Here is a 42,864-nt window from a genome sequence, read left to right as displayed (position 1 = left end):
TCATTCAAGTTTTTTATATTACTTGCTTATAATTCGAAAATTTTATATAAATTTGTAGTAATAAACAAGAAAGATATGGCATATAAAAAAGGTCAAGATAGACGACAGAGGGTTCTTTTCCCTGATTGCATTGACGAGTATGTAGAGGCTGACGCCCCTGTTCGCTTGTTCGATGCTTTTGTCGATAATCTCAAAATGGATGAACTGGGATTCGTCCGCAGTACTCCTGCAGAGACAGGTACTCCTGGATATGATCCTCGCGATCTCCTCAAACTCTATATTTATGGTTACTTCTATCAGGTACGTTCCTCTCGTAAACTTGCTCGTGAGTGCAAGTGTAACGTAGAGGTAATGTGGCTGCTCAACAAGCTGACTCCAGACTTTCGTACAATCTCCGATTTCCGCAAGGACAACAAGAAGGCTATTACTAAAGTTTTTAAAGAGTTCAACAAGTTTTGCATGGGACTGAAGCTCTTTTCCAAGTCGTACATCTCTATTGATGGAAGCAAGTTTAAGGCTGTAAATGCTAAGGACAACAACCTTACTCTAAGCAAACTCGATGACCGAATCAAGCGTCTTGATGAACATATTTCAATCTATATGGAAGAACTTGATGCATACGATCATGAGGAAGGACGCAGGCTCTCCAAAGATGAATTGCAACGTAAGCTTGATATTTGCAAGGAGCGCAAGGAACGTTATGAAGGATACCGTGATACACTTGAGAAAAGCGGTGAAAGCCAGATTTCCTTAACCGATCCTGATTCCCGACTAATGAAAGCCAACGAAGGCTTTTGTGTCGGTTATAATGTGCAAACAGCTGTTGATGCGGAGAGCCATCTGATAGCAGGCTTCCAGGTAAGCAACAGTCCAACAGACCATGGTCAGCTTACAAGCGTAGCATCTGAGGTGAAAGCCGATTATGGTGTTGACGTTCTAGAATCTACTGCAGACAAGGGGTACGAGTGTCCAGAGGATCATGCAGATGCATTGGCTAATGGTATCGTACCAAATGTCATCCAACGTGATGGCTGCTGCACAGAGCAGATTCAGTTTGACTATAACGAAGCTACCATAACTGACGAACAAAAGTCAAGTACTAATCCAGAAGATTTGAAGGCATGTCTTGAAGCTGCAGTCATACCGGAAGCCTACAAGGATTTTTTAACCGATGCACAGATTGTAGAGGTCAAGGAGTACACTTCTGATGTAGTAGAGTCTGCTGTACTGAAGATGACTCCCGAGCAGATGCGTGCCAAGGCTCTTGAAGGATACTTCGTGAGGGATGCCGAACGCAATCTTGTCTATTGTCCGCAAGGAGAAATCCTGAGGCAAAAGTCTATCAAAAGAAACGGTATGATCCGCTACTGCAACAAGCTTGCATGTAAAAAATGCAAGTGCAAGTGTACCATCCAGAAATTTAAGGAGGCAGACTTCAACAAAGACACCTTGATAAAGGCAACTGAAGCAAAACGCAAGCAACTCAAAGAAGAGAATAAAGACAAGCCAAAACCTCCAAGAATGAAGGTTGTGAAGAAGGTTGTCCGTTACGTTTTGCATCTAGACCAGAACAAGATGGACAATCGCAAATGCCTCTCCGAGCATCCTTTCGGAACCATGAAGCGAGCACTTGGGCAATACTACTTTTTACTGAAAGGCAAACTGAAAGTAACTGCTGAGATGGGCCTCTTTTGCCTATCTTATAACCTTCGTCGTGCCATATCTCTCAAAGGTGTACCTGCTTTGATTGCTTCTCTTAGATAATGACCTGTAGGGAATCATATACCATCAAAAACACGCTCTATTAGTGTTCATATCGGCCTTTTTAAGCCCTTATGACGAATTATTAAACATAAAACAAAATTTTAAGATGAAAAAATATATGCCCTTAGAGGGGCTTAGGTGGAGTCGTGATAGCGGTTCTACCCTATGTGACACACCCCAAAACGGCCGTTCTCGGACGGGCTGGGGGGGGATAATTTGGTTAAAATGTGTGAACAACAACATTTTATACTAAAAAATCCACAATTTGGCAACATTTTGTACCCTTAGAAGGCGATAATTTTAATATTTATTGTTCTTTTAGGGCGTAAAGCAACTTATATTAACGAAAAGCCCTAGTATCGCATTTGGCGACACTAGGGACTCTATAGAATTTGAATAAAATGGCAGAGATTAGAAGGTGTACTTCAAACCTACCTGACCACGCCAACGGCTGTAGTAATCGCTATAGCTCTTGTAGGCATAAGCACCGGTGAACTGGTAAACACCACCACCCTGATAGTTGACTGGTGAATAATAGGTACCGAAACCGTCACCGTAGGTATGACCCCAGTCCTTGTTCAGGAGGTTGCCCACATTGAGGATATCGAAGGTCAGCTCGATGGAATTGATCTGACCAGCCACCTTGAAGCTGAACTTCTGACCGAAGTGAACATCGAAGTGATGCTCGAAAGCCAGATTGTCAGCATAACGCTCGTAGTATTCTCCACGATGCTTGCTGAGGTAAGAATCCTCTGCAATCCACTTCTTCAGCATCTCGCGCTGCATCTCCTCGGTAAGCTTGTCGCCATGATTGTCGCCAAACATACGGTTGGTGAAGGTATTCTTGTTGTACTTGGTCTCCTCGAAACGCATCTTGTCAATCTGTGCATCGGTTGGGATGTAGAACAGGTCATTACCCTTAGATCCGTCTTCGTTTACGTCTCCATAATAATAATAGGTATAAGGAGAACCGCTCTTACCCTGGTAGATGACACCGAGAGTAGTCTGCCACTGCTTCTGATGACCGTACTTGATGTGGTAGTAAGCAGAAGCCTGGATGCGATGAGGCACATTGTAGGCAGAGTTGCCCACCTCCAAATCGTTGCAGTCACGATGAGTATATTGATAGGTCCAGTTACTCTTTGCTACAGAAGAACCACCGTTGGCAGCACTGCGTGAACGGGTCCAGGTATAGCTTGCCATCAAGTCGAGACCGAAGTTGAAATGCTTCTCAGCCTTGAGCGAGAGGTTTACGGTATAACCCTTGGATGTATTTCCGAGGGCATAGACACCTGCGATAGGAGTACCCTTTACCACACTCTGATAGAGCGGACGGTTGTCCCACTCATATCCGTACTTCTGGGAGAAGGTCTGACCACTCTGCTCCTGAGCGAGATTCTTATAGAGGATATCGTTCAAAGTCTTGGAGTAGATAGCCTCAGCAGTCCAGTCGATACCCAAAGCCTCGAAGTCGAAACCGAGGTTGAGACGGAGGTTCTGAGCGAACTTGAAGTTCTTGTCGCATACAGCCACATCCTGGTTGCCGGCACTTGCCTTCATCTTGTCGGCATTGGCATTCTGCTTGTTAGGATCGAGGATCAGCTCCAATCCCTTGACGGTAGAGTTGTTGCTATCGTAAGAAGAGAGCTGCAGACCTGTACCCGAGTAGTTGTTGCTTACCCAAACGAATGGGATTCTACCGGTAAAGACACCCGCTCCACCACGGAGGATATACTTGCGGTCGTTGTTGATGTTCCAGCGGAAACCTACACGAGGCGAGAGCATTGGCGAGAAGCTGAGCTTATCATTGGTCTTCAATCCCCACCCCATCTTCTCTGACAAGGCGTTGAACTCCGGATTCTCCACTGGAGTATCAAAGAATACAGGAATGTCCAGACGCAGACCGTAGGTCAGGGTGAAGTTGTTGCTTGCATTCCACTTATCCTGTGCATAGAAACCGAACTGACCAGATGAGAACTCTGAAGCCCAGTTAGGGTCGCCGGTAACATCAGTGTTAGCCTGACCATAACGGTACTGGTTCATGTAAGCCTTGTTAGGATCCAGTTTATCTGCCATATAGTCATCGTAATAAGCCTTGAAGTTATCAAATCCCTTGAAGGTATAGGAACCAAACTTATCCGAGATGAACATATTCTTGAAATGGTAGAACTCGTTGTGGGTACCGAAGATGAAGGTATGGTTGCCACGGAGCCATGTCAGGTTGTCCTCAATGGTCCAGATGTCCTGGTTCAGGTAGTTAGCCTGGGAGTTTCGCTCAGTACCGATGTTGACAGTACCGCTACCAACGCCCGTGATGGAAATCATCGGGAGATGAGCCTTGATGTCACGGCTATCGCGCACTCTTACGAAGCTGACACGTGCCTCATTGCTCACACTTGGAGAGAATCGGCTCTGAAGCTCAGCGATGAAGGAGTTGGTATTGCTCTTGAACGGATAGCTGTAGCCGTAGGAGTTCAAGCTGCTGGCACTGCCGCCACCACTCAACTGTTCAGCCTTGACGAGACTCCAGCGGATGGCAAACTTATTGAACTCGTTGATGTTCCAGTCGAGTTTCAGTCCAGCCTTATCGCTCTTGGTGTAGATATCCTGGTTACTGTAGTAATCATTGAAGTTGACTCCCTGCTTCTCAGCTATATTCTGGAGCATGGTCAGAATATCCTTTGCCTGCTCGGTATTCACCTTGGAATTGCCGGAGTCTACACCATAGAGATTAGGATATTCCTTGTTGGTGCGCTCATAGTTAGCGAAGAAGAAGAGCTTATTCTTGATGATTGGTCCTCCGAGGGTGACACCCATGTTATACTGAGTCTGCTTCTGATACTTTGGCGCATAACCCGTGCCATCGAGGTAAGGATACTTGGTACCGATGAGGTCCTGGTTGTAGCCATAGTAGTAAGCCGAACCATGGAACTGGTTGGTACCGCTCTTGGTGATGGCGTTGATGGCACCTCCGGTGAATCCGCTCTGGCGCACATCGAAAGGAGCCACGGAAACCTGAATCTGCTCAATAGTCTCCATAGATACCGGCTGAGCACCTGCCTGACCGCCGTTGTTACCGCTGGATGCCAAACCGAAGACGTCATTGTTTGCCGCACCGTCAATCATGAAGTTGTTGTATCGGTTGTTGACACCGGCGAACGACATGTTTCCGGAATTGGTAACGGTGAGCTGCGGGTTCAATCGAGCCACGTCAGCGATACCGTGAGTAATGCTAGGCATGTTGTTAATCTGCTCTGCCGTCATACTGGTAGCAGCACCTGTGCGGGAAGCAGCAAGACCCGCCTTGCCGGAAACCACCACTTCCTGAAGCTGGTGGGCATCCTCCTGGAGCGAGCATGAGATATTCTCTGTTTCACCAAGGCTCAGGTTGAGGTTTTTGATTACCTTGTCCTTGTAGCCGATATAGGAGATGTCTACCTTGTAAGGACCGCCTGGTCGCATACCCTGGATGGTATATCGTCCATCGATATTAGTAACGGCACGATATACGGTACCGGAAGGTTGGTGAGTAGCAGTAACAGTAGCTCCGATGACATTTTCGCCATCAGAAGTAATCTTACCGCTGATTCCAGAGGTAGTAATCTGTGCCATGGCAGCGTTCACCGTCAGGATGAACAAAGCCAGAAGTAAATGCAATCTTTTCAGCATATTTCTTTAGATTATTTCGTTAATAATTTAGGTTTCACCCCGCCAATAGGCAAGTTTTTCACCCATTTTATACAATATGGTGCAAATATAGCTAAAATATTTGAAATAACAAGAAATTAGCGTGAGAAAAACGTGTTACAAATAAAAAACATCAGTAAGTATGGAGAAAAGGGACAAAAAGAAAGCGCCCTGAAAGCAAAAGCATTCTATATACAATGCTTTCCCTTTCAGGGCGCTTATTGATGATTCGTATTCTAAATCTCTATTAGTTGAAGATGTAACGGATAGAGAACTGGATAGAATAGGTAGAATTGAAGCTTGTGTAGTTGGTGTATGTCTTTGACAATACATCCTTACCGTTCTTCTGGAACTGGAATGAACCAGCAGCACCATTCTTGCCAGCTGTATACTTCAACAACTTGGTGTTGTTAACTGTCTTGTAGAGACCCCAGCTGTTGTTCAACAGGTTAGCGAGGTTCTTGATGTCAACACCAAACTGGAGAGTGTTCTTCTGACCAGCTACGTTGAGGTAGAAGTTCTGGTTGAACTTGAAGTCCAACTGATGATGCCAAGGCATTACAGCACCACCACGCTCAGCATACTCACCCTTGTGATTCTTCAGATAATCATCCTGGTTGATGTAAGCCCAGAAGTCATCCTTCTGCTGCTCAGCAGTATATTTACCATTGTCCTTGAAGTTCCACTTATCCAAAGCCTCGCGAGAAGCTGGGATGTAAACCAAACCGTTAGAACCGTAGTCGTTAACTACATTGCCAGTCAACTGGTAAGTGTAACGTGTGCAGCTGTAACCATCAGCATAACCCATGTTCATACCCTCGTAAATCAAACCAACCTCAGAACCGAAGTTCTTGCCGTAGTCCTTCTTGTAAGAAGCAGAGATGAGCAAGCGGTTAGGAGCTACGTATGTACCATAACCCAACTCCATATCGTTGTTACCGTTTACAGAGTAACGGTTGTTGTAGTATGCAGAAGAAACCTGGTCGCCCACACCATCACCGTAAGACTTAGCCTTAGAGTAGGTGTAAGAAGCAGAGAGGTTCAAACCGAATGCAAACTTCTTAGCCAAAGATGCAGTGATTGAGTAGTAGTATGCCTTATGACCAGCATTTGTGATCATGTAAGGGTTGCTGTATGAGTTGCGTGAATACCACTTACGCTTGTCACCAGGAGCCAGCTCTGTGTATGACTTACCATCCCAGTAGCGGTCGAGGTTGATAACAGTAGCAGGATTGAACTCACGGCTATAGATACCCTCCAAAGAGAAGTCGATATCGTATGGCAACTTGGCATCCAAAGCCAAAGAAGTCTTCCATGTAGCGTTCATCTTCAAGTCCTTATCGATAATGGTAGGAGTAGAAGGCGCAGCTGCATCCTCACGGTTCACAGCCAAGCCCTGCTGCTTCAATACATTTACCTGCTCATCACGGCTAGCATAGAACTTATCCATCAAATACTTAGCACCCTTGTCGGATGGAGTATTATAATAATAGGTGTACTGACCACAACCAGCGTTACCTACTGCAGATACGAGCCATACGAATGGCAGACGGCCGATGAAGTAACCTGTACCACCACGGAGAACCAACTTGTGGTTGCCGAGGATATCCCAGTTGAAACCTACACGAGGAGAAACTGTCAATGGAGCATCAGGGAGCTGATCGGTAGAATACTGAGACTCAACGCCAGCATCGTTCTTCCACTTCATGGCAGCGAAAGCCTTGTTATAGTTGTTCTCCAACTCTGGGTAGATAGGCAACTCGAAACGCAAACCAGCTGTCAGGCGGAAACGGTCAGAGAAGTTAACCTGATCCTGAACGTAAGCAGAGAACTGGTTGTACTTCATGGTAGCCTTGAACTGACCAGAACCGTCCATTGGGAAGGTAACGCCATAGCTTCTAGGAGCCTTGCCGTTCATGAAGTCGTCCATAGACTCGAATACATAGTAACCGGCAGAAGCTGCACCGAAGCCGTTGGTAGCCTTGTTGGTCTCAAACTGGAGACCAGCGGTGAAGTTCTGGATACCCATAGACCATGTAGCCTCATCAGTAGCAACGAAAGTCTTCACCTGACGGAGGTTACCCTCAGTAAATGGATCAGGACCGAATCCCATATAGTAAGAACCATTCTTCAGAATATCTACTGTTGGGAACATACCGCCCACATAAGTACGTGGCTCATCCTGATAAGAGTAAGTAGCACGGAGAACATTGTTTACACCACCCCACTTAGAGTTCCACTCAGCAGCGAAAGAGGTAAAGTTCTTCTCCTGATAATAGCGTGCACTCTCGAAGTAGAGACCAGCGTTAGCTGTACGACCAGACAGAGACTTACCACCAGTAGCATCCTCACCACCAGGATAGATGACAGAATCCTTGAATGGAGTGGTTGAGCTAGATGGATTTGAAGAATCCTTATCATGGCTCTTAGAGAAACGGATATTCAACTTGTTGTTCTCGTTGATGTTCCAGTCGATACGAGCCAGGAACTTGTATGATGGAGTATCGAGAGAGTATCCCTGATAGCGACCTGGGTTGTAACCATAGTTCTTGCTGAGGAAGCTGAGCATATTGTCCATATCGCTCTGCAATGGGCGGTGAACGGTACCAGATGCTGGAGACCACTTATCGCTTTCGCTGAGACGAGCTGTACCAGAAGGACCAGCAGAGATGTTGCTCTGATACTCACCGTTGGCGAAGAAGAACAACTTATCCTTGATGATAGGACCACCGAAGCTGGCACCCCATGTAGTAGCATGAGACTGGAGGCGGTTCAACTCATAATCGCTTACCTTGTTACCACGCAAGTGAGAGTTGGTAGTGTACATATAAGCTGTACCCTTGAAATCATTGGTACCACTCTTGGTTACGGCGCTGATAGCACCACCTGTAAATCCGCTCAAACGAACATCGTAAGGAGAAGAAGATACAGAAATCTGATCCAAAGCATCGAGAGAGATTGGAGATCCGTTGCCAGGGAGGTTACCACCAATACCGAAGGCGTTGTTGAACGCAGCACCATCGACAGTAACGTAAGACTGACGGTAGTTACCACCACCAACAGAAAATCCGCTACCTACATTAGCACCCTGAGGAGTCAACTTCAAGAGGTCGTTCATGCTACGTGATACGGTAGGAACCGCCTCAATCTGATCAGCGTTGATACTTGTTGTAGCACCAGCGCGGTCAGTACGCATGTTGTTGTTGCGATCTGCAGTAACAACAACATCCTGCAACATCTCTGCGTTTTCAGAGAGACTTTCGTTCAGAATGGTGTTCTGACCGAGAGAGAGATTAAAATTCTTAACTTCCTTAGTCTTGTAACCTACATAAGAAACTTCCAAGACATAAGGACCACCTGGGCGCATACCCTGAATAGAATAACGACCATCAATGTTGGTCACTGCGCGATAGACTGTACCAGAAGGTTGGTGAACAGCCTTGATAGTTGCACCAATGATGTCCTCACCATTGGCAGTCACTTTACCACTAATGCCAGATGTAGTAATCTGCGCCATAGCGGTTGAAACCATAAAGGCCAGCAAAGCCACTAATAAATGCAATCTTTTCTGCATACCTTTTTTTATAAAATTAATTAATAATACGGGGAAATAGCCCCCAAATATCTATTACGGGTGCAAAATTAAACAAAAAATTCGATATAAGTGTTACAACTGCATGAAAAATTGTGTTTTATAACATAAAAAAAATCTGCGTTAAGGAAATAACGCAGATTTTCTTTAAATTATTATTTATAACGGGGGTTTGGTTATAATTTTTCGAGGGGCTCGAGGCGAGGGCTGCCTCGGGGGACTGACCTTCTATACCAGGCGATGGAATCGCCTGGAACGGGGGCTAGGCTACCTGAGGGGGGGGGACCTGAAACGGACCAGAAGAGGACCTGAAGAGGACCTGAGGAGGGCCTGGAGAGGACCTGAAGAGGGCCTGAAGAGGGCCTGAAGAGGGCCTGAAGAGGACCTGAAGAGGACCTGAAGAGGACCTGAAGAGGACCTGAAGAGGACCTGAAGAGGGCCTGAAGAGGACCTGAGGAGGGACCTGAAGAGGACCTGAGGAGGACTTGAGGAGGACCTGAGGAGGAACCTGAAGAGGACCTGAGGAGGGACCTGAAGAGGACCTGAGGAGGGGCGGGCTGCCCCTACTCCTTTCTCTGCCAGATGCTCATTACCTTGCGACGGATGGCGAGGATGTTCAGGATAGAGACTATCAGGAACAAAAGCATGCCTAAGCAGACGGCTGGGAGCATGGTACCTTCTTCGATGTCAGGGAAGATTGCCTCGATAAACTCCATGTAGTAGCCACGGACGAAGAAGAGGATGACCCAGGCGATGATGAGCACCACCAGGTTGAGCGACATGGTGAGCACCTGATATGGTTTCGCCACATTGGCAGGACTATAGCCAATCAACAGCAGGTTCTCCAACTTGGATGAGTTCTTCTGTACCAGCAGATAGATGCTGAGCATCAGAATGTAGAAACTCAGGATGGAGATGACCAGTCCGATAATCATTACCATGGATACCATCATGCGAAGGAAATAGGTGGTCTTTTCGGCATCAAGCTTGTCGGTTTCCACCTCATATCCGTTATCATCCAGGTATTTGGTGATGTTCTCGTCTCCCGGATTGCCTACCTCTACGATGAGGCGGTTAGGATCGCTCTTCTGGTTTGGAGCAAACTCCTGGTTACTCCAGTCCATAAATGCCTGTGGCACGAGGATGGTGTTGAGACGGGAAGAGAATCCGATGACCTTTCCCTTGAACTGCTCCTTCTTGCCGGCTGCCTGAATCTGGATATTGAAATCGATCATTCCCATCAGTCCATCGCTGATTTTCGGGAGCGAATGACTCTGGGCGAATCCGAAGTTATACATATTAATATAGGTACGCGGGAGGATGATTGGCACTTCCTTGGCTCCTGGCGTATACTTCCAGTCCTTGAGCGGCACATCGACGAAGCCGTCGGGCACGCTCTCAAAGAAGAGTTCGCTGTTCAGTACATTCACGCCGTTGACGCCCATCTGGGCATCTACCTTATATTCCGTAGAGGTGAACTTTCCCACCTTCTTCACGAACTTCTGGTCTCTGACATCATCTATCTCAGCACCCGTGAAGGTATTGGAGCGGCCGCTGATGGTATTTCCCATACCTATCTTCTTGCTCATGATGAGATAGTCGGCTTTCATGAAACTGTCTTCCTGTGTGAAGACAGGCAGCACGTCCTTATAAAACTGGAAGCCGAAAAGGACGATGAGCATACCGAAGAGATTGGCAAAGGCGAAACCTGCAAACTGCGGTATACTGATATGCTGACGAAGTAATTTCCAAACTAAATTCATTTTTGAATTGTTGAATGTTAAGTGTTGAATGATAAATTACAACTTAAAAGTGTGCTCGTAAGGCAAGTCCATGTGCTTACCTATACTGGTAACGATGACACCAGCCCCCTGCTCCTTGGCTTCCGCCATCATGATTTCCGCCATGATACGGGAGTTGTTGTCGTCGAGGTGACTGATAGGTTCATCGGCAAGGATGAAGTCGAAAGGCTGACAGAGCGCTCGCATCATCGCCACACGCTGCTGCTGTCCGAACGACATTCTTCCAATCTTTGCATCCACCTTGTCGGCGATACCGAGCATATCAAACCATTTCAAGATCTGTTCACGGCTCTTGAATCCGGTAATCTTGTTCTTGATTTCTACATTCTCCAGAGCGGTAAGCTCCGGGAAGAGACGAAGTTCCTGAAAGAGGTGGCTGATATGACGCTTTCTCATTTCCACCCAATCCTTAACCTTATAATTAGCGGTAACATCCTTGTCGAACATCACGCTTCCGCTGTAGTCGTGACGATAGCCGAGCACATAGCTGCAGAAAGTACTCTTTCCGCTGCCACTCTCTGCCTCGATAAGATAAAGATGCCCTTTCTCGAAGGTGACATCCTGCTTCCATATCTCCGAATCCAGGTCATTGCGCTGGGCGAAGACCTGTGGGAGAACGGAATGAAGCTGAATCTTTTCCACGTTATATTATTTAATGTATAATTATTAATGTTTAATTGCAGGAACAACCTTACATTTAAACCCTTTTTGCCCTTTTACTTCAAGGTATAGACCACGGAAGTAAGGTTGCCGAATACTGGAGACAGCAGACCGGTTACGGTAGAGATGGCATCATCCTTACCCGAACCGTTACCATCGGAACTCTTGGCGAGATTGATGACCATCGCCAGCTTCTGCCCCACGATGAGCTTCTGAATCTTGGCATCTATCGGATGATTGCTTGGCTTCACGGCATACTGGGCAGTGAGTTCATCGCTTCCGCTGTAGAACTGCTTGTCATCGGTTACGCCGAAGTAGAAAGACATCTTTCCATCGGTATAGAAATAAGCATTCTTAGCCCAGTTGGCAATCTTTGCTCCCGGAGGACATGATTTCTTCCAGTAATCCACATCGCCCAACCACTTGCTGTGAGCCAGTTTAGCCGCCATCATGATCTTGAGGTCGGCATCTCCCAAGGTTGGCATCACGATGGTCATATCTCCATCCACACTACGGATGATATTGTCCATATCCACCGCCTGATTAATACCCATGAGGAGGGTCTGCAGACTGCTGTTACTCTGCATCATAGGCAGGAACTGCTCGCCCTTTACGTTCATGAAGATGCCAGCCAGAGCATCTCCCGGCATCGACTTGACGTAGGCTCCCTTGATAGGACGATAGGTTTGAGCCGCCTTCTTCAAGGCAGCGTCAATGGTTTTATTGAAAGAGAAAGTTTCTCCGTGAATCTGCAAGATACCGTCCTTGACGTTCATCTCGGCAGCAATCACCACCTGGGAAGGGTCGGTATCCTTAGGTGCACCGAGGGTGAACGGAGCGATGAACTTTTCCGGCAAAGCCTGAGCCTGAGCCACCATCGCCATTGGAGACGTGATGGTCTGCAAGCGCTCGAACAAAGGAGAAACGGTGATGCCCTCCTCCTCTTCAGCCTTGAGATATCTTACCATCTGCTGCTGGAGCTGAGCCTGTGCATCAGCCACTACCGGTCCCATGACGAGGAGCGCCTGGTCAGAAAAGCCCACGAGCCATGAGTCCTTCAAGACGGCGAAATGGAAGCCCTTGCGTTCCTTTACTTCGGATGCGATATGCTGCTTGGCAAGCGAAGCGAGCCAGTCTTCCACATCACTCTCGCTGCTGACCTTGGCACAGAGCCCGAGGTTTCCGTCAGCACTCTCGAAGAGATACATTTTTTCTGTAATGTCGATACCGCACTTGTCTACATCCTCTACATGAAGGAGTGATTTGAGCATGCCCGCCTTGTCTTCCGCATGAATATCGGAAGCCATCTGCTGCATATCCACCGAAATAAGTGCAGTACTTTTCTTAGGAATGGCATTGAGATAGTCGCTGCCAGAACATGATGCGAGCATCCCGACAAGGCATGCCAAGCACATCATAACCAAATTCTTATACAATCTTTTCATCTCATTTAGATAAATATTTTAAAGCTTTTGCCCTTACAGGGCGCATTGCTGTTGCTTAATTAAACCCAGGGCGTTGCCCTGGGCTAGGAGCTTCTGCCCTTTACCTTTCCCTTCGGCCGGTGACCGTTGGTTCAGGGCGTATTGGATCAAACTGGCTATAATCTCCTTACGATATGCGCCATGTGAACCGCTACAAGGCCGGCGGTTTCGGTACGGAGGCGGCTGGTGCCCAGGGATACGCTCTCGTAGCCGTTCTCCAGGGCAAGGCGAACCTCATCGATGGAGAAATCGCCCTCCGGACCTACCAGCACCGTGATATCAGCTGCATCTGCAGTTGAAGATTCAGAAGCAGCAGTGGCTACATCTGCATTTGAAGATTCAGTAGCAGCAGGAGCATGAGCTTCATTCAGAATACCAGAAATCTCGGTAAAGAAGTCTTTCTTCTCTACCTCTTCGTAGCAATGACAGATAAACTTTCTGCCGGGACGAGGGGTCTGGATAAACTCCTTGAAGCTGACCAGCTCGTTCACCACCGGTTTCCACGCCTTATGACTCTGCTTGACGGCAGAAATCACAATCTTGTCAATTCTTGGCGTCTTCACCACCTTGCGCTCAGAAAACTGGCAGTTGAGGAACGAAAGTTCATCAAAACCGATTTCCGTGGCTTTCTCAGCCATCCATTCGATACGCTCCATCATCTTGGTTGGCGCAATCGCCAGATGGATATGTCCCTTCCAGGCACGCTGCTGCGGCATCTCTTCCTTGATTTCATAGAGACATCGCTTGCTGGATGCAGCAGTAACCTCAGCACGGAAAAAGGAGCCTTCTCCATCCATGAGGAATATCTCGTCCCCACCCTTCAGTCGCAGAACGCGCAGGGCATGGGTAGCTTCCTCGGCAGGCAGTTCCACCTGATTAGCCGCATCCGGCACATAGAAATATCTAACTTCCTTCATTATTTGTTCGCATTTTTCGTCTTTTCCTCACGGCGCTTGATTTCATCACGGATATAAGAAGCATCTTCATACTTCTCATCATCTACAGCTCTCTGCAAAGCCAGTTCCAGCAGTCGGTCTGGCAGGGTAAGGATAGGAATAGCCACACGCTGCATTCCTCCCTCGTAAGGAGTAGAGAAGTTCTTGATTACCTCTTCAGATGTCAGGATTTCATACCCATTCATCAAGGAAAGCAGGATGGCATCTTCTATCTGGAGCAGGTAAGACTGGTCGGTGTCAACATTCACCAGCTTCGTCTTCAGTCCCACTCCCTTGATGCCCAAGACCTCAATCTCATAACGAGCAGCGTCGTCTTCCTTGAGAATCTTCGCCAGCACATCAACGGCACCGATTCTCTCTTCATCCTTGTGCTGCTCATAATCCTTGATTTTCATCGCCACCTCCGGAATGGTGAGAATGGTAAGCACGCGGGTTTCTTCCTCATTGGTGAGGGCAATGACCCCGGCATCTACCGACTCAGCTATTGCAAAAGATCCTTTATATACTAACTTTACCATTTATTTTGTCTCCTTCTTAGGTCTGAACAAGATGGCGAAAGCAACTCCGACCAAAAGAGCATAACCTGCGAAGATAAACCAGCAGGTCTGCCAATCGCCCATTAAATACCCATTTTCCCAATGACAGTAATGATTGATTACCTGTCCGGCAAGAATGGTACCGATAGAGGCACCCAAACCGTTTGTCATCAGCATAAACAATCCCTGTGCCGAAGCTCTGACCTTAGGTTCGCACTTCTGGTCTACGAACAGACCACCCGACACATTGAAGAAATCGAAAGCCACACCGTATACGAGGCATGAGAGAATGAAGAGGACAACGCCAGGGAACGCCGGATTGCCCATTCCGAAGAAGCCGAAACGGAACACCCATGCAAACATGGCGATGAGCATCACGATCTTGATGCCATAACGCTTGAGGAAGTATGGAATCAGGAGGATGCAGAGCGCCTCAGCAATCTGAGAAATGGATACCAGAAGCGTAGCATTATTGGCAGCAAAGGTATCCAGCATGGCAGGATCGCCCTTGAAGCTGGTGATGAACGGTGTAGCATAACCGTTGGTCACCTGCAGGCTCATACCGAGCAGACATGAGAAGATAAAGAACAGCGCCATCTCACGGCTCTTGAAGAGCTTGAAGGCATCGAAGCCCCATGTCTCCACCCAGCTGCGCGCCTGCTTCTTCACCAGCTGGCACTGTGGCAAGCCGAAGCAGTAGAGGAAGAGTACGATACTCAGGATTCCCGATACGAGGAACTGGAGATGGGTATACTGGAACTTGTTGGCATTCTCTGAGAAGAGGAACAGGAAGGTTCCGTTATCCCAGGTGGCACAGTTGACAATCCACATGGTGACGATGAAACCTACGGTTCCAAAAACACGGATAGGCGGGAAGTCCTTGATGGTATCCCGTCCATGGTTCTTCAGAATAGTGAAAGCTGCGGTATTGGAAAGCGCCAGCGTAGGCATATAGAACGCCACGCTGAAGGTATAGACAGCCATGAAGAGCGCCTCATCAGGAGTGGCACTCGCCTGTCCCATCAGGAAAAGTCCTATCATCGACAGACCTGCCAGCAGATGACAGTATCCCAGAAGGCGTTGTGGCTGGATATACTTATCCGCTACAATACCCATCAATGTAGGCATGAAGATGGAGACTATACCCTGAATGGTATAGAACCAGGAGATTTCTGCACCCATTCCGGCCTTTCCGAGATAGTTGCCCATAGATGTAAGATAGGCTCCCCAAACAGCGAACTCCAAGAAGTTCATTATTGATAATCGTACTTTCAGATTCATATTCTTTTTTCTAATTTCTATTGGTATTAAGATTCTACTTGAACTGCTCAGAATGCAACCGTTTTTGGAATTGTTTTCTGCAGTTTATAGTGTGCAAAGATACATATTTTATCGAAAAGAGCGTAATTTTTTGCAGATTATCCGCCGGAAAGCTAGTTTATTTAACAAATAATGTGTAAATTTGCAGCCAAAAACAAAGAATCAATAGAAAATGTTATTAAAGTTTTTCCTTACGTGTAACAAGATTGGCGCCTTCACGCTGGGTGGAGGCTACGCCATGATTCCTATCATGGAGAGAGAATTCGTGGATAAGAACCGGTGGATGAACAAGGAGGAATTCATGGACATTATGGTAGTGGCTCAGGCTACTCCAGGCATCTTTGCCATTGATATGGCGAGTCATATCGGCTATAAGCTGAAGGGTGTATGGGGCGGCATCGTGGGTGCCATCGGCATCGCACTTCCTTCCATCATCGCCATTCTCATCATCGCCATGTTCTTCCAGCAGTTCAAGGACAATTACTGGGTGGCGAAGTTCTTTGCGGGTGCTCGTCCGGCTGTGGTAGCGCTGATTGCAGCTCCCTGCTTCAAGATGGCTAAGACTGCCAGCATCAACCGCTACAACATCTGGATTCCCTTCGTCTGCTGTGCGCTGATTGCTGTTTTCGGCATCTCGCCTATCTATATCATCATTGCTGCCGGCGTGCTTGGCTGGCTTTATGGAAAGGTAAAAAAGTAAAAAGGGTTCTGGCTGGGGAGTGAATCCTTTTCTGGGGAGGGAATCCTTTTCTGGGGAGGGAATCCGATGGAATCGGATTCAACGGAGGCTCAGAGGGGACATCATTCCAAGGTTCAACGCTCAAAGTTCAAAGTTCAAAGTTCAAAGTTATGTTGTTTCTGAAATTATTTCTTATATTTACCAAGATTGGTACATTTAATTTTGGTGGTGGATATGCGATGCTTTCGCTCATCCACAACGAGACGGTGGTGAAGAACCACTGGCTCTCTAATGCTGAGTTTACGGATATTGTGGCTATCAGCCAGTCTACTCCGGGTCCTATCGGCATCAACTGCGCCACCTACGTGGGTTATACCGCCTGTCTTCACGATGGTTACCCGGTCTGGGCAGCCTGGTTGGGTTCTGTCCTGGCTTCGCTTTCCATTATGTGGCTGCCCTTCATCATCATGATTCTCATCAGCCGCTATCTGATAACCCATAAGGATTCCAAGATAGTGAAGGATGTCTTTGCGGGGCTTCGTCCTGCCATCATCGGTCTGATAGCTGCAGCAGCCGTCCTGCTGATGAACAAGGAGAATTTCGGTTCACCACACGACAATCCATTTGCTTTCGGAGTAAGTGTAGCGCTGTTCATCGGTGCTTTCTACTTTACAAAGGTAAAGAAGACCAACCCGATATTGCTGCTTTTCATCTGTGGCATCATCGGATTATTCATCTTCTAAAGCCTTGCGGTCCTTAAGGGCAAAAAGCCTTTCCCATAGGCACAAAAAAAATTGATTGTCTCACGACAACCAATCTTTTATTAACCTTAATAATCTAATACCATGAAAAACACGTTGCAAAATTACTAATTTTATTGCAACAATTGGTATAAGATATGGAAAAACTTTCTATTTTTAACTCTCCTTAAAAGATTTCCCGCTCCAATTAAATTTTCTTTGCAATTTAATTGCGTTCACGAGTTTCTTGTCTTCTGTAGAGAGAAGGGGTAAAGAAAGGCGGACCACCACTGCATTTTCATGCTGCAGCAGCAAGGCGCTCACCATTCTCGGTTCAATCATCGCCTTCAACTCCTCAAAGCGTGATTCGCTCATCGTATCCGGTTTCTGAACCAGACTACCAGCCAGTTCCCTGATGCTCTTGCCATCGAAAAGACGACTTGCATCCAGGGCTTTCCAATCCTGGGTGAAAAGATGCAGTTCGCTCTCCTTCTCCGGTCCGGCGAAGGTCTTGACAACGCAGAGCACAGAGTCGCCCTGCTCCATCGGCAATTTCTTCATCTGAAGAGTAGAAGCCGAGCTCAAACGTATCTGCACGAAATCCTGGGCAAGCGTATCCATCACGCTCGCCTCCCCCAGCAGGTTCTTCACCTCTGCCTTCACGCCCATCTCCTGCAGCTCTGCAAATTCCAGTCGCAGGTTGCTGTTGAGAGCAGGCGTCATCGAATCCGGCATCGAAACCAGCAAGTCCTTCATCGACTTGGCTTCCATGCCCAGGCTTGCCATCATCAGGCAAGCGCATAATATATATTTTATCTTCTTCATCACTACAATTCCTTAGACCACTTCTTTCCCCAAGGGGTAAAGAGCCAAATCAAAAATGCTGTAGCCGGAACTAAGCATATTGCGAAAGTTAAAGCCAATGTATTCATTTTTGAAGCTTATATTTTTTTAGAGATTCTCTAAGAATTTCTTACCCCATTTTGTATGAAGCCAAAGCGCCATAGCCCCAGCAACGACTGTAATCGTCGCATAAATCATAATTAATCCTTCCATAACACTTATTTTTTTAATATTCTAAAACCCACATATGCAAGAATAGCAGTGGAAGCTAATCCAAAAGAAAGCAATCCCCAAAGCATCCCATCATCATACTTTTCTTTCATAACCATAGACAAGATACATCCTGCAACATTGGTTGTGAAATTAGCCTTTGCTAAATCATAAAAGAACTTACCAAGAGTCTCTCGGCTCGTTTTTTCTTTTTCCCTATCTTCCCTTGCAGTCATATTTCTCTATTTTCCGACAAAATTACGGAAAATAAATGTAATCTGCAAATGATTTAATACTTTTCTTCTGATTTTTAACCTAAAAGAAACGAAAAAGGAGGAAAGTGCTTCCTCTTGAAACACTTCCCTCCAAATTATCTAATCTATTAATCGTACTTATCTTCTTCAGAAAAGATTTACTCCTCTACAGCAGCCTGCGCCGCAGCCAAACGTGCGATAGGCACGCGGAATGGAGAGCATGAAGCATAATTCATGCCAACCTTAGCGCAGAACTTAACTGATGAAGGCTCACCACCGTGCTCACCGCAGATACCTGTGCGGAGGTTAGGACGGGTAGCACGACCATTCTCTACTGCCATCTTGATGAGCTGACCAACACCCTCCTGGTCGAGAACCTGGAATGGGTCAACCTTCAAGATCTTCTTCTCCATGTATGCAGGGAGGAAGGAAGCGATGTCGTCACGAGAGTAACCGAAGGTCATCTGTGTCAAGTCGTTAGTACCGAATGAGAAGTACTGAGCCTCCTCTGCAATCTGACCTGCTGTAAGGGCAGCACGTGGAATCTCAATCATTGTACCAATCTCGAACTCAACCTCAACGCCGTACTCAGCGAATACCTCCTTAGAAGTAGCGAGGATGATAGCCTTCTGCTGCTTGAGCTCCTGAACTGTACCGATGAGCGGAACCATGATTTCTGGGCATGGGTTGAAACCTTCCTTCTTCAACTCGCAAGCTGCACCGAGGATGGCGCGAGTCTGCATAGCTGTAATCTCTGGGAATGTGATACCGAGACGGCAACCACGATGACCGAGCATAGGGTTGTTCTCTGCCAGAGAGTTCACACGCTTCTTGATTTCCTCTACGCTTACGCCCATTTCCTTAGCCATAGTCTCCTGACCAGCCTTATCGTGTGGTACGAACTCGTGGAGAGGTGGGTCGAGCAAGCGGATGTTCACGTGGCAGCCATCCATAGCCTTCAAGATTCCGTAGAAGTCAGCCTTCTGATATGGGAGGAGCTTGGCAAGAGCCTTCTCGCGTCCCTCAACAGAGTCAGCCAGAATCATCTCACGCATAGCAACGATCTTCTGATCATCGAAGAACATGTGCTCTGTACGTGTCAAACCGATACCCTTGGCACCGAATGCACGAGCTACCTCAGCATCGTGTGGAGTATCTGCATTGGTACGGATCTCCATCTTTGTATACTTGTCGCAGAGATCCATCAGCTCCTTGAAGTCGCCTGAAAGCTCTGCAGCCTTTGTCTCAATCTGTCCTGCGTAAACCTGACCAGTAGTACCGTTCAGAGAGATGTAATCACCCTCCTTGTAAACTACGCCCTCAATCTCAACAGTCTTAGTCTTGTAGTCAACGTTGATAGAGCCAGCACCTGATACACAGCACTTACCCATACCACGAGCCACAACGGCAGCGTGAGAAGTCATACCACCACGAGCGGTAAGGATACCCTCAGCAGCCGACATACCAGCGAGGTCTTCAGGAGAAGTCTCGATACGAACCATGATGACCTTCTTGCCATCCTCGTGCCACACCTGAGCATCGTCAGCGTGGAATACGATCTGACCGCAGGCAGCACCTGGAGAAGCAGGGAGACCCTGAGTGATGACCTTAGCTCTAGAGAGCGCCAGCTTATCGAATACCGGGTGCAAAAGCTCATCGAGCTTCTGTGGCTCACAGCGGAGGATAGCAGTCTTCTCGTCGATCATACCCTCGTGGAGGAGGTCCATGGCAATCTTCACCATAGCGGTACCTGTACGCTTACCGTTACGTGTCTGGAGGAACCAGAGCTTACCTTCCTGTACGGTGAACTCCATGTCCTGCATATCGTGATAGTGGTGCTCCAGCTTATCCTGGAGAGCGTCGAGCTCCTTGTAAAGCTCAGGCATAGCCTCTTCCATAGAAGGATACTTAGCAACGCGCTCCTCCTCAGAGATGCCAGCACGCTCAGCCCAGCGCTGAGAACCGATCTTTGTAATCTGCTGTGGAGTACGGATACCAGCAACAACGTCCTCACCCTGTGCATTGATGAGATACTCACCGTTGAAGAGGTTCTCACCGTTACCTGCGTCACGAGAGAAGCAAACACCAGTAGCAGAAGTCTCGCCCATGTTACCGAATACCATTGCCATGACAGAAACAGCAGTACCCCACTCGTCAGGAATACCTTCCATCTTACGGTAGAGGATAGCGCGCTCGTTCATCCAAGAACGGAACACAGCGCAGATTGCGCCCCAAAGCTGATCGATAGGATTGGTAGGGAAATCCTGACCAGTCTGCTCCTTGATAGCAGCCTTGAAGAGTTCAACGAGCTTCTTGAGCGACTCTACAGAGAGGTCCTTGTCAAGAGTAACGCCCTGCTCTTCCTTCACCTTTTCGATGATAGCCTCGAATGGGTCGATATCTTCCTTGTTAACAGGCTTCAATCCCATAACGACGTCACCGTACATCTGTACGAAACGGCGATATGAATCGTATACGAAATGAGGATTACCGGTCTTCTTGACCAATCCCTCAGCAACTTCGTCATTCAAACCGAGGTTGAGGATAGTATCCATCATACCTGGCATAGAAGCGCGTGCACCAGAACGCACGGAAACGAGGAGAGGGTTCTCAACAGAACCGAACTTGCTGTTCATCAAAGCCTCTGTATGAGCCACAGCAGCCATTACTTCATCCTGAAGAAGTTCCTTGATTTTTTCCTCACCCACCTCATAGTATTCATTACATGTATCTGTTGTGATAGTGAAACCTGGAGGAACAGGTACACCAATAAGATTCATCTCAGCGAGGTTAGCACCCTTACCGCCAAGCACTTCACGCATCTTCGCATTTCCTTCGGCCTTTCCATTACCGAATGTATAAACTCTTTTTTCGTTCATATTTTATAGGTTCAAAAATATTATATTATTCTAGCTATTATCAATTCTTTGTTGATGATGCAAATATACGACATTATTTTGAAACCACCAAACTTTTATACTCTTTTTTGCTATCCCGAGATTACATTTTAAACTGTTGTCGCACACATGGGGATATTTTTAACAATCCACTACAAGGAAGCGGAAAAAGTAACAAAAATGTAAGATGGAAAAGTGATGCGAGGAGGATGAGAAAGCGATACGAGGAGGATGAGAAAGCGTGACGAGGGGGATGAAAATGCGTGGCGATGCAGGGATGGCTACGTCGGGACGCAGAAGAGATTACGTCGTCACGCAGTTGGCGCTACGTCGGGACGCAGTTTTAAAGGAAAAAGTAAAAGAATTGTGAGACGATAACAAAAGTTACAAAAGTAACAGGTAACTTCTGATATAAAAATGTGAATGTGAATGTGAATTTGAAATGTAAGCGAATAAAAAAGGGAATCATGTAATGATATAAGAATAAGATATTCCTTATATATTAGAATAAGATATTCCTTATATATTAAGGTACGCGCGAACATAAAAGAAATATATATATTATAATAAATATATACTATCCACTCATATTCTTCACTTACATTTCAAATTCACATTCACATTCACATTTTCACCCCTTTACAACCACAAAATATTACCTGTTACTTTTGTTACCGCCCCACAATCTTTTTACTTTTTTACCTTTTTACTTTTTTACCTTTAAACGCCTTTTACTTTTAAACGCAAATAATTCGGGACAACTCTTGCATTTCTCATAAAATTGCCGTATCTTTGCACCCATAAAAAAAACAAATTAGAATTATGGCAAGAAAACGTAAACCATTACCTCTTTTGGAGAACATCACCATCGAGGCTGTTGCAGCCGAGGGTAAGTGCATCACACGAGTAGACGACCAGGTCATCTTCGTTCCGTTCTGTGTGCCAGGTGATGTGGTAGATTTGCAGGTAGTCAAAAAGAAACATAAGTACTGCGAGGCGAAGGTGGTTGGCTTCATCAAAAAAAGCGACATCCGTCAGGAGCCTATGTGCGAGCACTTCGGCATCTGCGGCGGATGCAAATGGCAGAACCTGCCTTACGAGGAGCAGATCAAGGCGAAGCAGAAGCAGGTGGAAGACCAGCTTACCCGCATCGGCAAGATTGAACTCCCTGAGTTCCGCCCTATCATGGGCAGTGTGAAGACTCAGGAGTATCGCAACAAGATTGAGTTCGGATGCAGCAACAAGCGCTGGTTCACTGCCGAAGAACTCTCACAACTCCCTCAGAAAGAGGACGATACCGTATCATCACTCAAGGAGCGCCACGCCCAGAATGCCATCGGTTTCCATATCACCGGAGCCTTCGACAAGATTTATCCTATCAGGAAGTGCTGGCTGATGGACGACCTGTGCAACGAAATCCGCAACTTCGTCTTCGAATATGCTGATTCTCACGACTATACCTTCTACGATCTCCGTGAGCAGCACGGTTTGCTCCGCAACATGATGATCCGCAATTCGAACACCGGCGAGTGGATGCTCGTATTCCAGTTCCACTACGATGAGGAGGGCGATGAGCAGAAGGCATTGGAGCTGATGCAGCAGGTGGCTGACAAGTTCCCTCAGATTTCATCGCTCATGTACGTGGACAACCAGAAGGGCAACGATACCATCAACGACCTGGAACTCAGCCTCTTCAAGGGCAACGATCACATCTTCGAACTGATGGAGGACCTGAAGTTCAAGGTAGGTCCAAAGAGTTTCTACCAGACCAATACCGAGCAGGCTTACCACCTCTACTGTGTGGCACGCGAGTTTGCTAACCTTACCGGAGATGAGCTGGTTTACGACCTTTATACCGGCACCGGAACCATCGCCAACTTCGTGGCTCACAAGGCAAAGAAGGTCATCGGTATCGAATACGTGCCAGAGGCTATCGAGGATGCCAAGGTGAATTCCCAGGTGAACAACATCGAAAACACCCTCTTCTATGCAGGCGATATGAAGGATATCCTGACCAATGCTTTCATCGCCCAGCACGGTCGCCCGGACGTCATCATCACCGACCCACCACGTGCCGGAATGCACCCAGACGTAATAAACGTGATTCTGAACGCCGCACCAAAGCGCATCGTATACGTAAGCTGCAATCCAGCTACCCAGGCACGCGACCTGCAGCTGATGGACGACCACTACAAAGTGGCTGCTGTCCAGCCGGTTGACATGTTCCCTCATACTCCTCACGTAGAGAACGTTGTATTGCTCGAGAAGCGCAGCGATGCTGAAATCAAGCAGAAGAAGAAGGAGCGCAAAGAGCGTGAGAAGGCGATAGCAGAAGCCAAGGCTGCCAAGGAGGCTGAAAAGCTTGCATTGGAAGCTGCTAAAGCGGAAGACTTGACAGCAGAGGAGCTCGCGGCTAAGGCTGAAGACCTCACAGCAGAGGAACTTGCTGCAAAGAATTAAACCTAGAAAACAAAATAGAAATAAGATGAAAAAAGGTATCATCCTGGCGCTCATGGCTTTGACTGCGGTCTCTGCCAGCGCCCAAAAGAAGCAGACCATCGAATTGCCTTCATGGTTGAGCAACGTGAAATTGTCGGGTTATGGAATGACCCAGTATCAGTACAGCGGACAGAAAGATGCTGAATCCAACTCATTCAACATCCGTATGGCTCGTATCGCTCTCGAAGGTCGCATCGCTGGCGACTTCTACTGGAAGACTCAGATTCAGTTCAACGGCAACACCTCCAACCTGGGTTCAAGCCCGAGAATGGTGGATCTGTTTGCTGAATGGCAGAAATACGACTATTTCAAGGTGAAGATTGGTCAGTTCAAGAACCCATTCACCTTTGAGAATCCGATGCACCCTATCGACCAGGGCTTCATGGGATATTCCCAGAACGTGAGCAAGCTGGCAGGTTTCAGTGACCGTGCCGGAGAGCATGCATCCAACGGTCGTGACATCGGTTTGCAGCTTCAGGGTGATTTCCTCAAGAATGCCAACGGCAGAAACCTGCTGCATTATCAGGTGGGCGTATTCAACGGACAGGGGATCAACACCAAGGACGTTGATAATCAGAAGAATGTGATTGGTGGTGTATGGGTAATGCCAGTAAGCGGCATGCGCATCGGTGCCTTCGGATGGACCGGTTCTTATGCAAGAAAGGGAAATTGGACGGAAATAGTTACAGATTTGGTCTCTAGCCGACCAGATGCCACAAAAGAGATTACTCACACCAATGAGGTTCGCAAGCTTGCCCAGAACCGTTACGCCTTCTCTTTCGAATATAAGAAAGATGGCTGGACCGTACGTTCTGAGTACATCCACTCTACCGGCAAGGCTTTTGCCAAGAGCATCACCAACTTCAACGATGCCAACGCCAAGGATTGCAATCTGAATGCAAAAATCGGCGACAAGGCACAGGGTGTGTACGGATTGGTTATCGCTCCATTGGCTCAGCTGCCAAAGAACAGCCGTATCGACGTGAAGGCACGTTACGACATGTATCAGCCTAACGGCAAGAGCAACATGCAGAAGACCCAGTATGAGGCAGGTTTAAACTTCCACATCGGCAAGCGAATCTCTATCCTTACCGAGTATGCGCTTATCAACGACAAGACACTCGCAAAGCATAATTACTCCATGGCAGATGCCGAGGTTTGCTTCAGATTCTAAACAGACACAACCAAATACAATAAAGGCTCGCTTCTACATGGAAACGAGCCTTCATTATATCTATTTATTCCAAGCTATACACATGAATTCTTCACTCTTCACTTATAAATTGCCTAGAACGAATAAGAGAAGCCAATAGACATGAATTCCTTGAACTGCCAGTAGCTCTGATCGTCCTTGCGCTTAGCACCATCATCAAATCTCGGATAGAGGAAGATGTTGGTGGAGATGTAACGATTGAACTGGAAGGTAATCGTATTCTCCCACTCTATTTCCGCACGCTTATAAGTGGTATATCCCCACAATCGGGTCTTCCACTTGATGTTCTGCGCTATCTGCCAGGACAGGTCAAACGTACATTCCGAACCGTAGTCCACCAAACTGTGCTTGCCTTCGTCCAGACCATATCTTGTAGCCAACGCCTCACGGCCCACATACTTCCAGTTGAGCGCCAACGGAGCCAGATGGGCACTACCCTTCAACCTGTGCTTGAACCAATCGACCGAATAATCCATACCGACAGAGAGGTTCAGATTGAATGGCGAGAAGAAATCGGAATAAATCGTCTTGTCATTGCTCTTCAATCCATGGGCAAACTGCGTCTGCGCCACCATCTGCAAGGTATAATACCATCGCTTGGTAGCCTGAAGACCCAACTTGCTGGTATATCGGATCAAGTCGTCGGAAGTCTTGAGCGAACGCAGGGAATCACCCTTGGACGTCTGATACCCCAAGCGCAACTCCAGCTTGTTGTCCCACTTCACCTTCTGCTTGTTGTTGTAATTAGCCTGCATGGTGATGCGTCCCAGCATCGAATAGTTGCTCTCACCACCCTTGTACCAGTTGCTCGAAACATAATTCTGCAGGAACTGGAGGTAATAATCACCGTTGATGGTCCAGAAGTTAGGACGGGTGATGACTAGATCCATCGGAGCCGACTCTATCTCTATCGCCTTCGGAGCCACCTGCTCAACGAGGTCAGGATGGTTTTTCTTCGGTTTGGAAGGCGCATCGAGCGGTGCCCCCACCTTTCTGAGTCGGGATTCCGTAGCCCTTACCAGATCGGGACGTCTGAGATATATATCCATCAGGGCAGCATCCAGCTCCGTCTCGAGCGAATCCCCCACTTCACCCTTTGGCGAGATGCGCAGCAGATGATTGGCAGGAGAATGATAGAAAGTGAGCGGAGTAAAGAGCAGGCCGAAACGGCTGTCATCGGCTTTCAACCTGACCGAATCCAGCCGACTGCCATATACTGAGAGAGAATCAGCATAGTCTTTCAACAGCCGATTATCCTTAGCTTCAAGAGTCTCCTTAGGTGCATTTTTCCTGTGCGAACGCTGCGCATCGGCAGGCGCCAGACAAGCCACCCAAGCTAAAACGAGTAATCCAAATTTTATTTTCATACCTTGATATAATATAATTTGGGCACAAAGGTAACAAAATAATTCTAAATTCAGAGCCATTCTTTACAAATATTTTGGCTAATTCATAATTTTATAGTAACTTTGCACCCAAAATTATTCTAATTTAAATTATAAATATCGTGGCTGAAACAAAGTACATCTTCGTTACTGGTGGTGTGGTTTCTTCTTTGGGTAAAGGAATCATATCTTCATCCATCGGTAAACTTCTTCAAGCAAGAGGTTACAACATTACTATCCAAAAGTTTGACCCATACATCAACATCGACCCGGGTACACTGAACCCGTACGAGCATGGTGAGTGCTACGTAACGGTAGATGGTATGGAGACCGACCTGGACCTCGGACACTACGAGCGATTCACCGGCATTCAGACTACAAAAGCGAATTCTCTCACCACAGGTCGTATCTATAAGGCAGTCATTGACAAGGAACGTCGTGGCGACTATCTCGGCAAGACCATCCAGGTGGTGCCTCACATCACCGACGAGATCAAGCGCAACGTGAAGCTGCTCGGAAAGAAGTATCACTATGACTTCGTGATTACCGAGATTGGCGGAACCATCGGCGACATCGAGAGTGCCCCATACATGGAAGCTATCCGACAGCTGAAATGGGAACTGGGCAAGAACGCCGTCAATGTTCACCTCACCTACGTACCTTACCTCAAGGCTGCAGGCGAGTTGAAGACAAAGCCTACCCAGCACTCCGTGAAGGAACTGCAGAGCGTAGGTATTCAGCCAGATGTTCTGATTCTCCGCACCGAGAAACATCTCGAAGAGGGAATCCTGAAGAAGGTGGCTAGCTTCTGTAACGTAGATTTGGACTGCGTGATCCAGAGCGAGGACCTTCCTAGCATCTACGAGGTGCCTGTCAACATGCAGAACCAGGGCCTCGACACCGCCATCCTCCGCAAGATGGGCGAGCCTATCGGCGAGAAGCCAGCGCTGGGTCCTTGGAAGTCGTTCCTCGACCGCAGAAACAAGGCTACCGAGACGGTGAACATCGGTCTCGTTGGAAAGTACGACCTGCAGGATGCCTACAAGAGCATCCGCGAGAGCCTCTCACATGCAGGCACCTACAACGACCACAAGGTGAAGATTACATTCATCAACTCTGAATATCTCACGGAAGAGAACGTGGCTGAGCAGCTGAAGGGGCAGGACGGTATCGTCATCTGTCCAGGATTCGGCCAGCGCGGCATCGAGGGCAAGATTATCGCTGCCCACTACACCCGCACCCACGACATCCCTACCTTCGGCATCTGCCTGGGTATGCAGATGATCGTCATCGAGTTCGCCCGCAACGTATTGGGCTACAAGGATGCCAACTCCCGCGAGATGGATGAGAAGACTCCACATAATGTCATCGACATCATGGAGGAGCAGAAGAACATATCAAACATGGGTGGAACCATGCGACTCGGCGCCTACGAGTGCGTACTGAGACAAGGCAGTCGCGTGTTCAACATCTATAAGAAGGAGCATATCCAGGAGCGCCATCGCCACCGCTATGAGTTCAACAACGATTTCCTGAAGGAATACGAGAAGCATGGCATGATGTGCGTGGGCCGCAATCCGGAGAGCGACCTGGTAGAAGTAGTGGAAATCCCAAGCTTGAAATGGTACATCGGAACACAGTATCACCCAGAGTACCAGAGCACGGTATTGAAGCCACACCCATTGTTTGTTGACTTTGTAAAGACAGCCATCGCTAACAAGAAATAGCGGCAGGCTGGCTTCAGGCAGCAGAATGGCACGGCCTTTGCTGTCGCTTCAGAGAAAATAAAACAATAAAAAATAATAATGAATAAGAACAACATTATCGGTTTCCTCCTGATTGCCGTAGTGCTGATAGGCTTTAGCTGGTACAACCAGCCATCAGCCGAAGAACAGAGAGCGGCATTCGTTCAGGACTCCATCGCCAAGGCTAAACATGCCGAGATGGAAAAGGCCAGCAAGGCTGCCGCTGTTAAGCGCCAGGCTGATGCGAAGGCTCAGATTGAGGCAGACTCTACCGCCCTATTCTATTCGGCTTTGAAGGGTCAGGCTCAGAAAGTAGTTTTGAAGAATGAGAAGGTTGAGTTGACGCTCAATACCAAGGGTGGTACTGTCGAGAAGGCAGTCATCAAGGGTTACGTGGGTCACAACCTCAAGGTGAAAGACGGTTCTGCCGACCAGAAGGACGTTACCCTCTTCGACGGCAACGACCAGAGCCTCAAGTTCATGCTCGAGGCTAAGGAGGCCAACATCATCACCAGCGACCTCTACTTCACTCCATCCAACGTGACTGACAAGTCTGTCACCATGACTGCAGAGGCTGCCCCAGGCAAGACCCTCAGCATGACCTATACCCTCGGCGATGACTACATGCTCCACATGAGTCTGCAGACAGAAGGTATGGCAGGACTGTTCTCACCTAGCTGCAACAAGATGAGCATCGACTGGAGCGACAAGGCGCGCCAGCAGGAGCGTGGCTTCATGTTCGAGAACCGCTACACTACCCTCACCTATCATGAGGCAGAGGGCGGCACCGACCACCTGAACGAGGGCAGCGAGAAAATCGACGAGAAGATTGAAGAGACTATCGATTGGGTATCTTTCAAGAACCAGTTCTTCTCAGCTATCATGGTAGCTAAGGACAACTTCGACAAGGATGCCTTCATGACCTCTATCCCTCAGGAGAAGGGTTCTGGCTATCTGAAGCAGTTCCAGGCTAAAATGAAGACAGCTTTCGACCCAACCGGCAAGAAGGCGTCTGAGTTTGAGTTCTACTTTGGTCCTAACGACTTCCAGATTCTGAAGAATACAGAGAAGGAGAGCACCTTCGGCAAGGACCTTGAGTTCCAGAAGCTCGTTTATCTGGGATGGCCTATCATCCGCTGGATCAACCGTTTCTTCACACTCTATGTGTTCGACTGGTTGAGCAATGTATTCCCAATGGGTATCGTATTGATTCTCATCACATTGCTCCTCAAGCTCATCACCTACCCTATGGTGAAGAAGAGCTACATGAGTTCTGCCAAGATGCGTGTGCTGAAGCCAAAGCTCGAGGCAGCTACCGCTCAGTTCAACAAGCCAGAGGATCAGATGCAGAAGCAGCAGGCGATGATGGCAGAGTATGCCAAGTATGGTGTAAGCCCATTATCTGGTTGTATCCCTATGCTGATTCAGATGCCGGTTTGGGTTGCGATGTTCAACTTCGTGCCTAACGCCATCCAGCTTCGTGGTGAGAAGTTCTTGTGGATGAGCGACTTGAGCACCTTCGACCCAATCATTGAGTGGAACACCAACATCTGGTTGATTGGCGACCACTTGAGTTTGACCTGTATTCTCTTCTGCGTAGCCAACCTGTTGTACTCATGGATGACGATGCGCCAGCAGCGTGATCAGATGGTAGGTCAGCAGGCAGAGCAGATGAAGATGATGCAGTGGATGATGTTTCTCATGCCATTGATGTTCTTCTTCATGTTCAACGACTACTCAGCAGGTTTGAACTTCTACTACTTCATCTCCTTGTTCTTCAGTGCCGCAATCATGTGGACCTTGCGCAAGACCACCAACGACGAGAAGCTCCTCGCCATCCTGGAGAAGCGCTATCAGGAGAACAAGAACAACCCTAAGAAGGCAAGCGGCCTCATGGCAAGAATGCAGGCCCTTCAGGAGTTGCAGCGCCAGCAGCAGGAAGAGATGATGCGTAAGCAGGCAGAACTGAACGAGAAAAAGAATAATCTCGGAAAATAATAATCTCGGGAAATAATGGTTTCCAGATAAATGAAAGCGTAATGAATTACCCCAAAAGGTATTCGTTACGCTTTTTTTTGATGATTTTCCAGACTTATCATAAAATAACAGCAAATTCATTTGGCAGTTTCATGATAATTGAGTATTTTTGTAGCAACTAACATGATAAGTTATGGTAAAGTTACAAGAATGTTTGGAAAAACTAGCCAACTTCAAACTACAGTTTGGAGATAGCTTTGGTATCACTAAACTCGGAATTTTCGGTTCGGTAGCACGAGGCGAAAATACAGAAGACAGTGATATAGATATTGTTGTGGAAGTAGAAAAACCAACTCTCTCGCTCATGCACAACTTACATGAGGCTTTAAGTAAATTATTTAATAACAAAGTTGATTTAGTCCGCTTCCGCAAATCGCTCCGCCCTTTATTGCAGTCAAACATCAATCAGGAGGCCGTTTATGTATAAGCGCAGTACCATCCATGACAAGCTCGAAGAAATCAAAGAATCCATCGAGTTAATACAAGAATGGAGTAAAGATGTTAAATCAGCTGATGATTTCATGCTTTCCCCAACAAAGTATATGGCCTTCAATGCTTGTGTTATGAGATTACAAGTCATTGGTGAACATGTGGGTAAACTTTTAAAGGCAGAAGAAAAGCCTTTAGATGCTTATCCTAACATTCCCTGGCAAGCGATATATGGTATGAGAAATATGATTTCTCACGAATATGCCAATGTCGACGAAGTGATCGTATATGATACAATCAAAAACGAATTGCCAGAATTGAAAAATATCATCGAAGATTTACTCAGTCAGTATTAATTGGTACATAACATTACCCCCGAAAAGGTATAATTTGTTAAATGATATTATAAATTATACCTTTTCGGGGGTATTTTCATTTTTTATTCGTATATTTGTCCCCGAAAGGGTATAATATAGTATTATTAGCTGTAGGATTTTACCCGAAAGGGTATAAAATAAATAAAACATGAGCAATACATTATCATCATACGTCAAGGAAATGCGCAAGCAATTCGGATTGACCCAAGTAGATCTGGCGGCGAAATCGGGCGTAGGCCTAAGATTCGTAAGAGAACTGGAACAGGGAAAGGAAACGCTGCGACTCGACAAAGTTAATCAGGTTCTCCTCCTCTTCGGCCAGGAAATCGGTCCCGTTCCTATCAGAAAAGAATAAAAACTGAACTTTATGAAACAAGGAAAGATTTATCTCTACAACCAATACGTAGGCCTGCTGACGGAAGACGAAACAGGCTTCACCTTTGCCTACGATGCTGATTATCTGGCATCGGATGGTGCAGAAGCCGTGAGCCTCACACTCCCGTTATCAAACGAGCCCTACCACGATACCGTACTGTTTCCCTTCTTCGATGGGTTAATCCCCGAAGGATGGCTGCTGAATATCGCAGAAAGCAGTTGGAAAATCAACCAGCGGGATAGAATGTCGCTCCTCCTTGCCTGCTGCAAGGATTGCATCGGAGCCGTCAGCGTCATCCCGGTTGAAGAATCTCATGCAGAAAGAACCAACAATTCACCTGCAGAAGGAACAAATGCTTCCCCAAAAAACTAGAAAGGAGAAAGAAATATGGAAAAATGTCTATATTGCTATAAACCGCTCAAGCCAGGTCAGATAGATTACCACCCTGCTTGCGCCAAGAAACTCTTCGGTACCAAGGAAGCCCCTGTCCTACCCTATGTTAGAAAGGAAATCGGCGACCTGGCTAAACAGGTAGTGCGTGCCCAAACCACCCTCACCGGTGTGCAGGCAAAGCTCTCGCTCGATGTCAACCCTGGCGGAAAGAATGAACCATCCCGCTTCACCATCGTAGGCCTTTGGGGAAAATACATCCTCAAACCCCAAACCGACCGCTATCGCTGTCTTCCGGAAATAGAAGACCTCACGATGCACCTCGCCGAAGCAGCCAAAATCGCCGTGGTTCCCCATGGTCTGATTCGCTTTGCCGATGGCGAACTCTGTTATATCACCCGGCGAATAGACCGACTGGATGATGGCACCAAAGTACCCATGGAAGATATGTGCCAGCTATCCGAGCGCCTTACCGAATACAAATACAAAGGTTCCTACGAGCAGGTAGCCAAACTCATCAAAAAGTATTCCTCCTTCTCGCAGCTCGACCTCGTGAACTATTGGGAGGTAGTCATCTTCTCGTGGATTACCGGCAACGCCGACATGCATCTCAAGAACTTCTCGCTCTACAACAACAGGAAACTGGGCTATGGATTAACCCCAGCCTACGACCTGCTCTGCACGAAGATAGTGATGCCAGAAGATACCGAGGAACTCGCCCTAACGCTGAATGGAAGAAAAAGAAAGATTCTGAAATCAGATTTCATCAAGGTAATGACAGCATCAGGACTCAGCGAAAAGGTAATCAGCAACATCGCCAAGAAGTTCCGTCGCTCTATCGTGAAATGGCTCGACCTGATAGACGCCTCCTTCCTGCCAGACGGCATGAAGAAGGAATACAAGAAACTGATTCTCAGCCGAGTCATGGCATTAAGATAATTTCTTTCAGCAATTATTTCTGCAATTATTTCCGCCAAGCAGAACAAACATGAATAAAAAAAGCAAAAAACAAGAACAATATAAACAAAACAGAAAATGAAGAAAATACTCTTATCTCTTTTAGCAGCCATCGGCTTGTCAACCACGGGCTGCTCAGCACAGGCTGCTCAATCATCAAAATCAGCCCCATCCGACGGCATCATCGTATTGGCTCCACAGGCCTTTATCGACCAGGCAAAGGCAGATACAACCAGCATCCTTCTAGATGTCCGCACCCAAAAGGAATATGCAGAAGGACATCTGGCAGGTGCCCAACAACTGGATTACCTCAATCCCGAGGCATTCAATGCCGGCATCAGTAAGCTTGATAAATCCCGCACCTACTACATCTATTGCAGAAGCGGAAAGCGAAGCCATGGTGCCTGCCTGAAAATGCAGAAGCAAGGCTTCAAGGTATATGATATGGAAGGTGGAATCCTAAACTGGACCAAGCTCGGAATGCCGGTTGAAAGATAAAAAATTACCCCCGAAAAGGTATAATTAATCAAACAACACGATTAACTATACCCCTTCGGGGGTATTTTATATAATCCGAATCTATTTCTTCAACAGAATCCAATCCGAATTTACTTCTTCAATACCGGCTCGCAGGTGATATTCACTCCGAGCTTCTTGAAGATCTTCTGGTCTACATCACTCAGCATCACGGTGCAATGTGCCTGACAGCCACGAAGCTTAGGCAACTGCTCCAATGCCTTTCTGCAGTTCTCGTCATTCTCCGAGAGAACAGAGAGGGCTACGAGAACCTCATCCGTATGAAGACGAGGATTGTGACCACCCAGATAATTCACCTTGGTATGCTGGATTGGCTCAATCATCGACTGAGGAATCAACTTCAATTCATGGTCGATGCCCGCCAAGTGCTTGGTAACATTCAATATCAATGCCGCACTGCAACCCAACAGCTCGCTGCTATGACCGCAGATGATGGTACCATCCTCCAACTCTATCGCAGCAGAAGTATGCCCCGTCTCCTTCTTGTGATTCTTAGCCGCTACCGTCACCTTGCGGTAATCCGTAGTAATCTTAGCCTGATTGAAGAGCATCTGGATCTTGTTGATTTCCCCATCATTGCAAGCGCCAGCCGCCATCTTGTTGGTTGCAGCATAGTAACGACGGATAATCTCGTTCTTGGATGCCTCGCAGCAAACCTCATCATCAGAGATGCAGAAGCCCACCATGTTGACACCCATATCCGTTGGCGACTTGTAAGGATTGCTGCCATAGATGCCCTCGAACAAAGCATTGAGCACAGGATAGATCTCCACGTCACGGTTGTAGTTGATGGCTATCTTGTTGTATGCCTCCAGATGGAATGGGTCGATCATGTTCACATCGTTGAGGTCGGCAGTAGCAGCCTCGTATGCGATGTTCACCGGATGCTTCAATGGGAGATTCCATACAGGGAAGGTCTCAAACTTGGCATAGCCTGCACGCACCCCGCGCTTGTTCTCATTATAAAGCTGGCTCAGGCAGACAGCCATCTTGCCGCTACCAGGACCAGGAGCAGTAACGATGACGAGCGGACGCTCAGTCTCCACATAGTCATTCTTACCGAATCCCTCGTCAGAAGCGATGAGATTCACGTTGTGAGGATAGCCCTCGATGAGATAATGGCAGTAAGCCTTGATGCCCTCACGCTCCAGACGCTGCTTGAAAGCGATGGCAGCAGGCTGACCGTTATAATGGGTAATGACAACAGAACCCACCATGAAACCACGGTTCTGGAACTCGCCACGAAGACGCAGCACGTCCTCATCGTAAGTAATACCCAGGTCGGCACGCTTCTTGTTCTTCTCGATGTCGGCGGCACTGATTACGATAACAATCTCAATGCTATCGCTGATTTTCTGAAACATGCGCAGTTTGCTATCAGGCTGGAAACCCGGCAAAACACGACTGGCGTGGTGGTCATCGAAAAGCTTACCTCCCAATTCCAGGTAGAGCTTTCCGTTAAACTTAGAGATTCTCTCCTTGATATGCTCGGATTGAATCTTCAGATACTTCTCGTTGTCAAATCCTATCTTCATAATTGTTATTATATCTTGCAATTTGAAATCAAAAATCGCCTGCAAAATTACAAAAAAACTATTGAATAATCAAATAAAGGACGCAAAAGTTGTCATTATCATGCCATAAAAATAGCAATCCCCTTATTTCTGGCAACTCATCAGTACCATTATAAATAGGAATAGAGCAATATCTCCCCACCAATCAGAAAGATGAACATCAGGAAAAGGAAAAGATACAACTGTTCCTTCCTGATGAAATCGAACAGGCGGAACTGCTTGTTATGATTTTCCAGGTATACACTATAATCTATCCACATCAGAGAGAATGAGCCAAGGGCTATCACCAGGATGAGAAATACGCCCACGATGTCAGCGAGTGTCATGGTCTGTAAAACTGAGTAATTCTCCATATAAATTCATTTTTAATTATCACTTACGGTTGCAAATATAATAATTAAAAACCAAAAAAGGAGTTTCATTCCTCAAGAAAATAGTTTCATTCCTATCAAATAGGTGTTTCATTCGTAGGAATGAAACTATTTTCACTAGCTTTTTTTGCCATAAAACGGCGCCATTGTATCGGAGTCATACCTGTCTTAGCCTTGAAGACTTTATAGAGATGGGCATGGGATGAGAAGCCGCATTCTATGGAAACCGTTTCGTTGGAGTATCTGGTTTCTTCCCTCAACATGCTCTGGGCTTTCTGGAATCAGATATCGCTAAGCCATACTCGGAAACTGCTCTGGAGATAATCTTCAAAATAAGCAGACAGGTCTTTACGGTTGACGCGAATCATGGATGCCAGCATCGGCATGTTCATAGCGCTGTCACGGAAACCTCCATTCTTGCACCATTCTGCCAGCAATTTCTCAATCTTGGCGATGTGCTCCGGCGTCAGACATTCGTCAACTTCCTCTTCGTCCTCAGCAGGCTCCTCCTCTTCAGTCTCCTCTTCTGTCTCCTCCTCTATCTGCTGTTCAAGCATGTTGTCCAGCGGCATGATATTGAAACCATAACCCACGAAACTGACGATGAAGACAACCAACGAAAGCAGTACCAGCGGGGCGATGACCAGCAGGATGGTGCGGGAGATGATGCCCGCCATCAAAGCCAGACCGCAGATACCCATGAAGACATAGCTCACGCAGGCAAAGCTGTCAAACGGCAACATGTCTTCCGCAGTATTGTCCAGGAGAATCTTACGATGGTGCTGCATCTCACGAAAGGTAACGATGATGCAGTAAATGAGAGTGAGGGTAAAGATAGCCAGCATCAGATACAGCCAGAAACCGACATGCATGCTGCCCTTGGGTACAACCCCTATGAACCCCATCAGGAAGCAGATAATGATAAGCGCATAACTGAGCGAACAGAGCAGTCCTATCCGCTTGCGCCCGCTGCTATAACAGATGAGATTGAAAGTGGAATAGGACATGAGATATTCGATAGGTGCATAGAAGAGAATGTTCACCACGGCACCGATTGCATCGCTCTTGGCACGGATATCAAATGCCATCTGCAAGACGAAATGGAAGGTCAATGCAAGCATAGCTCCACACATCAGCCATCGCGATACCTCATAGCGATGGTTGGGCCAACGTATCTGAAAGCGGGTCAATATCAGAAATAATGCCAGCATACCGGAAACGACAAAGCAGGCAAACTGAGTTAGAAATAATATATTCATAATAAGTTTAATGTCTTGATTACACACTGCAAAATTACAAAAAAAATGGGATACGAGAAAAAATCCATAAGTTTTTTTTATGATTTATTTTATATTGTCCTCGATTTGCAGTAACTTTGAATAAGTTACGCTGCACTCGACTATAAAAATAAATCACGATTTATTTTGTATTGTCCTCGTTTTGCAGTACCTTTGCAGAAAATATTCAATAAAATCACAAAAATATGATTAAAGCAATGATTTTGGCTGCTGCAGCCCTCACCATGGGTGCGACAACAGTCGATGCACAGACTATGATTGAGAAAAACAACATCAAGGTGGAGAACCACCTGATGACCCCAGAGGCACTTTGGGCTATGGGACGTATTGGTGCCGCAGAAGCTTCGCCTAATGGCAAGCAGGTGGTTTACCAGGTGGGTTACTACAGTGTTAAGGAAAACAAGGGCCATCAGATGCTCTTCATCATGGATGCCAATGGCAAGAACCAGAAGGCTTTGACCACTGATGCCAAGAGCGAAAGCGATGCTGCATGGATCCAGGGCGGTCAGAAGATTGCCTTCATCCGTGGCGGTCAGCTCTGGAGCATGAACCCAGACGGAACAGGCCGCAAGCAGCTCACCAACGACAAGTTGGGCATCCAGGGCTTCCGCTTCTCTCCTGACGGCAAGAAGGTAATCCTCATCAAGGAACTCCCTTATCACGGAACCATCAAGGAGAATCCTTCTGACCTTCCATTGGCTACCGGTCGTCTCGTTACCGACATGAACTATCGCCACTGGGACCACTACGTAGAGAGCCTTCTCCATCCTTTCGTGGCTGATGTGGCTGAGGACGGTACCGTCAACGCTGGCGAAGACATCCTGAAGGATGAACCATTCGAGTGCCCTATGGCTCCATTCGGAGGCATCGAGCAGCTGGCATGGAGTCCTGATTCCAAGACCATCGCCTATACCTGCCGCAAGAAAGAGGGCGTTCAGTATGCCATCTCTACCGATTCTGATATTTACCTATATAATATAGGTACGCGCGAGACCAAGAACCTCTGCAAGGAGGCGGGTTATGTAGAGCCTAAGATTGATGCTACCAAGAGCATGAAGAACCAGGCTGTCAACGCTCCTGAGAATCTGAAGAACAACCCTGGTTACGACGTGAACCCTCAGTTCTCTGCTGACGGTAAGTACATCGCTTGGCAGAGCATGGCTCGCGATGGATACGAGAGCGACCGTAACCGCCTCTGCGTATACGAACTCGCTACCGGCAAGAAGAACTATGTATCAGACAAGTTCGACTCTAACGTAGAGGGCTTCGTATGGAACAAGGACAACAAGAGCCTCAGCTTCATCGGCGTATGGCACGGAACCCTGAACCTCTATCAGGCTAACTTCAAGGGCGAAGTGAAGCAGATCACCAACGAGTGGGCTGACTACGGAAGCATCTCGCTCGCCAACAACGGCAACAAGCTTCTCGCTACCAAGGCTAGCATGAGCCACCCTACAGATATCTACATCGTTACCCCTGGCAAGAATGCTAAAAGCACCAAGGTAGAGCAGATTACCCGTGAGAACGACCACATCCTCAGCCAGTTGAATATGGGTAAGTGTGAGCAGCGCTGGGTGAAGACTACCGACGGCAAGCAGATGCTGGTATGGATCATGTTGCCAGCCAACTTCGATGCTAACAAGAAGTACCCTACCCTTCTCTTCTGCGAGGGCGGTCCTCAGAGTCCTGTCAGCCAGTTCTGGAGCTACCGCTGGAACATCCAGATCATGGCAGCCAACGGATATATTGTCGTATTGCCTAACCGCCGTGGTCTTCCTGGTTTCGGAAGCGCATGGAACGAGGAGATTTCTGGCGACTGGACTGGTCAGTGCATGAACGACTATCTTTCTGCCATCGACGATGCTGCCAAGAATCTGCCTTACGTAGACAAGGATCGTCTGGGCTGTGTAGGTGCCAGCTTCGGTGGTTTCTCAGTATATTATCTCGCCGGTCACCACGACAAGCGTTTCAAGGCGTTCCTCGCCCACGATGGTGCTTTCAACCTGGAGAGCATGTACACCGATACCGAGGAAGCTTGGTTCTCTAACTGGGAGTATGACGATGCTTACTGGAACAAGGACCAGACTGCCAACGCCAAGAAAACTTACGAGAACAGTCCTCACAAGTTCGTTGACAAGTGGGATACTCCAATCCTCTGCATCCACGGCGAGAAGGATTACCGCATCAATGCCAACCAGGGCATGGGCGCCTTCAACGCAGCCCGCATGCGTGGAATCCCAGCCGAGCTCCTCATCTATCCTGATGAGAACCACTGGGTATTGAAGCCACAGAACGGCGTGCTCTGGCAGCGCACCTTCTTCGGATGGTTGGACAAATGGTTGAAGAAATAAATAATAGAAGATAATAAAAAAGGCTTGCTTCGGAAATGAAGCAAGCCTTTTTTGTATATAATAATTTTGAATTAGCTTACGCGATTCAACTTCTTGATGATAGAGAAGATGAAGAGAGCAGCGAGCAGACAGATAACCATCAAGGTTCCCCATACTACTGGCAATGGCATATCCCACATGTGACCTGGAATAGAAACCAACTTGTTACCGAGGGCTGTTGCAACGAACCAGCCACCCATGATCATACCCTTGTACTTTGGAGGCGCTACCTTAGATACGAATGAAATACCGATAGGTGAAAGCAACAACTCTGCGAAAGTCAGGATCAAATAGGTACCGACGAGCAGGTTTGGAGTAACGTCTGCTACGTGGTTAGGGTGATCAGTTGCAGGCAAACCGAGACTTGATACAGTCATCAGGAGATAAGCCCCGGCAGCAACGAGCATACCCAGACCAATCTTCACTGGTGCCTTAGGCTCCTTGCCGATGCGACCCAACCAGCCGAAGAGAGCGATGCTCACTGGAGTCAGAGCTACTACGAAGCAAGGGTTGAACTGCTGGAAGATAGGAGCATCGATAGCTACGGTAGAATCACCGGAATTCATGTAAGTATAACCCAGGATGGCAGCAGGAATCACGATGAGAGCGAGATTGATCAACTTGCTCTTGCCAGAAGTACCCTTAGGAGCAGTCAACAGACCGCAGATACCGAATACTATGAAGATGCACCAAACGAGGTTGATTACATTGAACATCATACCGGTAGCACCTGTAGCCTCACGAGCAGTAAACTCATCAGCAAACCAAGTCAAGGTCAAACCGTTCTGATGGAAAGCCATCCAGAAGAAGATAACCACAGCGAAAACCAAACCGAGGCAAACGATGCGCTCCTTGGTCTCAGCAGGACTCATCTCTTCTACCTCCTCAGTCTTGCCGTCTTCCTTCTTCTTGTCAGCTACCAATACCTGCTGGTAGGTCTTCTTACCCAAGAAATAGATGAGGATAGAAACAATCACAGAAACACAAGCTACTGCGAAAGCGAAGTGATAAGAATCAGCCTTTGAATAGCCCAGGTCGTTCTGTGCCCATGCCATGATTGTGGTGGCAGCAGTAGGAGCAAACAAGGCGCCGATGTTAATCGCCATATAGAAAAGCGAGAAACCTGAGTCGCGATGCTGCGCATACTTAGGATCGTTGTAAAGGTCGCCCACCATCACCTGGAGGTTACCCTTGAAGAAACCCGTACCCAAGCTCACGAGCAGCAGGGCAGCACCCATGGCAGCAATAGCTACAGAACCTCCACCCAATGGGATAGCCAGGAACAGATAGCCCAGGAACATGATGAGGATACCGATGATTACCATCTTGTTGTAACCCCACTTGTCGGCAGCCATACCACCAAACAGAGGCAAGAAATACACTGCAGTGAGGAACCAGGTATAAATCTCTGATGCCGTACCGGCATCAAAACCGAAATTCTCACCCAAGAACAGAGCGAATACTGCGAGCATGGTGTAGTAACCGAAACGCTCACCCGTATTTGCCAAAGCTAAGGTCCACAGACCTTTTGGTTGATTCTCAAACATAATTTTTGTTTTATTGTTATTTTATTATTTAGTTATTCTTTTCTCGCAAATTCTGTGCAAAGATACATAATTTATTCCATATTTCAAACTTATTGCAGGAAAAACCGTTCAGCAAATTGCATTTTCATACTGATTATCACCTAAATTTCTAAAAAACAGACAAATCGGAGAAAAATTTTCCAATAATATTACAGTGTAATTGCGTTTTTTTTTGTACCTTTGCACCCCGAAACCGTAAAGGTGGATTCCGACATTATTAATAATGAGATTAAAATAAATAGAAAGGTAAAAGGATTTATATGAGACAACTTAAGATTAGCAAGAGTATAACCAACCGTTCCAGTGAAGCACTTGATAAGTACTTGGTGGAGATTGGTCGTGAACCTATGGTCTCTATCGATGAGGAGATCGAACTCGCACAGAAGATTCGCAAAGGCGGTCGTGAGGGTGAACGTGCCAAGGAAAAATTGGTTAAGGCAAACCTTCGATTCGTTGTTTCTGTTGCTAAACAATACCAGCACCAGGGTCTGGGTCTTACCGACTTGATCGATGAGGGAAACATCGGTTTGGTGAAGGCGGCAGAGAAGTTTGATGAGACTCGTGGTTTTAAGTTCATCTCATACGCTGTATGGTGGATTCGCCAGAGCATTCTCCAGGCTATCGCTGAGCAGAGCCGTATCGTTCGCTTGCCTTTGAACCAGGTGGGTGCATTGAGCAAGATCAGCGCTGAAATCAGCAAGTTCGAACAGGAGAACCAGCGCAAGCCTTCTGTTGCTGAGTTGGCACAGATTACCAAAATGGAGGAAAGCAAGATTGACCAGACCATCAAGGCTGACAACCACCACATGAGTATTGATGCCCCATTCGGTAGCGATGATGATGACAATGCGATGGTTGACGTGATGGCATCTGGCGATGACAGCCGTACCGACAAGGGTGTTGACTTCGAGTCTATGGCTAGCGAGCTGCAGCGTGTTCTCAAGACCGTATTGAAGGAGCGTGAGCGCAAGATTCTCTGCTACTGCTATGGCATCGGTTGCCACGAGAAGGGCTTGGAGGAAATCGGCAGCGAGTTCAACCTCACCCGTGAGCGTGTTCGCCAGATTCGCGAAAAGAGCATCATCAAGCTCCGTGACAGCGGAAAGATCAAGATCCTGATGAAATACCTGGGATAATTAGTAGTGATTAGTGATTAATTAGTAGTGATTAGTGATTAGTGATTAATTCATTCGGATAGAAGACGAGAGAAAATTAGATAAAAACTAAGTTGCTCATAGCAACGAAGGAAAAAGGGCAATCAGTTGGTTCATCCCAATCTGATTGCCCTTTCTCTTTTTACTATTAATTAATAACTAATAACTAATCACTAAAAATTAATCACTATTAATTAGCTATAAAGTTTCCATTCTTATCAATCAATCCGCTGATTCCGTCTCTTACCGCCTCGAAATAAGGATATTCATCACGTAAGCAAATCTCATCATAGAGGAAGTCGGCAACGATGGTATCATTGCCGTCCGGCATCACCAGTCCCATCTTGCCGTTTTTCTCTGCAATCACCGGCATGATGCTCAGGTCATCATTATAGATGTAACAGGTTCGGAGGAAATCATACACCGGCTGAAGCATCACGTTGCCCTGATGGTCCTTCATGCCAAACTTGCCGTTCTCCTCGAACACCTCATGATAACGGATGTACTTCTCCTTCAGGCGATGGTAATAGAACACCATCTTGCGCTTGTCGTTCACGAAATCCAGCATATACTGGAAAGTATCGCAATAGTTAGCCACCGAACGAACCAGAATCATCTTCAAGTCAAGACCGTCCAATGCCTTTCGGTTCAGATCGATATACTTGGCAATCGCCTTCTCCTTCTCAGGGACAGAGAGGCTCGCCAGTTTTTCCTCAAACTTGAGCATAGCTTGTTTGGTTCCCGACATACCCTTGATATATCGGTGAATCTGTCTGCTCATTTCCGAACAGATAAACTTGTCTATCTCCTGCTGCTCTATCGGGTCAGCATATTCTTTAATCAATGATTCAGGTGTAGCATTCATGGCTGTTTCCTTTCTTTTATAGAATTATACTTTCAAAGAGTTCGAAGAACAAAGAGCAAATGAATTCTTCACTCTTCGTTCTTCACTCTTCACTTATTTCACGTTAGGCTTCTGCAAACCGTATCCCTTTCTCTTATCTTCAAAAAGAAGGAGGAAAGCGATGAGGATGGCTATCACGCCGAAGCAGGCAAAGATGGTCATCGTCTGGGTATAGTCGATGGTGCCGTCGGCTGCGGTATTTGCCTGGTTTACCTTAC

32 protein-coding genes and 2 pseudogenes (1 of these 34 only partly in view) are annotated in these 42,864 nt (G+C 47.1%); 15 read left to right on the top strand and 19 right to left on the bottom strand.

From position 1 onward, the window contains the following. Positions 1–75: 75 nt before the first annotated feature. A complete protein-coding gene (locus F7D73_RS06835; protein ID WP_153123328.1) occupies positions 76–1,764 on the top strand; it encodes a transposase in 1,689 nt (562 codons plus the stop codon). Between the two features lie 411 nt (positions 1,765–2,175). On the opposite strand, the gene F7D73_RS06830 is transcribed toward F7D73_RS06835, so the two are convergent. From F7D73_RS06830 to F7D73_RS06795, 8 genes are all read right to left on the bottom strand, one after another. Further along, complete coding sequence (locus tag F7D73_RS06830; RefSeq protein WP_153123326.1) at positions 2,176–5,433, bottom strand: TonB-dependent receptor; 3,258 nt, start codon at positions 5,431–5,433, stop codon at positions 2,176–2,178. A gap of 265 nt (positions 5,434–5,698) precedes the next feature. Next, positions 5,699–9,025 (bottom strand): TonB-dependent receptor, encoded by a 3,327-nt coding sequence (locus tag F7D73_RS06825; protein WP_153123324.1) that lies wholly within the window; start codon positions 9,023–9,025, stop codon positions 5,699–5,701. A 581-nt stretch (positions 9,026–9,606) separates the two neighbouring features. After that, complete coding sequence (locus F7D73_RS06820; RefSeq protein ID WP_153123322.1) at positions 9,607–10,806, bottom strand: ABC transporter permease; 1,200 nt, start codon at positions 10,804–10,806, stop codon at positions 9,607–9,609. Between the two features lie 36 nt (positions 10,807–10,842). Continuing rightward, the gene (locus F7D73_RS06815) at positions 10,843–11,487 is read right to left on the bottom strand and encodes an ATP-binding cassette domain-containing protein (protein WP_217761184.1); all 645 of its coding nucleotides are present in this window, start codon (positions 11,485–11,487) and stop codon (positions 10,843–10,845) included. A 74-nt stretch (positions 11,488–11,561) separates the two neighbouring features. Then, positions 11,562–12,950, bottom strand: a complete 1,389-nt coding sequence (locus F7D73_RS06810; RefSeq protein ID WP_153123320.1) for a DUF4836 family protein — start codon at positions 12,948–12,950, stop codon at positions 11,562–11,564. 155 nt (positions 12,951–13,105) lie between these two features. Then, entirely contained in the window at positions 13,106–13,906 is an 801-nt protein-coding gene (locus F7D73_RS06805) for a 16S rRNA (uracil(1498)-N(3))-methyltransferase (RefSeq protein WP_153123318.1), read from the bottom strand. Continuing rightward, positions 13,906–14,463, bottom strand: coding sequence for a UvrB/UvrC motif-containing protein (locus F7D73_RS06800; RefSeq protein WP_153123316.1), 558 nt, complete (start codon positions 14,461–14,463; stop codon positions 13,906–13,908). Before F7D73_RS06800 ends, F7D73_RS06805 begins: the two co-directional genes overlap by 1 nt. Then, positions 14,464–15,762, bottom strand: coding sequence for an MFS transporter (locus F7D73_RS06795; RefSeq protein WP_153123314.1), 1,299 nt, complete (start codon positions 15,760–15,762; stop codon positions 14,464–14,466). A 211-nt stretch (positions 15,763–15,973) separates the two neighbouring features. Here F7D73_RS06795 and F7D73_RS06790 point away from each other — a divergent pair, with 211 nt between their 5' ends. Both F7D73_RS06790 and F7D73_RS06785 read left to right on the top strand, forming a co-directional pair. Next, the gene (locus F7D73_RS06790; protein ID WP_153123313.1) at positions 15,974–16,501 is read left to right on the top strand and encodes a chromate transporter; all 528 of its coding nucleotides are present in this window, start codon (positions 15,974–15,976) and stop codon (positions 16,499–16,501) included. A 149-nt stretch (positions 16,502–16,650) separates the two neighbouring features. Then, positions 16,651–17,223, top strand: coding sequence for a chromate transporter (locus F7D73_RS06785; protein ID WP_153123311.1), 573 nt, complete (start codon positions 16,651–16,653; stop codon positions 17,221–17,223). Positions 17,224–17,397: 174 nt separating this feature from the next. Here the strand turns inward: F7D73_RS06785 and F7D73_RS06780 are convergent, their stop codons facing one another. The 3 genes from F7D73_RS06780 to ppdK form a co-directional block, all read right to left on the bottom strand. Next, a complete protein-coding gene (locus tag F7D73_RS06780; RefSeq protein WP_228117655.1) occupies positions 17,398–18,045 on the bottom strand; it encodes a DUF3256 family protein in 648 nt (215 codons plus the stop codon). Positions 18,046–18,281: 236 nt separating this feature from the next. Next, a complete protein-coding gene (locus tag F7D73_RS06775; RefSeq protein ID WP_153123309.1) occupies positions 18,282–18,509 on the bottom strand; it encodes a hypothetical protein in 228 nt (75 codons plus the stop codon). 176 nt (positions 18,510–18,685) lie between these two features. Further along, complete coding sequence (gene ppdK, locus F7D73_RS06770; protein WP_153123307.1) at positions 18,686–21,406, bottom strand: pyruvate, phosphate dikinase; 2,721 nt, start codon at positions 21,404–21,406, stop codon at positions 18,686–18,688. An 840-nt stretch (positions 21,407–22,246) separates the two neighbouring features. On the opposite strand from ppdK, the pseudogene rlmD reads away from it, so the two are divergent. Both rlmD and F7D73_RS06760 read left to right on the top strand, forming a co-directional pair. Continuing rightward, positions 22,247–23,695, top strand: a pseudogene (gene rlmD, locus F7D73_RS06765) (23S rRNA (uracil(1939)-C(5))-methyltransferase RlmD); the annotation flags it as partial. Between the two features lie 214 nt (positions 23,696–23,909). Beyond that, on the top strand, positions 23,910–25,097 hold the full coding sequence (locus F7D73_RS06760) for a porin (RefSeq protein ID WP_153123306.1): 1,188 nt from the start codon (positions 23,910–23,912) through the stop codon (positions 25,095–25,097). Between the two features lie 113 nt (positions 25,098–25,210). On the opposite strand, the gene F7D73_RS06755 is transcribed toward F7D73_RS06760, so the two are convergent. Next, the gene (locus F7D73_RS06755) at positions 25,211–26,503 is read right to left on the bottom strand and encodes a DUF3078 domain-containing protein (protein WP_153123304.1); all 1,293 of its coding nucleotides are present in this window, start codon (positions 26,501–26,503) and stop codon (positions 25,211–25,213) included. Positions 26,504–26,643: 140 nt separating this feature from the next. Between F7D73_RS06755 and F7D73_RS06750 the strand changes: the two genes are divergently transcribed. The 8 genes from F7D73_RS06750 (at position 26,644) to F7D73_RS06715 (ending at position 33,330) form a co-directional block, all read left to right on the top strand. Continuing rightward, the gene (locus F7D73_RS06750; RefSeq protein ID WP_367383704.1) at positions 26,644–28,248 is read left to right on the top strand and encodes a CTP synthase; all 1,605 of its coding nucleotides are present in this window, start codon (positions 26,644–26,646) and stop codon (positions 28,246–28,248) included. Between the two features lie 78 nt (positions 28,249–28,326). Continuing rightward, a complete protein-coding gene (yidC, locus tag F7D73_RS06745) occupies positions 28,327–30,264 on the top strand; it encodes a membrane protein insertase YidC (protein ID WP_153123302.1) in 1,938 nt (645 codons plus the stop codon). 172 nt (positions 30,265–30,436) lie between these two features. Next, a complete protein-coding gene (locus F7D73_RS06740; protein WP_022111673.1) occupies positions 30,437–30,730 on the top strand; it encodes a nucleotidyltransferase family protein in 294 nt (97 codons plus the stop codon). After that, complete coding sequence (locus F7D73_RS06735; protein WP_153123300.1) at positions 30,723–31,088, top strand: HepT-like ribonuclease domain-containing protein; 366 nt, start codon at positions 30,723–30,725, stop codon at positions 31,086–31,088. Before F7D73_RS06740 ends, F7D73_RS06735 begins: the two co-directional genes overlap by 8 nt. Before the next feature lie 169 nt (positions 31,089–31,257). Then, the gene (locus F7D73_RS06730; protein WP_118311311.1) at positions 31,258–31,464 is read left to right on the top strand and encodes a helix-turn-helix transcriptional regulator; all 207 of its coding nucleotides are present in this window, start codon (positions 31,258–31,260) and stop codon (positions 31,462–31,464) included. Between the two features lie 12 nt (positions 31,465–31,476). Continuing rightward, positions 31,477–31,857 (top strand): HipA N-terminal domain-containing protein, encoded by a 381-nt coding sequence (locus tag F7D73_RS06725; RefSeq protein ID WP_153123298.1) that lies wholly within the window; start codon positions 31,477–31,479, stop codon positions 31,855–31,857. Between the two features lie 15 nt (positions 31,858–31,872). Next, positions 31,873–32,814 (top strand): HipA domain-containing protein, encoded by a 942-nt coding sequence (locus F7D73_RS06720; RefSeq protein WP_153123296.1) that lies wholly within the window; start codon positions 31,873–31,875, stop codon positions 32,812–32,814. Positions 32,815–32,910: 96 nt separating this feature from the next. Continuing rightward, positions 32,911–33,330 carry a rhodanese-like domain-containing protein gene (locus F7D73_RS06715; RefSeq protein ID WP_153123294.1) on the top strand — a complete coding sequence of 140 codons (420 nt, stop codon included), beginning with the start codon at positions 32,911–32,913 and terminating at the stop codon, positions 33,328–33,330. A gap of 110 nt (positions 33,331–33,440) precedes the next feature. Here F7D73_RS06715 and F7D73_RS06710 read toward each other — a convergent pair whose 3' ends face one another. From F7D73_RS06710 to F7D73_RS06695, 4 genes and pseudogenes are all read right to left on the bottom strand, one after another. Then, on the bottom strand, positions 33,441–34,904 hold the full coding sequence (locus F7D73_RS06710; protein ID WP_153123292.1) for a DUF1846 domain-containing protein: 1,464 nt from the start codon (positions 34,902–34,904) through the stop codon (positions 33,441–33,443). Positions 34,905–35,053: 149 nt separating this feature from the next. After that, a complete protein-coding gene (locus F7D73_RS06705; protein WP_153123290.1) occupies positions 35,054–35,296 on the bottom strand; it encodes a hypothetical protein in 243 nt (80 codons plus the stop codon). A gap of 95 nt (positions 35,297–35,391) precedes the next feature. Further along, positions 35,392–35,580 (bottom strand): annotated as a pseudogene (locus F7D73_RS06700) (helix-turn-helix domain-containing protein); the annotation flags it as partial. Positions 35,581–35,595: 15 nt separating this feature from the next. Next, complete coding sequence (locus tag F7D73_RS06695; protein ID WP_153123286.1) at positions 35,596–36,573, bottom strand: hypothetical protein; 978 nt, start codon at positions 36,571–36,573, stop codon at positions 35,596–35,598. 224 nt (positions 36,574–36,797) lie between these two features. On the opposite strand from F7D73_RS06695, the gene F7D73_RS06690 reads away from it, so the two are divergent. Next, positions 36,798–38,963, top strand: coding sequence for a S9 family peptidase (locus tag F7D73_RS06690; RefSeq protein WP_153123284.1), 2,166 nt, complete (start codon positions 36,798–36,800; stop codon positions 38,961–38,963). A 71-nt stretch (positions 38,964–39,034) separates the two neighbouring features. Here the strand turns inward: F7D73_RS06690 and F7D73_RS06685 are convergent, their stop codons facing one another. Further along, positions 39,035–40,549: a peptide MFS transporter gene (locus F7D73_RS06685; protein ID WP_153123281.1), complete on the bottom strand. Its 1,515-nt coding sequence runs from the start codon at positions 40,547–40,549 to the stop codon at positions 39,035–39,037. Positions 40,550–40,848: 299 nt separating this feature from the next. Between F7D73_RS06685 and F7D73_RS06680 the strand changes: the two genes are divergently transcribed. Then, complete coding sequence (locus tag F7D73_RS06680) at positions 40,849–41,724, top strand: sigma-70 family RNA polymerase sigma factor (protein ID WP_153123279.1); 876 nt, start codon at positions 40,849–40,851, stop codon at positions 41,722–41,724. A gap of 208 nt (positions 41,725–41,932) precedes the next feature. Here the strand turns inward: F7D73_RS06680 and F7D73_RS06675 are convergent, their stop codons facing one another. Next, on the bottom strand, positions 41,933–42,607 hold the full coding sequence (locus F7D73_RS06675; RefSeq protein ID WP_153123277.1) for a hypothetical protein: 675 nt from the start codon (positions 42,605–42,607) through the stop codon (positions 41,933–41,935). 93 nt (positions 42,608–42,700) lie between these two features. Beyond that, on the bottom strand, positions 42,701–42,864 hold the final stretch of the coding sequence (locus tag F7D73_RS06670; protein ID WP_153123275.1) for an MFS transporter. The gene runs 1,213 nt beyond the window's last position; only the last 164 of its 1,377 coding nucleotides appear in the window; its start codon lies off the right edge, out of view; its stop codon occupies positions 42,701–42,703.

Source organism: Segatella copri (assembly GCF_009494395.1).
GTDB lineage: Bacteria > Bacteroidota > Bacteroidia > Bacteroidales > Bacteroidaceae > Prevotella.
The sequence above is the reverse complement of the archived record's forward strand: the minus strand, read 5'-3'. Positions and strand labels throughout refer to the sequence as shown.

Bases quoted from the DNA above. Each gene is read 5' to 3' on its own strand.
- F7D73_RS06755 (WP_153123304.1), bottom strand. From the start codon at position 26,503: ATGAAAATAAAATTTGGATTACTCGTTTTAGCTTGGGTGGCTTGTCTG.
- F7D73_RS06800 (WP_153123316.1), bottom strand. From the start codon at position 14,463: ATGGTAAAGTTAGTATATAAAGGATCTTTTGCAATAGCTGAGTCGGTA.
- F7D73_RS06810 (WP_153123320.1), bottom strand. From the start codon at position 12,950: ATGAAAAGATTGTATAAGAATTTGGTTATGATGTGCTTGGCATGCCTT.
- F7D73_RS06730 (WP_118311311.1), top strand. From the start codon at position 31,258: ATGAGCAATACATTATCATCATACGTCAAGGAAATGCGCAAGCAATTC.
- F7D73_RS06710 (WP_153123292.1), bottom strand. From the start codon at position 34,904: ATGAAGATAGGATTTGACAACGAGAAGTATCTGAAGATTCAATCCGAG.
- F7D73_RS06830 (WP_153123326.1), bottom strand. From the start codon at position 5,433: ATGCTGAAAAGATTGCATTTACTTCTGGCTTTGTTCATCCTGACGGTG.
- F7D73_RS06780 (WP_228117655.1), bottom strand. From the start codon at position 18,045: ATGAAGAAGATAAAATATATATTATGCGCTTGCCTGATGATGGCAAGC.
- F7D73_RS06705 (WP_153123290.1), bottom strand. From the start codon at position 35,296: ATGGAGAATTACTCAGTTTTACAGACCATGACACTCGCTGACATCGTG.
- F7D73_RS06790 (WP_153123313.1), top strand. From the start codon at position 15,974: ATGTTATTAAAGTTTTTCCTTACGTGTAACAAGATTGGCGCCTTCACG.
- F7D73_RS06685 (WP_153123281.1), bottom strand. From the start codon at position 40,549: ATGTTTGAGAATCAACCAAAAGGTCTGTGGACCTTAGCTTTGGCAAAT.
- F7D73_RS06785 (WP_153123311.1), top strand. From the start codon at position 16,651: ATGTTGTTTCTGAAATTATTTCTTATATTTACCAAGATTGGTACATTT.
- F7D73_RS06690 (WP_153123284.1), top strand. From the start codon at position 36,798: ATGATTAAAGCAATGATTTTGGCTGCTGCAGCCCTCACCATGGGTGCG.
- F7D73_RS06735 (WP_153123300.1), top strand. From the start codon at position 30,723: ATGTATAAGCGCAGTACCATCCATGACAAGCTCGAAGAAATCAAAGAA.
- F7D73_RS06775 (WP_153123309.1), bottom strand. From the start codon at position 18,509: ATGACTGCAAGGGAAGATAGGGAAAAAGAAAAAACGAGCCGAGAGACT.
- F7D73_RS06795 (WP_153123314.1), bottom strand. From the start codon at position 15,762: ATGAATCTGAAAGTACGATTATCAATAATGAACTTCTTGGAGTTCGCT.
- ppdK (WP_153123307.1), bottom strand. From the start codon at position 21,406: ATGAACGAAAAAAGAGTTTATACATTCGGTAATGGAAAGGCCGAAGGA.
- F7D73_RS06725 (WP_153123298.1), top strand. From the start codon at position 31,477: ATGAAACAAGGAAAGATTTATCTCTACAACCAATACGTAGGCCTGCTG.
- F7D73_RS06680 (WP_153123279.1), top strand. From the start codon at position 40,849: ATGAGACAACTTAAGATTAGCAAGAGTATAACCAACCGTTCCAGTGAA.
- F7D73_RS06760 (WP_153123306.1), top strand. From the start codon at position 23,910: ATGAAAAAAGGTATCATCCTGGCGCTCATGGCTTTGACTGCGGTCTCT.
- F7D73_RS06695 (WP_153123286.1), bottom strand. From the start codon at position 36,573: ATGAATATATTATTTCTAACTCAGTTTGCCTGCTTTGTCGTTTCCGGT.
- F7D73_RS06715 (WP_153123294.1), top strand. From the start codon at position 32,911: ATGAAGAAAATACTCTTATCTCTTTTAGCAGCCATCGGCTTGTCAACC.
- F7D73_RS06820 (WP_153123322.1), bottom strand. From the start codon at position 10,806: ATGAATTTAGTTTGGAAATTACTTCGTCAGCATATCAGTATACCGCAG.
- yidC (WP_153123302.1), top strand. From the start codon at position 28,327: ATGAATAAGAACAACATTATCGGTTTCCTCCTGATTGCCGTAGTGCTG.
- F7D73_RS06675 (WP_153123277.1), bottom strand. From the start codon at position 42,607: ATGAATGCTACACCTGAATCATTGATTAAAGAATATGCTGACCCGATA.
- F7D73_RS06835 (WP_153123328.1), top strand. From the start codon at position 76: ATGGCATATAAAAAAGGTCAAGATAGACGACAGAGGGTTCTTTTCCCT.
- F7D73_RS06720 (WP_153123296.1), top strand. From the start codon at position 31,873: ATGGAAAAATGTCTATATTGCTATAAACCGCTCAAGCCAGGTCAGATA.
- F7D73_RS06740 (WP_022111673.1), top strand. From the start codon at position 30,437: ATGGTAAAGTTACAAGAATGTTTGGAAAAACTAGCCAACTTCAAACTA.
- F7D73_RS06825 (WP_153123324.1), bottom strand. From the start codon at position 9,025: ATGCAGAAAAGATTGCATTTATTAGTGGCTTTGCTGGCCTTTATGGTT.
- F7D73_RS06805 (WP_153123318.1), bottom strand. From the start codon at position 13,906: ATGAAGGAAGTTAGATATTTCTATGTGCCGGATGCGGCTAATCAGGTG.